Source organism: Mucilaginibacter sp. 3215 (assembly GCF_050433785.1).
Taxonomy (GTDB): Bacteria; Bacteroidota; Bacteroidia; order Sphingobacteriales; family Sphingobacteriaceae; genus Mucilaginibacter.
The window spans coordinates 57,672-115,342 of record NZ_JBNPWO010000013.1; the positions used below are offsets into that span (position 1 = coordinate 57,672).

General features: G+C 43.0%; 46 protein-coding genes and 1 tRNA gene (1 of these 47 only partly in view). 27 read left to right on the plus strand and 20 right to left on the minus strand.

Annotated features, from left to right (window positions below; all coding sequences use genetic code 11):
* Positions 1–129, minus strand: the 5' portion of a protein-coding gene (locus ABIC84_RS19425; RefSeq protein WP_429264602.1) for an AAA family ATPase. Its footprint begins 1,977 nt before the window's first position; only the first 129 of its 2,106 coding nucleotides appear in the window; its start codon is at positions 127–129; the stop codon falls past the left edge of the window.
* Positions 130–417: 288 nt separating this feature from the next.
* Here ABIC84_RS19425 and ABIC84_RS19430 point away from each other — a divergent pair.
* Positions 418–490 (plus strand) — tRNA-Gly (locus ABIC84_RS19430).
* Between the two features lie 334 nt (positions 491–824).
* On the opposite strand, the gene ABIC84_RS19435 is transcribed toward ABIC84_RS19430, so the two are convergent.
* From ABIC84_RS19435 to ABIC84_RS19445, 3 genes are all read right to left on the minus strand, one after another.
* Positions 825–1,070 (minus strand): hypothetical protein, encoded by a 246-nt coding sequence (locus ABIC84_RS19435; protein WP_426585770.1) that lies wholly within the window; start codon positions 1,068–1,070, stop codon positions 825–827.
* Between the two features lie 45 nt (positions 1,071–1,115).
* Positions 1,116–1,502: a VOC family protein gene (locus ABIC84_RS19440; RefSeq protein WP_429264603.1), complete on the minus strand. Its 387-nt coding sequence runs from the start codon at positions 1,500–1,502 to the stop codon at positions 1,116–1,118.
* A 202-nt stretch (positions 1,503–1,704) separates the two neighbouring features.
* A complete protein-coding gene (locus ABIC84_RS19445; RefSeq protein ID WP_429264604.1) occupies positions 1,705–2,076 on the minus strand; it encodes a hypothetical protein in 372 nt (123 codons plus the stop codon).
* A gap of 118 nt (positions 2,077–2,194) precedes the next feature.
* On the opposite strand from ABIC84_RS19445, the gene ABIC84_RS19450 reads away from it, so the two are divergent.
* The 3 genes from ABIC84_RS19450 to ABIC84_RS19460 all read left to right on the plus strand — a co-directional run bounded on the left by ABIC84_RS19450 (position 2,195) and on the right by ABIC84_RS19460 (position 7,910).
* Complete coding sequence (locus tag ABIC84_RS19450; RefSeq protein WP_429264605.1) at positions 2,195–2,842, plus strand: sigma-70 family RNA polymerase sigma factor; 648 nt, start codon at positions 2,195–2,197, stop codon at positions 2,840–2,842.
* 260 nt (positions 2,843–3,102) lie between these two features.
* The gene (locus tag ABIC84_RS19455; RefSeq protein WP_429264606.1) at positions 3,103–4,131 is read left to right on the plus strand and encodes a hypothetical protein; all 1,029 of its coding nucleotides are present in this window, start codon (positions 3,103–3,105) and stop codon (positions 4,129–4,131) included.
* 140 nt (positions 4,132–4,271) lie between these two features.
* Positions 4,272–7,910, plus strand: coding sequence for a family 78 glycoside hydrolase catalytic domain (locus tag ABIC84_RS19460; protein ID WP_429264607.1), 3,639 nt, complete (start codon positions 4,272–4,274; stop codon positions 7,908–7,910).
* A gap of 88 nt (positions 7,911–7,998) precedes the next feature.
* On the opposite strand, the gene ABIC84_RS19465 is transcribed toward ABIC84_RS19460, so the two are convergent.
* Positions 7,999–8,409 carry a cupin domain-containing protein gene (locus ABIC84_RS19465; RefSeq protein ID WP_176628627.1) on the minus strand — a complete coding sequence of 137 codons (411 nt, stop codon included), beginning with the start codon at positions 8,407–8,409 and terminating at the stop codon, positions 7,999–8,001.
* Positions 8,410–8,483: 74 nt separating this feature from the next.
* Complete coding sequence (locus tag ABIC84_RS19470; protein ID WP_429264608.1) at positions 8,484–9,782, minus strand: epoxide hydrolase family protein; 1,299 nt, start codon at positions 9,780–9,782, stop codon at positions 8,484–8,486.
* Between the two features lie 282 nt (positions 9,783–10,064).
* On the opposite strand from ABIC84_RS19470, the gene ABIC84_RS19475 reads away from it, so the two are divergent.
* Entirely contained in the window at positions 10,065–11,219 is a 1,155-nt protein-coding gene (locus ABIC84_RS19475; RefSeq protein ID WP_429264609.1) for an ankyrin repeat domain-containing protein, read from the plus strand.
* A 133-nt stretch (positions 11,220–11,352) separates the two neighbouring features.
* Here ABIC84_RS19475 and ABIC84_RS19480 read toward each other — a convergent pair whose 3' ends face one another.
* Complete coding sequence (locus ABIC84_RS19480; protein ID WP_429264610.1) at positions 11,353–11,838, minus strand: hypothetical protein; 486 nt, start codon at positions 11,836–11,838, stop codon at positions 11,353–11,355.
* A 371-nt stretch (positions 11,839–12,209) separates the two neighbouring features.
* Between ABIC84_RS19480 and ABIC84_RS19485 the strand changes: the two genes are divergently transcribed.
* Genes ABIC84_RS19485 through ABIC84_RS19495 form a run of 3 tightly spaced genes read left to right on the plus strand, consistent with a single transcriptional unit; the run spans position 12,210 to position 13,206 of the window.
* Positions 12,210–12,653: an Hsp20/alpha crystallin family protein gene (locus ABIC84_RS19485; protein WP_413319648.1), complete on the plus strand. Its 444-nt coding sequence runs from the start codon at positions 12,210–12,212 to the stop codon at positions 12,651–12,653.
* A gap of 57 nt (positions 12,654–12,710) precedes the next feature.
* Positions 12,711–13,025, plus strand: coding sequence for a hypothetical protein (locus ABIC84_RS19490; protein ID WP_429264611.1), 315 nt, complete (start codon positions 12,711–12,713; stop codon positions 13,023–13,025).
* Positions 13,003–13,206, plus strand: coding sequence for a hypothetical protein (locus tag ABIC84_RS19495; protein ID WP_139160044.1), 204 nt, complete (start codon positions 13,003–13,005; stop codon positions 13,204–13,206). Before ABIC84_RS19490 ends, ABIC84_RS19495 begins: the two co-directional genes overlap by 23 nt.
* Before the next feature lie 108 nt (positions 13,207–13,314).
* Here the strand turns inward: ABIC84_RS19495 and ABIC84_RS19500 are convergent, their stop codons facing one another.
* From ABIC84_RS19500 to queD, 3 genes are all read right to left on the minus strand, one after another.
* Positions 13,315–14,004: an OmpW/AlkL family protein gene (locus ABIC84_RS19500; protein WP_429264612.1), complete on the minus strand. Its 690-nt coding sequence runs from the start codon at positions 14,002–14,004 to the stop codon at positions 13,315–13,317.
* Positions 14,005–14,289: 285 nt separating this feature from the next.
* Complete coding sequence (gene adhP / locus ABIC84_RS19505; protein ID WP_429264613.1) at positions 14,290–15,324, minus strand: alcohol dehydrogenase AdhP; 1,035 nt, start codon at positions 15,322–15,324, stop codon at positions 14,290–14,292.
* A gap of 156 nt (positions 15,325–15,480) precedes the next feature.
* Positions 15,481–15,837: a 6-carboxytetrahydropterin synthase QueD gene (gene queD, locus ABIC84_RS19510; protein WP_426585799.1), complete on the minus strand. Its 357-nt coding sequence runs from the start codon at positions 15,835–15,837 to the stop codon at positions 15,481–15,483.
* Between the two features lie 282 nt (positions 15,838–16,119).
* Between queD and ABIC84_RS19515 the strand changes: the two genes are divergently transcribed.
* From ABIC84_RS19515 to ABIC84_RS19565, 11 genes are all read left to right on the plus strand, one after another.
* On the plus strand, positions 16,120–16,362 hold the full coding sequence (locus tag ABIC84_RS19515) for a hypothetical protein (RefSeq protein ID WP_429264614.1): 243 nt from the start codon (positions 16,120–16,122) through the stop codon (positions 16,360–16,362).
* 28 nt (positions 16,363–16,390) lie between these two features.
* Complete coding sequence (locus tag ABIC84_RS19520) at positions 16,391–17,269, plus strand: universal stress protein (RefSeq protein WP_429264615.1); 879 nt, start codon at positions 16,391–16,393, stop codon at positions 17,267–17,269.
* Positions 17,270–17,427: 158 nt separating this feature from the next.
* Positions 17,428–19,812 (plus strand): heavy metal translocating P-type ATPase, encoded by a 2,385-nt coding sequence (locus ABIC84_RS19525; RefSeq protein ID WP_429264616.1) that lies wholly within the window; start codon positions 17,428–17,430, stop codon positions 19,810–19,812.
* The gene (ccoS, locus tag ABIC84_RS19530) at positions 19,809–19,970 is read left to right on the plus strand and encodes a cbb3-type cytochrome oxidase assembly protein CcoS (protein WP_091170101.1); all 162 of its coding nucleotides are present in this window, start codon (positions 19,809–19,811) and stop codon (positions 19,968–19,970) included. Before ABIC84_RS19525 ends, ccoS begins: the two co-directional genes overlap by 4 nt.
* Before the next feature lie 86 nt (positions 19,971–20,056).
* Positions 20,057–22,183, plus strand: coding sequence for a cytochrome-c oxidase, cbb3-type subunit I (gene ccoN / locus ABIC84_RS19535; protein ID WP_429264617.1), 2,127 nt, complete (start codon positions 20,057–20,059; stop codon positions 22,181–22,183).
* An 8-nt stretch (positions 22,184–22,191) separates the two neighbouring features.
* Entirely contained in the window at positions 22,192–22,383 is a 192-nt protein-coding gene (locus ABIC84_RS19540; protein ID WP_429264618.1) for a hypothetical protein, read from the plus strand.
* On the plus strand, positions 22,380–23,288 hold the full coding sequence (locus tag ABIC84_RS19545; RefSeq protein WP_429264619.1) for a cbb3-type cytochrome c oxidase N-terminal domain-containing protein: 909 nt from the start codon (positions 22,380–22,382) through the stop codon (positions 23,286–23,288). The genes ABIC84_RS19540 and ABIC84_RS19545 overlap by 4 nt, the downstream gene beginning before the upstream one ends.
* Before the next feature lie 5 nt (positions 23,289–23,293).
* The gene (ccoG, locus tag ABIC84_RS19550) at positions 23,294–24,667 is read left to right on the plus strand and encodes a cytochrome c oxidase accessory protein CcoG (RefSeq protein WP_429264620.1); all 1,374 of its coding nucleotides are present in this window, start codon (positions 23,294–23,296) and stop codon (positions 24,665–24,667) included.
* Between the two features lie 4 nt (positions 24,668–24,671).
* Positions 24,672–25,091 carry a FixH family protein gene (locus ABIC84_RS19555; RefSeq protein WP_429264621.1) on the plus strand — a complete coding sequence of 140 codons (420 nt, stop codon included), beginning with the start codon at positions 24,672–24,674 and terminating at the stop codon, positions 25,089–25,091.
* Complete coding sequence (locus tag ABIC84_RS19560) at positions 25,088–25,774, plus strand: sulfite exporter TauE/SafE family protein (protein ID WP_429264622.1); 687 nt, start codon at positions 25,088–25,090, stop codon at positions 25,772–25,774. The genes ABIC84_RS19555 and ABIC84_RS19560 overlap by 4 nt, the downstream gene beginning before the upstream one ends.
* A gap of 62 nt (positions 25,775–25,836) precedes the next feature.
* Positions 25,837–27,612, plus strand: coding sequence for a hypothetical protein (locus ABIC84_RS19565; RefSeq protein ID WP_429264623.1), 1,776 nt, complete (start codon positions 25,837–25,839; stop codon positions 27,610–27,612).
* A gap of 64 nt (positions 27,613–27,676) precedes the next feature.
* Here the strand turns inward: ABIC84_RS19565 and hemN are convergent, their stop codons facing one another.
* From hemN to ABIC84_RS19585, 4 genes are all read right to left on the minus strand, one after another.
* A complete protein-coding gene (gene hemN / locus ABIC84_RS19570) occupies positions 27,677–29,041 on the minus strand; it encodes an oxygen-independent coproporphyrinogen III oxidase (protein WP_429264624.1) in 1,365 nt (454 codons plus the stop codon).
* A 5-nt stretch (positions 29,042–29,046) separates the two neighbouring features.
* Entirely contained in the window at positions 29,047–30,084 is a 1,038-nt protein-coding gene (locus ABIC84_RS19575) for a 2-hydroxyacid dehydrogenase (RefSeq protein ID WP_429264625.1), read from the minus strand.
* 82 nt (positions 30,085–30,166) lie between these two features.
* Positions 30,167–31,219: a response regulator gene (locus ABIC84_RS19580; protein WP_413319684.1), complete on the minus strand. Its 1,053-nt coding sequence runs from the start codon at positions 31,217–31,219 to the stop codon at positions 30,167–30,169.
* Positions 31,216–32,403, minus strand: coding sequence for a PAS domain-containing sensor histidine kinase (locus ABIC84_RS19585; RefSeq protein WP_429264671.1), 1,188 nt, complete (start codon positions 32,401–32,403; stop codon positions 31,216–31,218). Before ABIC84_RS19585 ends, ABIC84_RS19580 begins: the two co-directional genes overlap by 4 nt.
* Positions 32,404–32,597: 194 nt before the next feature.
* Here ABIC84_RS19585 and ABIC84_RS19590 point away from each other — a divergent pair, with 194 nt between their 5' ends.
* Positions 32,598–33,575, plus strand: coding sequence for a glycoside hydrolase family 43 protein (locus tag ABIC84_RS19590; RefSeq protein WP_429264626.1), 978 nt, complete (start codon positions 32,598–32,600; stop codon positions 33,573–33,575).
* Between the two features lie 243 nt (positions 33,576–33,818).
* Here the strand turns inward: ABIC84_RS19590 and ABIC84_RS19595 are convergent, their stop codons facing one another.
* The 6 genes from ABIC84_RS19595 to ABIC84_RS19620 form a co-directional block, all read right to left on the minus strand.
* Entirely contained in the window at positions 33,819–34,154 is a 336-nt protein-coding gene (locus tag ABIC84_RS19595; RefSeq protein ID WP_090533212.1) for an L-rhamnose mutarotase, read from the minus strand.
* Between the two features lie 15 nt (positions 34,155–34,169).
* Positions 34,170–35,186 carry an aldo/keto reductase gene (locus ABIC84_RS19600; protein WP_429264627.1) on the minus strand — a complete coding sequence of 339 codons (1,017 nt, stop codon included), beginning with the start codon at positions 35,184–35,186 and terminating at the stop codon, positions 34,170–34,172.
* An 18-nt stretch (positions 35,187–35,204) separates the two neighbouring features.
* Positions 35,205–36,473 (minus strand): L-fucose:H+ symporter permease, encoded by a 1,269-nt coding sequence (gene fucP / locus ABIC84_RS19605; RefSeq protein ID WP_426585826.1) that lies wholly within the window; start codon positions 36,471–36,473, stop codon positions 35,205–35,207.
* Positions 36,474–36,526: 53 nt separating this feature from the next.
* A complete protein-coding gene (locus ABIC84_RS19610) occupies positions 36,527–38,479 on the minus strand; it encodes a glycoside hydrolase family 97 protein (RefSeq protein WP_429264628.1) in 1,953 nt (650 codons plus the stop codon).
* Positions 38,480–38,484: 5 nt separating this feature from the next.
* The gene (locus tag ABIC84_RS19615) at positions 38,485–40,131 is read right to left on the minus strand and encodes an alpha-L-fucosidase (protein ID WP_429264629.1); all 1,647 of its coding nucleotides are present in this window, start codon (positions 40,129–40,131) and stop codon (positions 38,485–38,487) included.
* 492 nt (positions 40,132–40,623) lie between these two features.
* Entirely contained in the window at positions 40,624–41,511 is an 888-nt protein-coding gene (locus tag ABIC84_RS19620) for a helix-turn-helix domain-containing protein (RefSeq protein ID WP_429264630.1), read from the minus strand.
* Between the two features lie 270 nt (positions 41,512–41,781).
* Here ABIC84_RS19620 and ABIC84_RS19625 point away from each other — a divergent pair, with 270 nt between their 5' ends.
* The 7 genes from ABIC84_RS19625 (at position 41,782) to ABIC84_RS19655 (ending at position 57,622) form a co-directional block, all read left to right on the plus strand.
* Entirely contained in the window at positions 41,782–45,936 is a 4,155-nt protein-coding gene (locus tag ABIC84_RS19625) for a hybrid sensor histidine kinase/response regulator transcription factor (protein ID WP_429264631.1), read from the plus strand.
* Between the two features lie 344 nt (positions 45,937–46,280).
* The gene (locus ABIC84_RS19630; protein WP_429264632.1) at positions 46,281–47,486 is read left to right on the plus strand and encodes a glycoside hydrolase family 5 protein; all 1,206 of its coding nucleotides are present in this window, start codon (positions 46,281–46,283) and stop codon (positions 47,484–47,486) included.
* 70 nt (positions 47,487–47,556) lie between these two features.
* Positions 47,557–50,424, plus strand: coding sequence for a beta-galactosidase GalA (gene galA, locus ABIC84_RS19635; RefSeq protein WP_429264633.1), 2,868 nt, complete (start codon positions 47,557–47,559; stop codon positions 50,422–50,424).
* Between the two features lie 32 nt (positions 50,425–50,456).
* Positions 50,457–52,613 carry a glycoside hydrolase family 3 C-terminal domain-containing protein gene (locus ABIC84_RS19640; RefSeq protein ID WP_429264634.1) on the plus strand — a complete coding sequence of 719 codons (2,157 nt, stop codon included), beginning with the start codon at positions 50,457–50,459 and terminating at the stop codon, positions 52,611–52,613.
* Between the two features lie 13 nt (positions 52,614–52,626).
* Entirely contained in the window at positions 52,627–55,035 is a 2,409-nt protein-coding gene (locus tag ABIC84_RS19645) for a glycoside hydrolase family 2 TIM barrel-domain containing protein (protein WP_429264635.1), read from the plus strand.
* Positions 55,036–55,195: 160 nt separating this feature from the next.
* Entirely contained in the window at positions 55,196–56,707 is a 1,512-nt protein-coding gene (locus ABIC84_RS19650) for an alpha-L-fucosidase (RefSeq protein ID WP_429264636.1), read from the plus strand.
* 333 nt (positions 56,708–57,040) lie between these two features.
* Positions 57,041–57,622, plus strand: a complete 582-nt coding sequence (locus tag ABIC84_RS19655) for a Crp/Fnr family transcriptional regulator (protein WP_373613049.1) — start codon at positions 57,041–57,043, stop codon at positions 57,620–57,622.
* Positions 57,623–57,671 lie beyond the last annotated feature (49 nt).

Sequence of the window (57,671 nt, forward strand, 5' to 3'; positions counted from 1 at the left end):
GGTAACGTTTGCCCTAATCCAGCGGAGAAAAGTGGTTTTACCGGTACCTGCCTTACCTGTTAAAAATATCGGCCGGTTAGTATTTTCAATAAATTTAAGTACGAGTTCATGAAAAGGCTCCAACACCATACGCTTGCTGTTTTATTATCGCTCCCCAGATGAGAAAGCATTTTCAAATTTAACAATTAGGCATGAGAGTAGGGGATTTGTGTTATCAACAGTGTTAAATTGAAAGCACTTGCTCCCTTTGTTTGCTTTTTTGAATGAGCTTTTTTATCGAAATCAAAAATGTTTAATTAAATATTGAATTTTAATCCGTGTAAATAATTGATTAAAAGTGTATTAAATTTAATGTGCGAAATTTCAAAAAATATTTTGCCAGCACATGGTGGAAGTTATATATTTGCGGCCACCAACGCGAAAGTAGCTCAGTTGGTAGAGCACGACCTTGCCAAGGTCGGGGTCGCGAGTTCGAATCTCGTCTTTCGCTCTTAAGCCTTTCCCTATTCAGGGAGGGGCTTTTTTATACCTCATATATTATCTATTCAACCACCCGATTAAGGAATAATTGGAGATCAGGCAGAAATTCGAAATGCTTAAATTAACCCGAAGAAATAGCTGCGTTTTTACTGCTTCCAATTGGGTTGAGATTATTTTAGTAAAAGCCTATCTGTAACAATATCAATACAATGAAGGTAGATAGTGAGGGTTGGCCGAAGCAGCGTCATGATAGGGTTAATTCTTCCCCGGTTCGGGAAAGTTTGTATACGCCAATTGGGCTTATGGGCAAGTATAAAAGTTGGTTTATCTGTAAAACTCCCGTGTTATTTCAGGAAAGTTTTGCGGTAACTGTACCAGCGGATAACTTTTAATAGCTCATCTTCTGAAATAATATTATTGCCTGTGGGCTGGAAAACCAGTTCTTTATCCAGTATTGTGGCCCGCAACAGTTGGGACGAACCCGGACTGGTTTGCGTTTCCGGTTCGAAAACGCAGACGCTACTACCTGAACCGGGAATTAAGATAACATCGACCCCACCTACGGAGTTTAGTAAATAATTTTGATCCATGCTATACCTTTTGCAAAAAGTATACCCCTTTAGTAACTATCTCTATCAACGGGGATGACCGAAAAATAAAATATAACCATCAGCATCTGCCAATTCAAAGCCGCGCAAGCCATCAGGAGTATTTTGTAACGGTACAGTGAAACTAACACCGCGCGATATAAACTCTGCGGACAGCGTATCCGGGTCAGGTACATTAACATATGCGTCCCACCGGGCATCCGGGCCCTGCTTGTGGTTCGGAAGCGGGGCCTCGCCTACAGATTTCAGGAAGATCATTGCCCCATCCCGCTGTACAATAGCAAAAAACGGATCATGATCCGGCTCCTGGAAAACGGTATCAAAACCGAGTTTCTCCCGATAAAAGGATATTGCCGTTGTGACATTGCGTACAATGAAGAATGGAGCAATGCCGGCTATATGTGGCTGATTCATAAGTTGATTTTACAAGACTACAGATATAAATATATGAAGTAGGTACTGGATTGGCAATATGTGAAATATGTTTCTCCTTACTGAATAATGTGAATATATAAATAAGTCTGTCGGATATAAGTCTTATCCGACAGATTTGCATCGCAATGTCCTTTATGGCCCGTTATAAATAATTGTACAACACAGTAAAGTGCTTATGATGTTAATTTTTGACTGTAGTAGATAGTTTTGCTAATGAGAAGGCACCGATTGCCATTACAATGTCACGCACAGCCACATCTAAATAGGTTCCGCTTGTCAATAAACTCAATGCAATTAATACTAACCAGGCACTAACAAGATAAGCTCCTTTTTGCGGATTTAAAAAAACTAATATTCCGGCCACAATTTCAATTACACCAACAATCATCATAAATACATGTTCGCTGAAAGGCAGCATGGTTTTAATTGTTGGATTGAGATAATGTGACCAATCAGTCAATAGGTTGGTGAATTTGTCGGCTCCCGCTACAACAGGCACTAAACCATAAGTAAACTTTAAAAGAGTTTGAGTGTTTTTAGTTTGATCTTCCATGATTATTTTGAATTAATATCCATTAGAGATTGCCTTTGAACAAAGGGTTACAAAGTTTAATTAGAGGCAATCTGTAACCCTTCAGCTTTACAGTGCTCTATTATATAAATCAGATTTTATGAACCCACTTGCCGATCATATGACAGATACTTTCAGTGACGAGGAGATTGTAAAACGAGTAGTTAATGGCGAAAAGCATTTGTACGAAAAACTAATGCGCAAATTCAACGAAAGATTGTATAGGATCAGCATGTCCATCATTAACGACGATAAGGAGGCTGAAGACATTATGCAAACGGCCTACCTGAACGCCTATCGCCAGTTGTCTAATTTCAAACATCAATCGAGTTTTAGCACCTGGCTAATCCGGATCCTGATTAACGAGAGCCTGTTGCACAAAAAGAGGAAAGTTCAATTAGAAAAAACACTTACCGAACATATTCGCATTGATCACCAACCTGAAACACCTTTAGATAATCTTATGAACAAAGAATTAAAAGCTATTTTAGAAAAGGCGGTATTAACGCTCCCCGAAAAATACAGGTTGGTATTTGTAATGAGGGAGATACAGGGAATGACCACTAATGAAACAATGGAAGCGCTGGAAATAGGGGAGTCTAATGTTAAAATAAGATTGAACCGGGCCAAAGAAATGTTACGCACCGAGTTAAATAGTTATTGGCAGCCCGGAGAACTTCTGGAATTTAACCTTACTCGTTGTGATGTGATCGTTAATTATGTGATGCATAAAATCAATGCAGGTTGATAATAATGTTATTAGAAATTTGGGTTTTACTATAGTTAATCTATTAAAAACAAACCGCGATGGGTAACAATCTGGTCTTCGTCGATTTGTTTGCCACTGGCGGAGATAACAAAGCCTGGATCAGTATATTTGTTTTAAGGAGAGATCACTCTTAATGATCGGCTTCGTTACTTTTAAACGACTTATAAACCGCCCTTCAATTAGTAAACCGCATGAATAAAACAGCATTCGCCCCCAATTTTAAAGCGATGAGATTTGACATGGTCAAATTACTCGTTGTAAGCATACTATGGATCCCGATGGTTTTTATTTCAAACAATTGCTCGGCGCAGGCAACACCCTCGCGGGTTTTACTTGCACTTTCAAAAAGCGATCATAATTTGGCGATCATCAACCCACTGACTTTAAAGGTTATTGCACGTGTGCCCGTGGGTTCCGATCCCCATGAGGTTATTGCCTCAGCCGATGGAAAGACTGCTTATGTTTCCATCTATGGAGGCGGAAGCCTGCATGAACTGAGCGTAGTTGATCTTGTGGCGCAAAAAGCGCTGCCCGCCATTGATACCAAACCATTGATGGGGCCGCATGGACTCACATTTGCAGGAGGAAAAGTTTGGTTCTCGGCCGAAGGCGCTAAAGCTGTTGGCCGCTATAATCCTGCTACCGGTAAATTTGACTGGGCTATGGGAACAGGCCAGGAGAGAACGCACATGATCTATGTAACCGATGATGGGAAAAAAGTGTTCACCACAAATGTATCTTCAGCAACGGTAAGCATTTTGGAGGATAGTTTGCTGAAGCCAATGGGACCTCCGGGCGGTTTTGCACCTCCGGCACGCCATGACTGGGTACAAACTGTTATCCCGGTAGCCAAAGGCTCCGAGGGTTTTGATGTATCACCCAACGGGCGCGAATTGTGGACTGCAGGTGCTGAGGATGGCAATATTTCGATCATCGATATCGCGGCCAAAAAGGTAACTGCCACAATTGATGCAAAGGTGGCAGGTGCCAACCGGCTTAAATTTACGCCTGATGGCAAACGTGTATTGATTACCAGTCTTCGTACCGGCGACTTGTTCGTTTTTGATGCTACTTCGCATCAGGAAATAAAACGTATAAATGCAGGCCATGGGGCGGCAGGGATTCTGGTAGACGACGACGGATCACGTGCATTTATCGGCTGCACTGGTGATAATTATGTGGCAGTGATCGACCTTAATAAATTAGAAGTGACCGGGCATATTGATATTCGCGGGGCTGATGGTTTGGCCTGGGCGTTGATGCCGTGATAATTTATTAGCTTTAGGCTTCGCATTTTGCTTTTAGTCCTATAAAAAAGTATTTGCAATCAACGGGGTAAGTAAAGGACAGTTGACTACTTTTTAATTAGCATATTGCTTTACCAATTATTTTTACTGTAAACCCAATTATGACAAAAAATCCTGCCCCGATAGCTAAACCGGCTATCCTGATTTTATTACTGTTATTTTCATTTATACAAATTAACCTTTACGGTGCTGTAAAAGGGCCCCGGATAGTTAACCTACAGGTGGAATATACTGATCATCCTATTGGGATTGATGTTAAACTGCCCCGATTTAGCTGGCAAATGCTGGCCACTGAAGGATCGAGAGGCTATAACCAGGTTGCTTATCAGATCATCGTAAAAGATGCACAGGGAAAAGTGGTATGGAATAGCACCAGAACAAAAAGTGGAACAGCCTTAGCGGTGGTTTATGCAGGCCCGCCGCTTAAAGCCACAACACGCTACAACTGGACAGTGAACGTATGGGATCAAACCGGCGGTGTTTCTTCCGCAGGTTCCTGGTTCGAAACCGGGCTTATGGACACGGAGATGTCGGCCTGGGATGGCGCGCAATGGATAGGGGGAGGAGATAATGACCTGGTGCTTTATGCACATTACCTGCCGCTGTATAACCTGAAATATAAAGTAGCTATCGCTCCGGGCAGCTCTAGGGCAAGCCTGATTTTTGCCGCTAATGACCCAAGGCTGATGGATAGTAACAGGAACATTTTTCAGCTTGCCAATAAAAAGAACCAATCTTTTTTTAAAGTGGAGGTGGATATTTCAGGTCTGGATCAGGGAAGCAATGCACGGATCAACATATACAGAGCAGGGTATTCGGAAAAAGATACATTGGGTAAAGTATTTAAAAGCTTTCCAATAAAAACCGACCTGATTGGCAACGGTAATAAGAACAAACAGCACTCCATATTGATCAATAATGAGCTTGGTACACTTACATTCACTGTTGATGATAATAAAATATTTTTAGCCGATGAGAAAGATGCAACTGCTATAGCCCTGCCTGTGCCTGCAAACCGCGACGCCGTGATAACACTTAATCCGCTTGGCCGCCATGATGTAATTTCTTTTGGAATGCTTGGGGAGATAGGTTTTTCTGTAGATAAAGGTCAGAAAGCCGAATTTTCTGAGCTGACGGTTTCCAATTTCAGGTCGCCGCGCAACAATTTATTCAGCGAAAAGCCCGAAGAACATAATTACAAAGGGATTTTTAAAGAAGCTGTTATTACCCCTTCATCCGGTTTAGTTATAAAAGATGGGAAATATGAGGTAGATGGCGGAAGTGCAGGCGCATTTATCCTTGCCGATCCCAGTCATAACGCTATGCCCATGCTGCGGTCGGTGTTTAGTGCGAATAAAGCTATTTCGAAAGCAAGGCTTTATGTCACTGCAAGAGGCATCTATGAAATTTATCTTAATGGTAAACGGGTAGGTAACGATTATTACAACCCCGGCCTTACACAATACAACAAAACTCATCTTTATCAAACCTATGATGTTACCAATATGATAGCCAAAGGTAAAAACGCTATCGGAGCTATGCTTGGTGAAGGCTGGTGGAGTGGGTTGTTAAGCTACGGATCTGTTTGGAACCATTTTGGCGACAGGCAATCCTTATTAGCCAAACTGGTTATTACTTATACCGATGGTTCGGAGGAAGTGATCAAAACCAATAACAAAAACTGGAAATATTATAACGATGGCCCTGTTGTTTACAGCAGTCTGGATATGGGCGAGGTTGATGATGCCACCAAGGAAGTTGCAATTAAAGACTGGAACACGGTAGCTTATGATGATCACAACTGGCAAAAAGCGCAGGAAGTATCTCTAAAAGGAACAACATATACGGGGGATGACGTCGACTATTTCGGGAAAAAGATCCCGCTGGATTTTGATCATATTTCGATGATCGGGCAGATCGGAACATCGGCAGGAATTTATAAAACCCTTACTGCAAAAGGAGTGAGGGAAGTTAGAAAAGGTGTTTATGTATATAACATGGGACAAAATTTTGTAGGTGTGCCCAAGATCAGCATCAAAAATGGTATCGCCGGAAAAAAACTGACCTTGCGTTATGCCGAAATCCTGTATCCCAACCTGAAGGAGTCTGGTAAAAATGTAGGAATGATCATGACCGAAAATTACCGCGCAGCGCTGAGTCAGGATCTTTATATCATGAAGGATGGCGATCAGGTGATCCAACCGCATTTTACATCGCATGGTTATCAATATATCGAAATTACCGGCATTGACAAGCCTCTGCCGTTAGAGGATGTACAAGGCCTGGTTATAAGTTCCGTAAAAAAACTCACTGCCAATTATACTACCTCCAATCCAAAGGTAAACAAGCTATGGTCCAACCTAACGTGGTCAAACATCGATAACTTCCTCACTATACCAACCGATTGCCCGCAAAGGAATGAGCGGATGGGCTGGTCGGGCGATATCAGTATTTTTTCGCGTACTGCAACCTATGTATCCAATGCCGATCAGTTCCTGCGCAGACATATGCTGGCCATGCGTGATTTGCAAACTGAGCAAGGGCGATTTACCGATATAGCACCAGTTGGTGGTGGCTTTGGTGGTGTGATCTGGGGGAGTGCAGGCATTACTGTAGCCTGGGAAACTTACCAGCAATATAATGATGTATCATTACTTGCCGAACATTATGATGCCATGTGCAGGTATATGGATTACATCGACTCAACTATTGATCCTAAAACCGGCTTCAGTACGGATGGTGTGCTGGGCGATTGGCTTGGGCCACAGTATATGCAGCTTGGCACTGCTTTCCCGGTTACGGCTTATCATGTTTATGATTTGGGCATTATGGCAAAGGTGGCTGGCATTTTAGGAAAGAAAGATGATGCTGAGAAATTCAGGAAAAAATATGAAGAGCGAAAAGCTTTCTTCAACAAAACATTTGTTAACGCTGATAAAAAGGCAGTAGGTTTTGTTGGTGGTGGGATGTTCGGCGAGCCGGGCAAGAAAGAGTTTAAAGTTTCGGATACACAAACCGCCTATGCAACAGGTTTAGCCCTTGGTGTATTCAGCGACGAAAATGTCAGTTATATGGCAAAGAACCTTGAGGCTGCCGTTGAACGCGAGAACAAAGATGATCAGGAGATCGTCCGCCCGGCTTATTCCCTCATGACCGGCTTTGTAGGCACAGGGGGTATCAGTAAGGCGCTTTCAGATCATGGGCACTCGGAACTTGCTTATAAAATGTTGCAGAACGAGCATTACCCGTCATGGCTGTATGCTATTGACCAGGGCGCTACAACTATCTGGGAACGGCTGAACGGGTATACTGTAGAAAACGGCTTTGGCGGTAATAACAGCATGAATTCTTTTAACCACTATTCATTTGGTGCTGTTGGTCAATGGATGATTGCTTATTCCATCGGAATCCAGCGTGATGAACCTGGTTTTAAGAAATTTATTTTGCAGCCTGAACCTGACCCGACCGGGGAGATGACCTGGGCTAAAGGATCTTATGATTCGCTTTATGGGCGCATAAACAGTAGCTGGTCCGTAAGCGGTAAAACATTGACCTATGATGCAACTGTTCCGGCGAATACCACAGCTACATTGTTTCTTCCGGCAAGTACTGTTAAAGGGATAACAGAAGGTGGTAAGCCTGTGGCGAGGGCAAAGGGTATCAGCTTTATCAGGTTTGAAGGAAAGAAAGCAATTTATCGTTTGATGCCGGGAGCTTACCGGTTTAAATCAAGCTTATAAAGCTGTGCCCGAAGCAATTTTGGAAGTATTGATCGCAATGATTATTGATGAGATTGGGGATCGATACTTCCAAAATCTATAATGGACCTTACTTGATCAATGTAACAAGTGGTTTATCTTTTTCAACAATATAGGTGGCAAGCTCACTCGCCTTAGTAGTACCCACATTTTTTACCGAATGCACGGTTCCGTAAGGAATGAACAAAACATCGCCTGCTTTAAGTGTTACCGGTTGTTGGCCTGCTACCTGGTATTCCAGTAACCCTTCAAGTACATAAATAATTTCTTCGCCGGGGTGTTTATGCTCAGGATAAGCCTTCCCTTTTTCAATATCTACACGGATCTGCACCATTTCGCGGCCAGGAACACTAAGGTCATGTCGCTGTAACTCCGTGCGGCCAGTTACCGTTTGCTGAGCCAGGACAGATGATGGAAGTGTAAGTACTGCAAGAGCTGTGATAATAATGGCAGTAGCCAATTTGTTTTTATTAGTTTTCATGTTTTTTTTGATTTTAATTGTTTGTAATTTATTTAAAAGCAGGCAATGTGATTACTCCATTACCCTAAAGTAAATTAACGCAGTTGTTTGAATGCTGCACGCAACTCTTCAGTAAATAATTGTGGTTGTTCCCACGCTGCGAAGTGACCACCCTTGTCAACCTCATGAAAATAAATAAGGTTAGGATATGCACGCAGGGCCCAGGTTTCGGGAGCGCGATAAACATCTTCCGGAAATACGGTAATAGCTACCGGCAATTTGATCTCGGTGGTTTTTTGCGCAGTGGCGCTTATGGGGCCGCGTCCGGCATTTTCCCAATAAAGGCGCGCTGCAGAAGTACTGCTGTTTGTAAGCCAGTACAAAGTAAAGTCGTCGAGTACTTCATCTTTTGTTGGGTATTTGTCTGGGTCATCATCATAAGTCCATTGTGAAAAACCGGGATGAATTAGTAACCAGGCTGCAAGGCCGGCAGGTGAATCTGTTAAGCCATAGCCAATGGCCTGTGGCCTGGCAGTCATTATTACGTTGTATGCAGCGGCGCCTGTTTTTCTGTATTTGCTTAAGGCATTAAATACATCAAGTTCTTTACCTGAAAGTCCGGCAGGAGCGGGGCTGCCGGTGGTAAGCGCCGCATCTACTTCAACAGGTATTGTGGCCGGTAAATTGAGGTGAAGGCCTGCCAAACCTGCCGGCGCCTGCCTGCCCATTGCTTCGGTGATAACTGCGCCCCAATCGCCGCCTTGTGCCGCGTAATGGGTGTATCCAAGTCGTTTCATAAGCACATCCCATGCGCGGGCAATGCGCTCTGGGCCCCAGCCAGCTTCGGTTGGTTTGCCAGAGAAGCCATAACCCGGTAGGGATGGAATCACTACATCAAAAGCATCTTCTGCCCGGCCCCCAAATGCGGTCGGATTAGTAAGCGGGCCAATGATCTTAAGTAATTCAAACACAGAACCAGGCCAGCCATGTGAAATAATGAGCGGCAATGCATTTTTGTATGGTGAGCGTACATGAATAAAGTGGATGTTAACGCCATCAATTGTAGTTGTAAATTGTGGCAAAGCATTTAGTTTTTCTTCAGCTTTGCGCCAATCGTAGCCCTTGCCCCAATAATTAACAAGTTCCTGTAGCTTTTCAAGCTGAGCACCTTGTGAACGGTCGGCAACGGTTTCATGATCTGGCCAGCGCGTTGCTGCTATGCGGCGTTTAAGATCAGTGAGTTTTTTTTGAGGAATATAAACCTTGAAAGGGCGAATGACTTCATTGGATTGTACTTCGGCAGGAGTTCCCGTTTGCGCATAGCCGGTTGTGCCCTGCACCAGAAAGGTTCCTGCAATAATGGTACTTACAAGAAGGTTTTTTACAGTTTTCATTGTTTGAGTATCTAATTTTTGGTAAAACTACAGCAGTAGCTATCCGTTATAAAGCTCCTTTATGGTGAAGCGGACTAACTAATCCTTCAGACAGACATTAACGGATGCAAAAGTCAGGTTAAGGAGGAGGAAATGACCGCTTACCGGCCGAAAAAGAATAGCTAACAAGATTTGACTAATGTATATTTGATAAACAATTGCCAATATATAAATCACTTAAATCAGGCTTTAAGATTGCCAGTTTTATACTTCTAAAAAAATGAAGTTTTAACGAATAAAATCATGACTGACATATCTATAACCCAAAAGAGTATAGCAGACCAGGCAGCCCGCGATGGCAATGTTACTACCCTGGCTGATTTTATACTGAATTATGGCGATAGGTCACAGTTGTCGCAGTGGTTTGGGGATACGGGTTATCAACCGGAAAATAGCCCCGAGGAGAATGCCCGGTTAATTATATCTCATGCAAACTATTTTGATAGCTGGGCACATTATGAAAAATTTAAAACCGGGTTATCAGCAAATCCGTCCTTGCAGCAATTTGAGCAAGCGGCAGATGCTATAGCTGCCGGAGATGCAGGTACACTCAAAAGCCTGCTGGCACAAAGGCCTGGCCTGATAAATGAGCGTTCGCGGCGCAATCATCACAGCACATTGTTAAATTATGTTGGTGCAAATGGCTTTGAAGTATGGCGCCAGAAAACGCCACAAAATGCCGTGGAAATTGCGGCTATACTTTTAGATGCAGGCGCAGAAGCTGAGGCCTGGGGCGATATGTACCGGGGAACATCTACCCTCGGGCTTGTTGCCACAAGTGCGCACCCGGTTATAGCCGGGGTACAGGAGGACCTGATGGATATCCTGATCAGGCATGGTGCCGACCCCAATCATGCGGTAGCTGCGGATTATACCGATGGCAACCTGATCCTGGCCTGTCTGCATAATGGCCGTTATGAACCTGTCCGTTATCTTGCTTCCAAAGGCGCGGAAGTTGAATTGGAAGGTGCCGGTGGTATTGGCGACCTGGAAAAGGTTAAATCTTATTTTAATGATCAGGGAGAACTTATTAGTAAAAGCATGGCTGCGAAGCGCGATGGCTGCCTGATCTGGGCTTGTGTTTGCGGTCATCGCCCGGTAGTTGAATTTTTACTGAAGCATGGCTGCGGCGTACGCACCGTTTGGGACAATACCACGCCACTCCATTCGGCAGCCTACGGGGGGCAGGTGGAACTGGTAAAGATGCTGCTGAACCAAGGCGCAGACATGGAAGCATTGAATGGATACGGGGGCACTGTATTGGGCTCCACGCTTTGGGCGCTGTACAACAGCCGGAGACCGGGCCACCTGGAAATCATGGAAATACTGATAGCCTCGGGTGCAGTTATTAAGGATGACTGGCAAATTTATATCGATGAAAAAAGAGCTGAAACATAGCCTGAGCCTATGAAATGGACTCGTGCTGCATAACCGAAGTGACTATAACAATCAATGGAAATGAAACAGCAAAAGGAAAGTCTTCGCCCTCCGCCGGCGCCAGTTTGAGGAGGAGTTATTTTATTGCAATTTCCTACATGTCAATCGATCTTAATTTAGTCGACGGGTTAGCCATATTCATCGAAAAAAGATTTTCGGGTAGTATGATATCCGGGTATTTATCCATCATATAAGTCCTTTGAACGGGAACGTCAAATGCCCTGATCACGCGCTGGTTAAATGTTTTAACCTTGATAGTTTCGCTGTTTATGCGGAGGAGGATCATCGGTTGCGGCGCTCCGTTTACCTGTACGCTGTAATTATAATCTATCCCCTGAAAATAAATAGTTGTTTCATAACCGAATTCATAAACCTCTTTGGCCTTTTTGATCTTTTTTGATTTAACGGAAAGGATCAGGTAAAAAATGCCAGCCCAGGCCAACAACAATGGTACAAATATTATCCAGCCGCCTATGCTGCCAAAAAAGACTATTAAGGGTGCCCCAAAGCAAGGATTAAACATCAATCCAAAACTGGTATAAAATGGTTTGGAATAAAAATAAGTGATTCTTCTGCTCACATCATCTGTTATTAACCTGATAGGCACCATAATTTGTACTTTATGATTTAAACCAAAATAAAATAGTTATTGTTTTAGGCCCCAAAAGAACGGGGGGGGGGTAATTGGCCGCGATTCTACCAAGGCTTTTTTAGTTTGAACAAGGCGGCACACGTCGTAAAAATATCAACCATTATTGCTTTGCTTTAATACGAATGTTAAAAAGCAATGGCATATTGAATATTTGTCAGGTCGAACTGAAAAAAAAGCATTTTTTGTGAAATTTTTTCAGTGATCTCAAGTGTTTATTCTACTGGCATTGGCTTTGAATTGAATGAACTGGTTTAATTAATATAAGTTTCAATCATTAATTTATTTAAGGAGGAAGACCTATGACATTGGTTAAATTTAATGCCGACAAAAAGAATAACAGTTCGTTATTACCGTCATTTAATGATGTTTTTGAATCAATCTTAAACGATTCTTTTTTCAATGACCGGCTGGTAGCGCGCGTTCCCGCAGCTAACATCAGCGAAACCGAGGATCATTATCATGTTGAATTGGCTGCGCCCGGCCTAAAAAAGGAAGATTTCAAAATTAACCTTGACCGCAATGTGCTGAACATTTCGGTAGAACGTCAAAACGAAAGCAGCGACGTTCAAAAAAATTACAGTAAACGTGAATATAGCTACAGTTCATTTGTGCGTTCGTTTACGTTGCCCGACAGCGCCAATGCCGAAAATATTGAGGCGTCTTATACAGACGGCGTCCTGAAGATCGATATTGCAAAACGCGAAGAAGCTAAGGCTATACGCAGGCAAATTGAAATTAAATAAGTGGATTAGTTTTTTAAATGAGGCTCCTGTTAAAGCAGGAGCCTTTAATTTATAGCTATGGAACTCAGGTTTTATATTTTGCTGAGCATTAGAACACCGGTAGGATTTGATAGTTATGGACAGTGTTTTTTGGGTAATGACCGAAATTTCGCCGACCTGCTTTTTGACAGCTTTAAGGGCAGAGAACCTTCGGGCTCCGATTTACTTCATATCGACCTGATGGAAACGACGGGTGAAATCCCGGTAAAAATTAAGTCGATATCCTGTACTTTTGAGGAGCTAACCTGCAATATCAAATTGATTGTCCGGGGTATCTTCCGGCAGAAAAACCTCACAGAATTTAACGGATATGGACAGGCAACAATGGAGTGAAATGCTCATCGGTATGCTCACGATACTGGTGTTATTGACAGAATTGTTTTTATGGTTAACCAGCCCAGGTCACCGCTTGCCCGAAATGAATCAGAAATTATTGCTCACCGGCGCCTTGCTTTGGATATCGGGCATTCTTTTTCGTATAAACAAAACAGACAGCGATGACTGGGCGATATAATAATAAGACAGTTGTTCTGCCCTTAGCTTCGTGAAATCGTATTTCTTTCTTGATTGGGTGTGGTCTTCATACACCAGGCTTTCACAGGGTATCCCTTGCTATAAGGGATTAAAAACGGTAACCCATACCTACGCCGATGATCCATGGCCTGATTTTTACATCAGCCGGTATGTTTTTCAAAACCGGCGCAAGTTCGGGTTTGCCCGCAGGCGTTAAATTGGATGCATCAACCTTTACATCGGTAGAGAGAAATATTTTCTTCAGATCAATATTCAAGAATACTTTTTTACTGATATCGAAATCAGCACCCAACTGAGTTGCAAAAGCAAAACTGTTGTTGTAATCAATGCCGCCTACGGTTGGACCTTTATCGGCATTGTAAAAAATAGTGTAGTTAAGCCCCGCGCCGATATAGGGTTTAAAAAGGGTACCTGTGGGCAAATGATATTGCAAAGTAAGCGTAGGCGGAAGCAACCATACTTTACCGAGATCAACATCGGCCGAAGAGCCGGCACCAATAGCACTCAGGTTGGAGCCTTTTGTTTTTACCTGGTGTTTTGTTGTCGCCAGGATTAATTCTGCAGAAAAATTTTTGGCAAAAAAGTAGGTGAAATCGAGCTCGGGAACAACAGTATTGGAAATGTTTATATCTCCGCCGATGACGCCTATCGTCGCGCTTTCCTGGGGGATAACCCCAATTGCCCTGATGCGGATGTCCCATTCATTTTTTTGCTGAGCGAAAGCGGTTATCCCGTTTAATAAAAATAAGATTACGGTAGTAAAGAAAATCTTTTTCATAATGATTTGTATTAAATTATGGGTCAAATGTATCCCGCAGGTGATAGACTTTGCCTGACAGGAAACAGTTGTTCTCATGATACTTATCATTTCACGTTTACCCGGTTTATTACCGGAGACAACCCGGAATCGAGCATAATACCGACGCTGCCCGCAATAAAAAAGATCCGCCCAGGGAGCGGATCTTTTTAAAGTAATTTAGTTTGAGGAGGCGCTTAGGTACGGTATATTGCGTCAATGAGCAGTTTGATCCGGCCTGCGGTAAAAGTTTTTGTTATTTGCAGATTAGGGTTTAGCTATTTCAAGTACAATCCGGCCGTCTACCTTACCATTTTTCAGGTCGGCCAAAACTGTATTGATGTCTTCTAACTTCGCGGTATGTATGGTGGCTTTAACTTTTTCTTCCACGGCGAACCCGATAGCTTCCTGCAGGTCTTTACGGGTACCTACAATTGATCCCCTGATGGTATAGCGGTTCAGCACGGTTTCAAATATGGGGAGGTCGAAACTACCGGGCGGTAATCCATTCAGCGCGATAGTCCCTTTTCTTCTTAACGCGGATATACCTTGTTTAAATGCGATGGGTGATACAGCGGTAACCAACACGCCATGCATACCCCCTGTTTCTTTTTGTAAAAACGCGCCGGGGTCGGTAGTTTTGGCATTAACGATCAGCTCGGCGCCAAGGTTTTTAGCTAATTCCAGTTTTGTATCGTCTACATCAATAGCCGCAACATGCATGCCCATGGCTTTGGCATATTGTACAGCTAAGTGCCCAAGGCCACCTATGCCGGAAATAGCTACCCATTCGCCGGGTTTGGTTTCCGTTTCTTTAAGGCCTTTGTAAACGGTAACACCCGCGCAAATGATCGGTGCCATCGCGGTACAATCCGAGCCTGCCGGGAAATGCCCAACATAACGGGAATCGGCCACTACATATTCTGCATAACCGCCGTCAACGCTATAGCCGCCATTTCGCTGGTCGTTACATAAGGTTTCCCAACCGGTAATACAAAACTCGCAGCATCCGCAGGCGCTGTATAGCCAGGGTACACCTACAATATCACCTTCCTTCAGGCCTTTAACATCAGGACCAAGCGCTACTACATAACCAATAGCCTCATGACCGGGAATCAGCGGCATTTTGGGTTTAACCGGCCAGTCGCCGTCTGCCGCGTGCAGGTCGGTATGGCAAACACCACTGGCTATTACTTTAACCAGTATCTCGTGCCGGCCCGGTTCGCGTACCGGCATTTCTTCTATTTGCAAAGGCTGGCCAAATTCGTGCACTACGGCGGCTTTCATTTTTTTAGGTATCATATTTTCAATGGCTTATGACTAATGATTTTTTTATTAATACAAAGCTTGCGGAATTTAGCCGCTTAAATAGTGATCAAAATCACCTCCTGTTATGATATGGCACATTCAATCTGGGGGGAGACTGCATGAAAATACAAGATGGGAAAGATAGCCGCGCTATTTTCCCTCGTAAATAACTCCCGATGTCGGCGTTTCTTTCAATTCAATTTTGGTAAGGCCATCCAATTTTCCTGTTATGCTGTTCCAGATCCATACGGCCAGGTTTTCGGCCGTGGGGTTTTCCAAACCATGGACCTCGTTCAGAATGGTATGGTCCAACTGATCAACTATTGGTTTAACCGCGTTTTTGATCAGGGCGAAGTCAAGTACCCATCCTTCGGGTGTTGTTACCTCGCCTTCAAAATAAACTGTTAAATGGTAGGTATGACCATGTATGTTCCTGCATTTGTGGTGCGGCGGAACGTTGGGTAAAAAATGTGCAGAATCGAAAGTGAAGCTTTTGTAAATGATCATATAATACGCTTTTTGCGGTTTTTAGTTTGCGGGCAAAAGAAACGCGGAGAGTACTCTGATAAAATGATCTGTATTTCTTTATTCGTTGATTGAAATCACTCGCGCATTGGTTAAAATATCTCCGGGTTATATTTACTATACCGGCAGCAATGATTTTCGAAGTATTTACCCGTATCCTTAAGTTCACAATGCGGTACAAGTTTTTTACGCGGCAAATAGTTTTTTATTATTGGTTTTTGGGGTTAGATGTTGTTTTATAGATGTTGACAATCAGATTGATAAATGACAATCGTCACTATTTTAACACCCGCTGCGCTGCAACTTTACATCGTCAGGAACGATGTTATGAAAACACTTGAAAGCGATAAAATACCTGTTGTTTTTAGAATACACCTGCAAAAAAATGATGGTTATACAGCGGCTATTATTGACGGGCGGCTGGTTAAATATCGCGACATATATAATATTGATAACCAAGTTGATAGCCAGTTATGCAATATCGAGCCAAATCATAAAAAACGTTAATCATATCCATTAATCAATCCTTTAAGCCATGAAAACTATTTTAGTACCCACCGATTTTTCGGAGCCTGCAAAAAACGCGGCGAGCTATGCTATAAACCTTGCGCAAAATATCAAAGCGGGCTTGATATTATGTCATGCCATTAAAATACCTTCAGAAACGCCCATGGCAGCGCAGGTAGCTTGGCCTTTAGAAGATTATACTTCGCTCAAAGCAGATGCGGATAAGGAATTGGAACAACTTTCAGTAACCTTGCAAAAGGAAAACCCTTACGCCAAAGCGGGGGCAGGCCGTAGTCTTATTACTAAGTACTGCGACGTAGGCGAGGTAATAGATGTGGTAACAGGCAAAATAGATGAAGACAAGAGCGTAATGGTTGTTATGGGTATGTCGGGAGCGGGCGCTATGAGCAGATTTTTTTTAGGCAGCAACACACAGGATATGATCAGTGATGCTGCCTTTCCGGTTTTACTTATCCCATCGCAAGCAAAATATCACCCTGTAACCAAAATAGCTTTTGCTACCGATTTGAACAACAGCGATATAGAAATGATCCATTCGGTAGCAAGCCTGGCACGCTATTTTAATGCAGAGCTATTGATAGCCCACGTAACCGACGAAAAATATGAAACAGGTGATGAAAAACAGGAGGTAGAAGCTTTTTTAAATGAAGTGACCTGTAAAGCCAACTATCCTAAAATTTATTACAGGCACATTAAAGGTACTGGTATAATGCGCGGGCTCGATTGGCTCAGTGAACACGGAGTGATCGATATGCTGGTGATGGTACACCGTAAAGTTAATCCCCTTGAGCGCCTGTTTGGTATCAGTTATACTGAAAAACTTTCGCATCATATTGAAATACCTCTGCTGGTGTTGCCTGAAGGGCTTCCGCCCTTGCATTTCTAAAACAGGAGATGGGAGGGAGCGCATAAGATCACATAGCAACGCGTGTTACTCTTTGTTTTTTAGCTGTGAAAAATGATACTCATCACTTTTCCATCCAACAGCCATCATTTTTCAGGTGCCGGATTACAGCCATTTTTGATCTTATAAATAGATCATCAATGGCTGTAAATATACTTACCCAAACTACCTGTTACCACTGTGGTAATGATTGTGATAAAGATCATTATGTATTAGATGGCAAAGATTTTTGCTGTGCTGGCTGTAAAGGTGTTTATAAAGTGCTATCCAATAGTGGGTTATGTAATTACTACAGTTATAATGAACACCCCGGCGCAACCCGGACCCTTGTGGAAAAGCGATTTGAATACCTTGATGATCCTTCGATCATGGCCGACCTGGTTGATTTTACAGACGAAAATATTACAATATTAACGCTTTATATCCCTTACATCCATTGCAGCTCCTGTATTTGGCTGCTTGAGCAGTTAAATAGGTTTAACCCTGCCATTTATTACAGCCGGATTGATTTTTTAAAGAAACAGGTAAGTCTGCGCTTTAATAACAGGGAGATAAGCTTAAGACAGGTTGTGGAACTATTGGTTGATATCGGCTATGAGCCACTTATTAACCTCCAGGACGTTGTTAAAAAACAACAAACCGGCACTGGCGATAATCTTGTAAAAAAGATAGCGGTAGCCGGCTTTTGTTTCGGTAATGTGATGCTGCTAAGTTTTCCTGAGTATTTGGGATTATCAGAATATGAGCAAACTTTCAGGCATTTTTTTGGCTGGTTGAATGTGCTGTTTTCGCTGCCGGTTGTATTTTACTGTGGAAGGGAATATTTCCAATCGGCCTATACAAACCTCCGTAATAAAATATTGAATATCGATTTTCCGCTGGCGCTTGGCATAGCCGTGCTTTTTTTGCGCACGCTGATTGAGGTGCTAACCCATGCGGGGGCCGGTTTTGCCGATACGCTTTGCGGGCTGGTGTTTTTTTTACTGGTAGGTAAATTTGTTCAGCGAAAAACCTATTACCATATCTCTTTTGAGCGCGACTACCGCTCGTTTTTCCCTGTTGCCGTACAGGCTGTCGATAATGGTATTGAAAAGCCGCTGCCCTTATCAGCCTTGAAAGTAGGTCAGCGGATCCGCATTCGCAGTAATGAGATCATACCCGCCGATGCCATATTGCTGAATGGCGATGCACGGATTGATTTTAGTTTTGTTACCGGCGAATCGGTGCCCGTGACAAAGGTTTGGGGTGAAGTGGTTTATGCCGGCGGCCGGCAAATAGGCGAAGCCATTGAGCTGGAGGTGATTAAACCTGTATCACAAAGCTACCTTACCCAATTGTGGAACAATGAAGCTTTCAGCCGTAGCCAGGACAACCGGATGCAAACCTTTAACCAAAAGGTAAGTAAGTATTTCAGCATTGTTTTACTGGTGATTGCATTGGGTTCATTAGTTTTCTGGCTGCCGGTCGATGTTTACCGTGCCTTTTCGGCATTTACAGCTGTGTTGATTGTAGCCTGCCCCTGTGCACTGGCCTTAAGTACTCCGTTCACTATGTCGGCGGCACTCAGTATCTTTGATCGTAATTTTTTCTACCTCAAAAACACCGCCGTTGTTGAACAACTGGCCCGTATCAATACCATCGTTTTAGATAAAACCGGCACCATTACTATTGGCGGCGAAAACGGTGTAAGCAACAATGCGCAGCTAAGCAGTTACGAGGAACAACTCATATACAGCATTTGCAGTAATTCGGCCCATCCCTTAAGCGTTCAGATTTGCGATTACCTCCAGGGGGCAGAAAAACTTCGGGTAAGTAATTACCGGGAAATAGCCGGAAAAGGTATTACTGCCTGGGTTGATGGGCATAATGTTCAAATCGGCAGCCAGTCGTTTTTAACGGGAGGAGTAGATATAGCAAAATCAACCGAAGTGCACCTGATGATTAACGGGCGATACGCCGGTTATTTCAGCTTTGCTAACAAGTATCGTGAAGGGCTTGAAGATATTGCGCGGCTGGCTGCGGATTATAAAATTTACCTGTTATCGGGCGACCAGGACCGGGAGCGGAAAAATTTACTGCCTTATTTTAAGGGGGAAGGATATATGCTGTTTAACCAATCGCCCCAGCAAAAGCTTGATTTTATAAAGGCTTTACAGCTGGCCGGTAAAAAGGTAATGATGATAGGTGATGGCTTGAATGATTCGGGTGCTTTAAAACAAAGTGATTTGGGGATAGCTATTACGGATAACGTTAACAATTTTTCGCCCGGCAGCGATGCTATTTTGGATGGGCGTTCGCTCAGGTTGCTGCCTGCATTTCTTAAATTCTCAAGGGATAGTATTACCATTATCCACATCTCGTTTTTTATATCGCTTTGCTATAACCTAATAGGATTAAGCTATGCAGTAAGCGGCAGGCTTTCACCGCTTATTGCGGCCATATTGATGCCTTTAAGTACTGCAACCATCATTTCGTTCACCAGCATAGCAACACACCTGGCCGCTAAAAAAAGAAAATTATCATGAACATTATTTATTTCCTGATCGGCTGCAGCGTACTGCTTGCACTCGTGTTTTTAGGCGCTTTTTTTTGGGCGCAACGTAACGGCCAGCATGATGATCTCTATACCCCATCGGTGAGGATCCTGCTGGATGATGAACCAACTGATAAAGATAAAAAATGACCAATATCATTATTCGGGCAAACCGTAATCATTCTGTCGGCGGCAGCCCCTCAATACTTTTACACCATCAAATTATTTAATATCATATGCAGCCCGAAAATTTTTACTATGACAACAAGATCGTCCGTAATTTTGGTATCGCCACGGTGATCTGGGGTATAATTGGGATGACCGTAGGCCTCATCGTAGCTATACAATTGTATAGCCCGGGGATGAACATGGGCAACCAGTACACTACATTTGGCCGCATCAGGCCCTTACACACCAACGCGGTGATCTTCGCTTTTGTGGGTAACGCTATTTTTATGGGTGTTTACTATTCATTACAACGGCTGTTAAAAGCGCGGATGTTTAGCGATGCCCTTAGTCAAATTCACTTTTGGGGCTGGCAGCTTATTATTGTTTCGGCTGTTATTACGTTGCCCTTAGGTTTAACCACCTCGCATGAATATGCCGAACTTGAATGGCCGATAGATATTGCCATTACCCTTATCTGGGTTGTGTTCGGCATTAATATGTTTGGAACCATATTTAAACGCCGCGAGCGACATTTATATGTGGCCATATGGTTTTACATAGCCACGTTTGTCACCATAGCCGTATTGCATATTGTAAATTCATTTGAACTGCCGGTATCAGCCTTTAAAAGCTACATGGTATATGCAGGCGTACAGGATGCACTGGTACAATGGTGGTATGGCCACAATGCGGTGGCATTTTTCCTGACCACACCATACCTGGGCATGATGTATTACTTTTTGCCCAAAATGGCCAACAGACCTATCTATTCATATAAGTTAAGTATTCTGCACTTTTGGGCGCTCATTTTTATCTATATCTGGGCCGGCCCGCACCATTTATTGTATACCACGCTGCCCGGTTGGGCGCAGTCATTAGGTGTTGCCTTTTCTATTATGCTGTTAGCACCAAGCTGGGGCGGCATGATCAATGGCTTGCTCACCCTGCGAGGTGCCTGGGATAAAGTTCGTGACGACGTGATCCTGAAGTTTATGGTAGTTGGCTTAACTGCTTATGGTATGGCCACTTTTGAAGGCCCTATGCTTTCATTGAAACAGGTGAACGCCATAGGCCACTTTACCGATTGGATAATTGCTCACGTACACGTTGGCGCTTTGGGCTGGAACGGCTTTTTAACCTTTGCCATCCTTTACTGGCTTATTCCGCGTATTTATAAAACGCAGTTATATTCAAAAAAGATGGCCTCGTTCCATTTTTGGATAGGCACGCTCGGGATCCTGTTTTACGCCGTACCAATGTATTGGGCCGGTTTTACCCAGGGTTTAATGCTTAAAGAGTTTACACCCGAAGGAATTCTGAAATATCCGGCATTTTTGGAAACCACCATGCGCATATTGCCTATGCACGTTATGCGTTCTGTAGGCGGTGGATTATACCTGCTGGGTGTTATTGTAATGGCTTATAACCTTTGCCGCACCGCGCTGCAGGGCAAACTCGTTGCAAATGAGCCTGCCCAGGCTATGCCGCTGCCGACTTTAAGCAAAACCGGGCATGAAGAAACATGGCACCGGGTATTGGAACGCCGCCCAATACAAATGATGATAGCCGCATTGCTGGTTATACTGGTAGGTACTTTTATTGAGTTGATGCCAACGCTGACTATATCATCAAATATCCCAACTATAGCAGCGGTAAAACCTTATACTCCACTTGAGTTGCAGGGACGTGACCTTTATATCAGAGAGGGCTGCTCAAACTGCCACTCACAAACTGTAAGGCCTTTCCGCTCAGAAACCGAGCGCTATGGCGAATACAGCAAGGCTGGCGAATTTGTTTATGATCACCCGTTTTTATGGGGATCAAAACGTACCGGGCCCGACCTGGCGCGCGAGGGCGGCAAATACGGCAATGCCTGGCACTATAACCACCTGATGGACCCACGCCTCATGTCGCCTGGGAGTATTATGCCAAATTATGATTGGCTGTTAACCCAAAATCTTGATACGGCTACCACAGCCGCCAAAATAAAGGCCATGCGCGCACTGGGCGTCCCATATCCCGAAGGATATGAAAAAATAGCCAACAACGATCTTAGTAAACAGGAAAAAGAAATTGCCGATAACCTGTATAACGATCATATAAAGGTTAAAAACAATAAAGAAATAGTAGCCTTGATAGCTTACCTGCAACGTTTGGGTACCGATATCAAAGCACGCAAAACCGCCGCTAAATAACAAAAGCAATGTTTAAGCAATTTACAGAACACATTTCGGGTGCCCAGGGTTACCTGTTATTTTCTCTGGGGATCTTCCTCGTATTTTTTATTGTAGTAGCTATCCTGCTTTTCAGGCTCAGGAAACAGCATGTAGATCATATGCGTAATCTGCCTTTGAAGGATAGTCATGGTGAATCCTTTAATTCTTACAACTTATGAAATACCGCCGCCTGTTAATTTTACTTGTATTGATGATACCGTTACATCCGGCAATGGCCGCCGATGACAGCCTGATACCGGGCGATTTGATGAACGAGATAGGGTATGGAGCAATTATAGCCATGCTGGCATTGTTTATTGTAGCCATGCTGGTGTTGCTCAGGGCGCTTAGGGTATTGACAAAAATAACGCTCCGGGCGCAGGGGTATACAGAAGAGCAGATCATAGCGGAGATGAAACCCGCCAAAAAAGTTAAAAAGCCTAAAACGGAGGTTTGGAACAAATTACTGTCGCTAAGACCGATGTCTGAAGAAAAGGAGCTGATCATAGCACATGATTATGACGGTATTCAGGAGCTTAATAATCCTATTCCAGGCTGGTTCAGCTACCTGTTTTATATCACCATTATTTTTGCAATTGGTTACATACTCATTTATCATGTATTTGGTGTTGGGCAGTTGCAATATGATGAATATAAAACGGAGATGGCCCAGGCAGACATTGCCAAAAAAGAATACCTGAGCAAGGCCGCTAACCGGGTTGACGAAACCACAGTTAAACTCGTTACCGATCAGGCTGTACTGGCTTCAGGGCAGGCGGTTTTTAAACAAAGCTGCGTTCCTTGTCATGGCGATCACGCGCAAGGGGTAGTTGGCCCCAACCTTACCGATGATTACTGGCTGCACGGCGGTAAGATCAATGATGTATTTAAAACCATAAAATACGGCGTACAGGCCAAAGGGATGCCCAATTGGGAGAAACAGTTATCGCCCAAGCAAATCTCGGATGTGGCAAACTATATAAAATCATTGCATGGCAGCAATCCGGCTAATCCTAAAGAACCGCAGGGCGAAAAAGATGCAGATGACGTTGCGGCAAAAGGCAAAACGATAGCAAAATTATAACGATTATGGACGGTTTACTGGCGGCAAAAGAAAACGGGAAAAGGCAGTGGATGTATCCGCTGGTACGTAAAGGCAGGTTTTATAAATGGAGAAGCTGGTTAAGCTATTTTTATCTCATTTTCTTTTTTGCCGGGCCGTTTTTACGAATCAATGGCCAGCCGTTGTTGCTGCTCAATGTGATAGACCGGCAATTTGTACTGCTGGGGCAGGTGTTTTGGCCGCAGGATATTTTTCTGTTCATGCTTGCTTCGCTTGTTTTTTTGGTTTGCGTGGTAATATTTACTATTGCTTTCGGCCGTATTTTCTGCGGTTGGATCTGCCCGCAAACCATATTTATGGAAATGGTTTTCAGAAAGATAGAGATTTGGATAGAAGGGGATGCCAATAAGCGAAAAAAGCTTGACGCGGGCGCCTGGACACGGAAAAAAATCATCAAAAAAACGGCCAAGCATGCTTTGTTTGTATTGGTATCCTTTCTGATCGCCAATACTTTCCTGGCTTATATCATCGGCAGCGAAAGCCTTGTTAAAATTATTGTTGAGCCTGTTACAGCCCACTGGGTTGGTTTTATCAGTATTTGGATATTCACCATTGTATTTTATTTGATTTACAGCCAGGTACGTGAACTGGTTTGCACATTGATATGCCCTTACGGGCGTTTACAAAGTGTATTGATTGATGAGCACACTTTAGTAGTAGCTTATGACGATGTGCGTGGTGAACCACGGGGCAAGTTAAGCCGTAACGCGGACCCCTTTAACCTGAAAGGCGATTGTGTTGATTGCAGCCTGTGCGTTGCTGTTTGTCCTACAGGTATTGATATTCGTAAAGGAACTCAAATTGAATGTATCAACTGTACCGCCTGCATAGACGCCTGTGACCAGGTAATGGACAAGATAGGAAAACCCCGTAACCTGATTGGCTACTTCTCCGAAAATATGATCAGGCTGAAAGAAAAACCCGCGTTTACCGGGCGCATGATGGGATATACCGCGGTAATAACCGTGCTGGTAGCTGTACTTGGTTATTTTATTTTCAGCCGGAGCGATATGGATATCACCGTTATGCGCAGTGCGGGAATGCTTTATCAGCAACAGCCGGGCGGCTACATCAGTAATATTTATAATGCCGAAATCATTAATAAAACCAATCAGGATAAAGTGATCGGGATAGCGGCGGATGATCCGGCTGTTAAGATCAGTTATATCCAGGCGCCCGGACCGGTTGCCAAGGGAGGATCGGCTAAAACGGTGTTTTTTGTCATGCTCCCTGCATCAAAAGTACATGCCGCCAAAACTACCATTAAACTGAACCTGTTGCTTGGCGGTAAGGTGGTTCAATCTGTAAAAACCAATTTTATAGCACCAACAAATGATTAAGCATATGAACTGGGGAAAAGGAATAGTAATAGGCATGCTGGCTTTTATGAGTTACATTGTAGCCATGGGCGTTGCCATGTTCAGGCAGCCCGACGATGTCGATCCGCATTATTACGAAAAAGGGCTTGCCTTTAATGCCGATTATGATAAAGAGAAGCAAGTACTTAACGATAAAGCACAGCCATCAATTAGCATCAGCAACAATATCCTTTTAGTAAAGTTTGGGGGTACTGTAAAGGGAACAGCAGATTTGAAGCGCCCGGACAACGGCAAAATGGACAGGCATGTTAATCTGGAGAGCAGCCTGACGGGTAATGTTAATATTCCTCTAACTGATGTAAAGTCAGGTAGGTGGCAGCTTGTTTTTAATTGGGAAAACAATGGCAAAAAATACCTGTACACCAAAGAAATATTTATACCATGAGCACCGGTCAAATCGCTTTTTTTATAGGCTTGTTTGGCAGTGTTCACTGTATAGGAATGTGCGGCCCGCTCGCCTTCGCTATCCCAGTTAACCACAGTAGCTTTTGGCTGCTGTTGTGGGATAAGTTGGTATATAACCTTGGGCGTACTATAAGTTACGCAACCCTCGGGTTAATAACCGGGCTCATCGGTAAGCAATTATGGCTTTCAGGTTTGCAGCAGGGGGTAAGCATCATTAGCGGGATACTGATCCTGCTGGCGGCCGGTTCAAGATTGTGGAAGTTGAAAATTAGTAACAAAAGTACTGGTAACTGGCTGCTGAAGCCTTTTAATGCGTTGCTTACTTATGCGTTACAGCATCGGGCCGGCCATTTAGCCATAGGCTTGCTGAATGGCTTTTTACCCTGCGGTTTTGTTTACCTGGCGCTTATCGGTGCGGTAAACACTTCATCAGTGGGTGCTTCCGTGCAATATATGGTTTGGTTTGGTTTGGGTACCCTGCCTTTAATGCTGGCGGTCACTGTTGGCAGTGGATTTGTTAACCAGGGCGTCCGAAGAAAGATGAACAGGGTGGTTCCCTATTTTATGCTATGCCTTGGCGCTTGGTTTTTATTACGTGGGCTCGCGCTTGATATTCCTTATCTGAGTCCGCCATCGGCCAGCGGAACTGTTATTTGTAAGTAACACCGGAGGTACATTGATGAGCCTCCTGGTTTATTCTAAATACATAATATTAAATTAATTATATGCACAGCTTTCATATACCTGTTTTAGGTTTGGGATACTCTGTTGATACACCGCTAAAGGTGGCCCGGTACGGTATCTCGTCCGTTGTTTCAATTGTTGATGATGAACTCGTTGAGCGTATGCGGCAGTATCACTCAACTCAAAATGGTTTGCCATTTACGCCTATTTTAAAAAGCGGACCTGACAGCCGTTCAAAACGGGTTACGGCCTATCTTAATTTATTAAACGAGCTGGTAAACAAGCAGTTTGAAGAACTTAAACAAATGCCATTTCACCAGGGAATGGACATCGACCGTTACTTTAACCTGCTACCGGAGGCTTCGCCTTTAAAGCAGGGTTACGAACTGATGAACGAGTATCCTGAGGGGGAACGTAAACAGATCTTTCAAGATCTTTTGCGAGCCAGAATGAACAAAGGCGCTATTGATGTAAATATCATGGCCAAAGTTGATAAAATGAACTTTGACGCAGACGGCAATTATACTGGCGATACCCATACCGACGCGCTTGCTGCTTTGAAAGGCTTTGCTGAGAGCGACCTGGAGTCATCAGTGGTGCTTTCGGCGGGGATGAACCCGAGGCTGTACAGCTACCTGGAAACTTTTAAGTGTTTTTACCCTGATGGCAATAACGAGCCCCGTAAACGGATTGTTTTAAAGGTAAGCGATTTTCGTTCGGCGCTGATCCAGGCAAAGTTTTTAGCAAAAAAGGGGCTGTGGGTATCAGAATTCAGAATTGAATCGGGCCTGAATTGTGGCGGGCATGCTTTTGCTACTGATGGCCTGCTGCTTGGGCCGATCCTGGACGAGTTTAAACTGAAACGGGAACACATGATGCACGAACTGCTTGCCCTTTATCAACCGGCACTTGCCGAAAGGGGTTTTACAGAGACCAACCCGGCGCAAAAGATCAGCGTACAAGGTGGGATAGGCACTATGCAGGAAGATGTTTTTTTGCGGGAGCATTATCAAATGGATGCTACCGGTTGGGGCAGCCCGTTCCTGCTGGTACCCGAAGCCACCAATGTTGATGAACATACGCTGCAACAATTGGCAGGCGCCGGCCATGATGATTTTTATGTAAGCTCGTCGTCGCCGCTGGGTATCCTGTTCAATAACTTCAGCAAAAGCTCGGGCGAAGAGCAAAGACTTAGCAGAATAGCAAATGGCAGGCCGGGCAGTCCCTGCAATAAAAAATATTTGGTATCAAATACCGAGTTTACCGAACATCCCATTTGCACAGCATCACGTGAGTACCAACATTTGAAAATAAAGCAGCTAAAACACAGTGAGCTTCCGGCAGCTGAAATTCAAAAGCAAATAGATGCTGTTACCGAAAAGGTTTGCTTATGCGAAGGGCTCTGTGCATCTGCATATATCAAAAACGATATCCTGAAAGCCCGGGAAAACAAGGCAGTAACCATTTGTCCCGGGCCAAATATCGCCTTCTTTTCAGGGGTTTATACGCTTGATGATATGGTTGGCCATATCTATGGGCATATCAACTTGCTTGAGGCAACAACCCGCCCTAATATGTTTATCAATGAGTTAAACCTTTATATCGATTACCTTAAAAAGGACATTTCGGGCTATGTAGCAAACCTCAACGAAAAGAAAGGAAAATACCTGCTCAAATTTAAAGACCAATTACAGCAGGGTATCACATACTATAAAGAATTAATACCGCAAATAAGCAACCAAACCCAGGATTACCTGGAGCGGATGCTGAAAGACCTGCTCTTATCAGAAGAGAAACTGCAATTACTAAATATCTAAAACAAAGAAACCGGGAATCGATCCCGGTTTCTTTGTTTAACTGATAGTTGGTGTTGTCAAAGCCCTATCCAGTCATACTGAATAACTGCGTAGTAGGCTTATCGGCCCATAGGCGGGCATCAAGCGCCATACATATATTGCGTAAAAAGCGTTTACCCATGGGGGTAACTGTAATGCACCATGAATTTAGCTCAACGAGCCCGTCCTGCTCAAATTGGCGCATACGTTCCAGCCCCTTTAAAAAAGCTTCACTTGTTTCATTATGGTTCCAACAAGTTTTGCCGTTACACATGATATTTAAAATATGCCTGCGAATGCTCAGATCATCGGTTGTAAGCATATGTCCTTTAAATACCGGCAGCTGGCCGGCATTAACTAATTGCAGGTATTCCTCTACTTTTTTTACATTTTGGGCAAAGGCATACCAGCTATCGCTTATGGAGGATACACCCAAACCAATCATTAATTGGGTATATTGATGGGTGTAACCCATGAAATTACGGTGCAGCGTACCATTTTGTTCGGCTAAGTAAAGACTATCCGTGGGCAAGGCGAAATGGTCCATACCAATTTCATGATAGCCCAACGCTGTAAATAATTCGCGTCCGCATTCATACAAAGCCCTTTTATCATTAGCATCTGGCAGGTCGTTTTCGGTAAAACGGCGCTGACCGGGTTTTATCCACGGTACATGGGCATAACTGTAAAAAGCGATCCTATCGGGCATTAATTTCGCCACTTGGGCAATGGTATCTTTTAGCCCGTTGATGGTTTGAAGCGGGAGGCCGTATATCAGATCGAAGTTAACGGATGTGTACCCGATCCGTCGTGCCTGCTGGGTAACCAGTTTTACCAGTTCAAAACTCTGGATCCGGTTAATGATAAACTGAACCCTGGGATCAAAATCCTGAATGCCGAGGCTTATCCTCCTGAAACCAAGATTGTATAAAACCTGTAAATGATCAACAGTTGTGTTAGCGGGGTGCGCCTCAAAACTAAACTCGGCCCGGGGATGGATAGTTGATGAATTTAATATACCATTGATCAGTATGGCCAGGTGTTCGGGTTTAAAAAATGTAGGTGTGCCGCCGCCAAGGTGTATTTCCCTGATAACGGGTCTGCTTTCAAAGGTATTGATGTACATGGCCCACTCCATTAAAACAGCTTTAATGTATGGCTCTTCTACCCGGTGGTTTTTGGTGATGCGGGTGTTACAACCGCAATAGGTACACAGACTTTCGCAAAATGGCAGGTGAATATACAGGCTAATCCCGTCACGATCGTTACTCTCCTTAAAAGAAAGCGATACTGATTTTCGCCATTCCTCTTTGTCGAAGTTATCAGTGTTCCAATATGGTACGGTAGGGTAACTGGTATAGCGGGGAGCAGCAATGTTGTATTTATCAATAAGATGCTGAGGGATTTTCATAAATATTAAGTTTTGGTAGTATTGACCGTTGATAGCTCACCGGTCGCTTTGCAGTTTTTTGAACACACACACGCATTTCCGACGCACTTTTTAGCCTGCCATTGATCAAGGTTTTTTATGGTTTGATTAGCTATCTGCTCTAATGCCTCACTGGTTAAAAAAGCCTGATGGGGGGTGATGAGTACATTTTTAAAGGTCATCAGTTTTTCCAGCAAAGGGTCTTTATCGGTATCATGTTGATGCTGCTCAAAAAAAAGGCCTTTTTCTTTTTCATAAACATCCAGTCCTAAATAACCTATTTTACCGGCTTCAAGGGCTTGTAATGCCGCTTCAGTATCAATTAATCCTCCTCGAGAAGTATTCAGGAGCATGACTCCATCTTTCATCAAAGTAAGGGTGTCATTATTGATCATATGATAGTTTTCGGGGCTGAGGGGGGCATGTAATGAAATGATATCGGCGGTAGTAAGCAGATCATTCATAGGCACTTGTTCAACTCCTGGCAAGTTTGATTTGACAATCGGATCGTAGCCAATAACACGACAGCCAAAGCCATTAAAGATAGCAGCAACCGCCTGCCCGGTATGTCCCAGGCCAATAATGCCAACTGTTTTGCCTGATAAATTAAACCCCATGAGGCCATTCAGCCTGAAATCGAACAGGTGGCTATGGGCGTTTGATTCGGTTAAATGCCTGTTCAGGGCAAGTGCCATGGCAACGGTATGTTCGGCAATAGCCTGCGGCGAGTATTCAGGTACATTGGCCAGTTTTATGTTGCGCAAAGCTGCTGTTTCCTTATCTATATGATCTGTACCAACCGACCGGGTAGCGATATATTTAACGCCGAGATCGGCCAGTTGGTTGATAACATAGGCAGATACATCGTCATTAGTAAAAACAACTACCGCTTCCTTACCCTCGGCATAAACCGCCGTTTCAGAATTTAATGGGTTAGAGATAAGGGTAATATCATGTTTTTTTTGGTTCGCTCTGGCCAAAAATTCCTTTTCGAACGCCTTGATACTGTAAGCTACAACTTTCATCTGTGCACATTTATATTAAACAAAACTACCCGGATGGCACCGGCAAAACCATGAGTGCGGTCAGTGAAAAAAATGACCTTTGTCAGTTTCTCATTTTTACCAGCTTGTTAAGGTCTGTTATATTGATGGTTGCACCTTTCTTTTCTATCAGGCCTTCCTCTTTAAAATCAGAAAGCGTACGGCTTACCGTTTCGGTAGCCATACCGGCCATTGATGCCATTTCTTCCCTTGATATTTTAAATTCCTGTTTTTCGCCGTTTTGCTTGTTCAGTCTTACTAATACCTGTGCCAGCCGTTTCCTTACCGAATGGTAAGCCAGTTCGATAAGCTGTTCTTCCTTTTCTTTGATATTGTTTGACAGTATTTTCAAAAATTGCCGGCCAACGTCAGGATATCGGTCAAGCATGGTTAAAACGGTATCTTTCGGCAGCAGGCATATGGCCGCGTCTTCGGTTGCTTCGGCAGTTTCGCCATAAGCATCATCAAGCAGCAGGGCATGTACGCCAAGGTAGTCGTCGGCTTTGTATAAGCCGGTCATCAGTTCCCTGCCGTCTTCGGCCAGTTTAAATGTTTTTATGCTGCCTTCCATCACCAGGTAAATTCCCTGCGGGCTATCCCCGTCATAAAATAATACTTGTTTTTTTCTTATCTGCCTTATTTTTCTACTGGCTATCAGTGCGTTTAATTCGGCTGCTCCGTTGCGCGAGTTGATGGCCAGGTGCTCTATTTTTTGCAGCGACCTGCTAAAAAATGCCTGTTGTTTTTCTTTTTTGCTCAACCTGCTATCAATGGCATTAAGCAATTCTATATCGTCAAAAGGTTTGGTAAGATAATCGTCGGCACCCATTTCCATGCCTTTTCTAAAGTCAACCCGTTCGGCTTTCGCGGTTAAAAATATAAAGGGTATGTTATCCGTTTCGGGCGATTTGCTGAGCATGAATAATACGCCATACCCGTCAAGCTCGGGCATCATGATATCGCACAAAATAAGGTCGGGTTTATGCTTTATAGCTAAGTCCACACCAATTTTGCCGTTACCGGCCTGTAATACCAGGTAGCCGGAAAGCTCCAGTATTTCGGCGGTGCTTTCTCTTATATCGGTATTGTCTTCAATAATGAGGATACTTTTTTTCATGATTGCGAAAATGTGAGCGTGAATGATGTTCCGTAATTAACTTTGCTTTCAAATTGCACCGTGCCGTTGATCAGGCCAACGTAGCGCGCCACTATATTAAGGCCGAGACCGGTACCTGATATATTGCCGGTATTATGTGCCCTGAAAAACGCTTCAAACAAGTGTTTCTGGTCATTTTCAGGGATGCCTATACCATTGTCCTTAACCACAACAACCAACTGATCGCTGGCTACCTCCGTGTTAAATTCAATAAAGGTATTTTCGCCCGAGTATTTGATGGCGTTGCTGATCAGGTTAATGATGCAGTTTTTTAATAGTGCGGGATCCAATCTAAAAACACTGGTAGTACCTGTATGCTGATAAATGATATTTTGGTTTTGTTTGGCTACCAATTGCATTTCTTCTGTTATTTCCTCGCCAAATTTTACCAGGTTAAATTCGGTAAATACGGGCTCAACCTTACCGGCTTCGAGTTTTTCGAGCGAGAGAAAATCATTCAGGATACCCGTAAGGTTACCTACCGACGTTTTTATTTTGGCGATGTGTTTGCTGATGTTAGGATTGCTAAACTCCTGCGCATATTTTTCAACAAGGATGGCCGACAATTGGATACTGCTCAGCGGGGTCCTGAACTCGTGCGAGGCCATTGATACAAAACGGCTTTTCATCTGGCCAAGTTCTTTTTCTTTCTCTAATGACAGGCTGACCTCTTCTTTAGCCTGCAGCAATTCGCTTACCGAATGCTTTAAAGAAATTGTACGCTCTTCCACCAGCTCTTCTAAATGGAGGGCGTACTCCTTTAATCTTTCTTCTGCCTCCTTTTCACGTGTGAGGTCATGGATAAAACCGGTATAGATTTTTCGGCCTGAAAACTGCACTTCACTTACCCCCAGACGGAAAGGGAATACGGAGCCATCTTTTTTTAACCCCTTAACTTCGCGGCCAAAACCTATAATGTGCGGCTTGCCTGTATTTTGATAACGGTTTATATAACCATCGTGCAGCTCCTTATCGGGCGGGGGCATTAAAACAGATACATTTTTACCAATTACTTCGCCGGGACTGTATTGAAACAGATTACATGCTGCCGGATTGATAGATTCGATAATTCCGTGGCTGTTTATGGTAATAATGCCGTCTATGGCATTTTCAATAATTGCTTTTAGCAGCGCGGCATTCTCCATCAGCGTTTCCTTGTTTAATGACAAAGATCACGAATGGATTTAGTCTTCAATATGATGTGCCTCACCATAAAAAGTGATCACAATCACTTTTTATGGTGAGGCACAAAGTGAAAGGATGGTTGAGTGTAGAGCAACCATCCTTTTTTTACCTATTTTTAAACTCTATCCGATCTGTTAAATAGAAAACAAAATATATGAAGTATACGGTACTGATCCTGATCTTATTCATATTTTTCAATAACCAGGCACAGTCGCAAAACATGATTTCGGGCGGAGACTTTAAAGACACTGATGGAAATCAGATTAATGCTCATGGGGCAGGGGTACTTTATTATAATGAGGTATATTACCTGTTTGGCGAAATTAAAAAAGGCAAAACCTGGCTGGTCCCCGGGCAAAGCTGGGAAGATTACCGGGTTCCTGCAGGCGGGGTATCATGTTATTCGTCGACAGATCTGAAACATTGGAAAAATCTGGGAACTGCATTAAGATCTGTGACAGGTGACCAGTCCAACGATTTAGATACCGGTAGGGTAATTGAACGGCCTAAGGTGCTTTATAACGAGAAAACCAAAAAATTTGTGATGTGGTTCCATAATGACAGAAATGATTACCAGGATTCAAAGGCCGGTATTGCCATAAGCGATTCGCCCGAGGGGCCATACACATACCTGGGCAGTATCAAACCAAACAATCAAATGCTTAGGGATATGACACTTTTTAAGGATACTGATGGCAAAGCCTACGTTGTTTATTCATCCGAAGATAACAACACTATGCATGTTTGCCTGCTGACAGATGATTATTTGAAGCCAACGGAACATTATACCCGGATTCTGATCGACAGAAACCGCGAAAGCCCGGCACTTTTCAAAAATAACGGCAAATATTTCCTGATCACTTCGGGGTGCTCTGGTTGGAGCCCCAACGCAGCATCTTATGCAACTGCGGATAGTATCATGGGGCCATGGAAGGAGGTAGGCAACCCCTGCAGCGGTGCTAATGCAGAACAAACATTCTTTGCCCAGGGAAATTATGTTTTGCCGGTAAGCGGAAAACCTTCAAATTTTATCTTCATGGGAGATCTGTGGAACAAACTTGACCTGGAAAAATCTGGTTATCTGTGGATTCCTTTTGAGGTAATAGACGGCGAAGTGAAGATAAATTACTGATGTGTTGCCGTTGATAAATTGGTGTTTAGTCCTGAGCCGAAAGTCATAAACACTAAGTAACCCAATAGCTGAAAACGGGAAAGACCGCTATGATTTGCGTCTTTCCCGTTGTATGCCCGGAATCTGGAGTGGCGTTATGCTTTTAATTTATTCCAAATCAGTATCTTATGTTTGTGATTGAGCGTTGCGCAATGAATCGTTCAGCCCTGTTTCTTCGCAATATTATCTGTATATCACCCGTTCTTAAAGTTTAAAAATCTGTTTCATGATCACCCATTTTTCTCCTTCTTTTGCCCAGGGGAGGGGTTGTTGAAATAGCCACATGAGTTGCTCCCATTCCTGTACTTTAGGATTTAGCGCGTCCATTTCTTCTTTTTTCTTTGACTCAAAATGGTCACTCGTTTCCATGATCATAAACAGCCGGTTTCCAGTGCGATAGATCTGCATATCAAGAATTTCCGCGTCTAGTATGCTTTTGCGTATTTCCGGCCAGCTATTTTCAGCCTTATGCCAATGTTCGTATTCCGCTATCAATTGCGGATCATCCTTTAAATCGAGGGCCAAACAGTATCGTTTCATAGTGATATTTAATTTTTACAGATAAGCGGAAGCGTATGATTCGTCAACTAAGCCATATTCTTTCATTTCTTTCCAAAATTGTATTGGGATCTTTAATGAAGCCAGCGAAACATTTTGTGAAACCCTGTCGGGATTTGTGGTATTCAGGGCGATACTTTTAACGCCCGGACCGTTTAACCCAAAAGCCACGCAGGCATCCGCCGGTTTTATTTTATAATCTGCACATAAGCGATAAAACAACTCTCGCCAACAATGTAAATGTTTGTCTTTTACCGGATCAGTTAACCGATAGTTATAATAATCAGACCCGGTTAAAAAGCCGCCATTAAAAACGGCGGAATTAATGATCAAAGTTCCTTGCTTTTCAAGCTCCTGCATAAATTCAATTAATTCTGGCGGATGGCTATGAATTGTCATGCTATTGGCGATCATTACCCAATCCAATTTTACATCCTGCGTTATCTTTTTGATGATCCGCCAGTCTTTCGAACCTACACCAATACCTTTTACTTTGCCATTCAGTTTCAATTCATTCAGCGCACGGTAGGCTTCCAATATGTCCCGGTAACGTTGTGCTTGTTCCTGTTTATCTTTTGCTGCATTAAGGTATTCATCGGGGTCATGTACCGATACCAGTTGTGCACGATAATTGCCCAGCAACTCATTTCCCTGTTCATAACATTCCAGGATGCCTTCATAACTTATTCGCTGAACGGCGTCATATTTCAGGTCGCGCCAAACACCCGGTTCAAAAGTAGGTTCGGGGCTTTTTAACTCCGTACGCAGCCAGCCCAATTTATTACTGATCAGTACCTCCGATGGGTAGACATTTAGTATTGCCAAAGCCTTTCCCAATGATTCGAGCGCGAGCCCCGCGCCGTATTTCCCGGCTGAGTCAAATACAGCCGGTTTAGGAGAATGCCTGATACATTCGGCAACAATAGCACATTTAACATCATCTGGAAGTGCTACATATAAATTTCCTAATCCACTGGTTCCAAAAATTATTTTAGGCAGATTGATTTCTTGCATATTGAAAATGGAGAATTGTTAAAGGATAGTTGAAACCGGTACATTTTCCGGCCCCACTTTTACACGATGTCCTTTTAATCCAAAAAGGGCCACCACCGCAAAGCATACCAACGGTACCACATAACCATTTTGAATATTGCCAGTTACATCGCTGATATAACCGAATGCCCTTGGCAACACAGCACCACCAACGATAGACATAATGATCAGGCTGCTGCCAAATTCCGTATCTGCCTTCAGATCTTTTATACCCAACGCGAAAATGGTTGGAAACATAATGGACATGAAGAAACAGATCCCAATTACTGTGTAAACCGTGATCATGCCGTGGCCAAAAATGGCGATTGCGGATAGCAAAATATTGATACCCGCATAAACTGCAAGTAAAACAGCCGAGCTGTAATACCTCATCAGGAAAGTACCAATAAACCTGCCTATCAGGAATGCAGCGCCGCACAAACCAAGATAGTAGGTCGTTTGCACCTCCGTAAGTCCGGCAGATTTCGTGGCATAAAGAATAAACAAACTAAATACACAAACTTGCGCGCCAACATAGAAGAATTGGGCAGCCACACCCCAGGCCAAATGACGGTGCTTCAAGGCATGGAAAATGTTTTTGCTGGCTGTATGTCCTTCATGCTGTTGGATCCTTGGCAGCCGTGTAAACGCAAAAAGTATGGCAATAAACACCAATACACTGCCTAATATAAAATAGGGTGTTTTTACTGATGAAGCTTCGGCGGCCAGCGCCAGTTTACGGCCCTGTTCTGTCATTGCGCTTAATTGTGCCGGAGTATAACCTTTTGTCAGTATAATATGTCCGCCAATTATAGGCGCGAGGGTGGCAGCCAGCCCGTTAAATGATTGCGCAAAGTTAAGCCTTTGTGTAGAAGTTGCGGGATCTCCTAATGAAGAAGCATATGGATTGGCGGCAGTTTCTAAAATGGTTAACCCGCAGGCAATGATAAACAAAGCTACAAGGAAAAATGTGTACTGCTGTGTATTGGCTGCCGGTATAAATAAATAGGAACCAAACGCGAAAATTAGCAGCCCTGTGATAATACCTGTTTTGTAGCCGTATTTTTTCATGATGAAACCTGCCGGTAAAGCCATCACGAAGTAGGCTATAAATACGGCGGAATCTACCAATGTAGCCTGAACTGTTGTGAGCGTAAATGACTTTTTTAAGTGAGGTATCAATATCGGGTCGAGGTTATGCGCGAAGCCCCATAAAAAGAATAAGCTGGTTATTAATATAAATGGGAAAAGAGTTTTATTCTTTGTCATGATCTGATCATTGTATTAAACTTTTGTATGCCGGATTAAAGGTTCTCAATTAATTATTTGGCAGTTATTTTAGCTGCCCATCCGCCTGCTGTATCCATATGGATGTTGATCACGGAATTAGCCGATATCTTTTTTTCAGATCGGGTTAGGTCTTGAGGAGATGATAACACATCGCCCCATGATGATAACGTGTAGTTACCCGCCGGTAAAAAGTCCATTTTCAATTGTACAGTTCTTTCAGAATCGTTTGTCATCGCGCCGATATACCAGTCTTTCCCGCTTCTTTTGGCAATAACGACATATTGGCCCGGGTAACCGCCGAGTACCTTTGTATCATCCCAAACGGTTGGTATATCGTTTAAAAAATCGGCTCCGGGCTTGCCCAAAATGTTTTCAGGCGCATCGCAATAAACCATAAACGGACTTTCGTAGATCACGAATTTTGCCAGCTCGGCACATCGGCTGTTCATTACCTGGGTAGGGCTTCCCTTTCTGAAATCGCTTTTCTTTACATTCAGGAATCCGCCGGGAGTATAATCCATTGGCCCGGCCAGCATACGTGTGAATGGGAGTGTGGTATTATGCTCCGCTGTTATCCTGGTCGAAAATTTTGAATATTCTTCTCCCAAAACTCCTTCCCTGGTTACCATGTTGGGATAGGTCCGCTCGATGCCGTCGGGTTTAAAAGCACCATGGAAATCAACCATCAAATGATATTTTGCAGCCGTTTGGATGATACGACGGTACCAGTTCACCATTTGCTGATCATCGCGGTCCATAAAATCAATTTTTATTCCCGCAATACCCCATTTTTCGTAAATCGGAAATGCTTTTTCAAAATTGTCATTCCGGTTAACATCCGAGCTGTATAGCCAAAGCCAGCATTTAACCTTTTTGGCTTTGGCATAGGCTAAAATTTCAGGCATATTTAATTGCGGCGCCACTTTGGTAATATCTGCTTCTGGTTTGTTAAATGGCCCATACCATTGCCAGTCAATAAGCATGTATGGCCAACGCTCTTTCGATGCCAGGTCTATATACTTTTTGATGGTCGGCATGTCTACTTTTACGTCTCCGCTCCACCAGTTATCCCAGGCGCTCATGCCTGGTTTGATCCAGCTGGGATCTTTCAATACGTTAGGTGGGTTCAGGTTTTGTATCAGTTCCGATTCAATCAGTTTACCAGGCGAACCTGCCAGCATCACTACACGCCAGGGCGTAAGCAGGTTATTAGTGAAACGTGCTTTAACACCATTTTCATTTTCACCGGGCAGGGGCGATAGCTTGGTGATCAGGCTGATTTTGTCGGTAGCACTGGTGTCAGTTTTTGAGGATCCTATATAAAATCCCGGATAGTTATCAATATTGGCTTCAGTAAAAGCCGCATAATGATGCTGATCTAATTCTACCAGCAAAGGTAAGCCCGCAATTGTTTTTTCTGTGATATGGTTTAGGTTTTTCGGTTGAAATTCGGTTTCCTGTGATGAGGTATAACTACCATAGTCTGCCACCCAGGTTTTTGCTTTTGCCGGTAAGTTAAAAGTGGTTAGCTCCTTTACTATCTGTCGGTCGCCGATTTTATCAGCCCCGAACAACTGGTAGCGAAATGCAACACCATCATTATAAGCCCTGAACCATATGTTCATGCGGCGCATTGGTGCCGATTTTTCTACCAGTGATAACTCCAGTTCATTGTAATGGTCGGTTACAATGCTGTGTTTAGCTTTTACTATTGGCGCCCAGGTTTGATTAACAGAATGCTCCACATGGCTGGTTACGGCCATGCCGGTTCCGAGAGCCGGTTCATCTTTAAACTCGAAGCCGAGTGATGAAGAATGGACGACTGTTAAACCGTTGCTGGAAACTGTATATTGCAGGTTGCTGGTGTTGTTTATTTCCACAACATTTTTTTTATCCGGCGATACCAGCTTAAAAGTTTGCGCCAAAGAAGGAACTGCCAGTGAAACGGCAGTGATCAGGGTGTAACAAGTTTTCAGGTTCATCATATAAATTAAACAGCTCCTTCTATTTTTAAAACAAACGCATCTTTACCGGGTGCCTGCTCAGGCAATTTTACTTTAAGACCGGCCTCAGTCTGCTCAAAACTCAACTTGCCGTTTCCGAGCAAGCTTACACTGTTTACATTGCCTGTTTCATTATTTTTTGCTAACTTTTTAACAATGGCTTCATTCCCGGTTGGCCAACCCAGCATGGTAGCATAAAGGGTTTTGCCTTTTACAGTAAACCGGATATCTTCGGCTCCGAATGGTTTGCCTTTGCCTTCATTAAAGCCCTGCGCGCTAATTGGGGCCGCTGAATCTGTTGCGGGGCCCTCTCCAAACACTTTCCACGGGCGGGTGCCATAAATTGCTTCGCTGTTAACCTGCATCCAGGCGCCTATTCCCTCAACAACTGCACGTTCTTCACTATCGATACTTCCGTCTCCCCGTAATGGAACGTTTAAAAGCAGGTTACCGTTTTTACTTACAATATCAACCAGGGTATGTACCACTGTTTTGGCACTTTTGTAGCTCTTATTATTAAATATGCGCCGGTCATAATGCCAGCCGCCAATACAGGTATCGGTTTGCCATGGTAAAGGTTCTATCTGGTTACTTTGGCCACGTTCTATATCCCATATCATGCATTTACGCTGCTGCTCATTCAATACTTTAGCAAATAGTGCGGCCTGTAGCTTTCCGTGCTTTTTAATGCTGGTATTGTACATATGCGCTGCTATTTTTAAACCGGCATCACTTACCGGCCATAGGGGCAAGGCTGTATCATCAAAATAAATCAGTTCTGGGCCGTATTTATCTATCAGCTCAATGGTGCGGTTCAAAAACTTATCACAGTAAGCTTTGCTGGGCGCGCTTGCGCCGTTGCCCCAGTCCCAATGGCTGCCCATACTGTTGTCATCAAGGCTGTCCTTACTTAAAGGATGGTTTTGTGCATATAGTTCCTGTGGGTCATAGCCACTCCACCATTTACCTGCGCCATCAGCTTTGGTAAGCTTGCCGTCATAAGGTACACCTGCCAACGGGCCGGTTTTATCCGCACGTTGGGCAGCCTCATACCAGGTCCAGGGGTGGGAAGCGTGTACGGTTACCCCAAAAGGCAAACCATGCTCTTTAGCTGCTTTGGCCCAGCCGCCTATCAGGTCTTTTTTAGGGCCAAGTTTAGTAGAGTTCCAGCTTTGGTATTTGCTGTCATAAAGGTCAAAATTATCATGGTGATTGGCCAGTGCCATAAAATATTTGGCGCCGGCTTTTTTATATAGGCCAACCAATTCATCTGGGTTCCAATTTTCGGCTTTCCATTCGTTAATAACGTCTTTAAAACCAAATTTGGAAGGATGCCCATATTTTTGAACATGATATTTATACTGGTCGCTGCCTTCCTGGTACATACCGCGTGCATACCAGTCACCACGTTCTGGCTGGCACTGCGGGCCCCAATGCGCCCACATCCCGAACTTGGCATCGCGAAACCAGTCCGGCACCTGATACTGAGTCAATGAATCCCAACTGGGTTTAAAAGGCCCCGAAGCAATTGCGGCGTTTGAATTAGTTTGCAGCAAACTGCTACCAAATACTCTTGACAGATACAGAGATGAGAGCCCCGTGGCCATGCCTTTTATTAATGTTCTTCTTTTCATAATTGAGTTTGGAAGTTTTGAAAAAGTACCTATTTGGAGCAGCTATGCAAACGAGTAGCCAGGCTTTTAAGTAAATTTCTATATGTCATTATCTATAATTGGGTGATGAGCAATTCACGTTACGCTTGTCAGCAATTGATCATCAATCAAATTTCTTTGAAATAATATTTAAATAGTTGAACTAATGGGACTTTTTTTTATACAAAACCGACTTTTTGGGCGGTTAATATTACGATTGAAGTTAAGATTTATAAAAAGATTGGGTGCTACTTAAATCAAATTATCTTTCAGGTTTGATTGTAAATAGCTTATTTATTGAGAGTTGTCATGCAATGGAAATAAAGCGCTTGTTTACGCCATGTCAGAATGCGTAGTGAAGGAAGACTTGGGAATGGGATTGTAAAAAATGAAATCATTGGCTGTTTCAGACCATGCTATCCTCAAGTTGCAGCATTATTGGTGAAAAAAGCGACAATGATAAGCATATGAATACTAATGATTGAAGCCAACCTGGTACATCTGTTTTTTATATTCGCTGGGCGACATACCAGTTAGCTTTTTGAAAGTTTTGGAAAAATAAGAAAGGTTATCAAACCCGGTTTGTGTGCAGATCTCTGAGTAAGCCATTCTGCTTGTTGCCATCAGATATTGTGCGCGTTCAATTCGTTTTTCATTTATATAATTCAACGGCCTGGTTCCTGTGTGCTGCTTAAACTGCCTTGAAAAATAATCGACATTTTGATTTGCCCGGGAAGCCAGCAGGTTCACAGTTAGATCCATGTGTAAATTAACAAGGATATAATTTAAGGTTTCTGCAATTTTAACGGGTATAGATTTATGTTCCGGATGTTTAAATAATTGTGGGTTAAGGAATTTTGCGGTTAACATCATCAGGATACCTTGGGTTTCCAGGTACACGGAAGTGTTTTGTTGATTATTAAGTTCCTGATATTCCTTATAGTAGATATCTTTTTCATATACCTTGGGATTGTCTGACCGGTTAATTCCTCTACCCGGGTTAATTTCAAGAAGTCTGTTAAAAAGGTTGATATCCATTTCGGTGGCCCTTGTTTTCAATATAACCCTATGGTTAGCGAAAAGCGAACTTCCATCTATTGAATCCTCAAAAAACTGAACGAAATACTGGCCCAGATAATCACTGCACCCTAAGTTACATAGCGTGAAACTTGGAACTATGTATAGATAACCCGGTTCAAGTTTTAGCAAGCTGGCTGCATCTGATATTTCACCTTCTCCATCATCTATATAATAAATGCGATAGTAAGGACTGATCACATTCCTGTAATTCCATTTACAGTTAAGCTTCACATAGTCAACGTTGAGGAGTGAGAAAGTATGTTTTAAATTTCTTTTGATCATCTGAATCACAAATATGCAAATTGCATTGATATCCCTAAATGCATATGAATATCTTAAATATAGTAAAGTCGGATTTTTACAACAAAAAGTCCATTTTAATTAAGTTTTTAGATGGCGGCTTACTGTAGGTTTGAATCAACCAATATAAAGAAGGAATATCTCAAAACTTTGCATTAATACCAGGCATTAACAGGCTTGCTTTGCATATTAAAATTTGATATTTACCAAACACTGTCTTTTATTGATTATTTTTATGAATACTCCTAAGCTATGAGATATAAATTATCACTAAGCGTGCTTATATTGTTGTTGACGTTTCGTGTTGCTTTTGCGCAAAATGGCAAATACCAGTTTTCGCAGCTCAACAGAAGCAATGGCTTGTCTCACAACCAGGTTAACTGCATTTTTAAAGATTCTGAAGGTTTTATGTGGTTTGGTACTGCATCGGGCCTTAACCGTTATGATGGGTATAGTTTTAAAATATTCAAACATGACGCTAATAATAAAAAGTCGCTTAATGATGATTTTGTAAGCGGTATTTTTGAAGGACCTGGCAAAAAATTATGGGTGTCAACCCGCGGAGGATACTGTTTTTATGATCCGGAAACGGAACAGTTTGACAGTGATATGTCGGTAATGACGAGCTCGTTAAAGGTTCCTGGATATCCTAACGTATCTAAAATAATTCACGGTGGTAAGGGCGAGTTTTGGCTTTTGTGCCCGGATTCCGGTCTTTACAAGTATAATGGAGTCAACAAAACAACCCGTCGGTATTATCACGACCGTTCAAGCGTATCATTATATTCGAATCTCATTTCAGACATAACTCAGGATGCTGCCGGCAACCTTTGGTTGGTATACCGTAACGGAATGGTTGAAAAGTTTGATATCAGTCAAAATAAAATTTCCTACCGCACAGATATTTTTAATAAAGCTGTTAATAGTAAAGATGCATATTACGCCATTACTGTTGATAAGGATAACGATTTATGGTTTTACACCCCCGGTTTTTACGCCAACGCGTATTATTACAGTCCATCAAGCAGGGCGTTCAGGCCTATCGCTAACGAACCTTCGGGGCTCAAATTAAAATCTAATATCATCAGCAACATTATCCAGGCCGATGACGGCCTGATATGGATAGCAACCGACCATGGCGGTATAAATTTGTTAGATAAAAAAACTTTCACATTTACCTATTTATTGAACAGGGAAGATGATGCCAAATCATTAAGTCAAAACAGCGTTATCAACCTTTATAAAGACGATTCGGGTATTATGTGGGCAGGCACCTTTAAAGAAGGTGTAAGTTATTATCACAAAAATATTATCCGGTTCCCATTATACAGGCACTTCGCTTCAGACCCTAAAAGTTTGGGTTTCGAAGATGCTAACAAGTTTGTTGAAGATAAAAATGGGAACATTTGGATTGGTACAAACGGGGGAGGCTTAATTTATTTTAACCGTGAAACCGGCAGTTTTAAGCAATATAAGTATGAACCAGAAAATGCAAACAGTCTCAGCAATGATATTATTGTCAGTTTATGTATCGATCATGATCAAAAATTGTGGATAGGGACATATTTTGGCGGCCTGGACTGCTTTGACGGAAAAACGTTTACCCACTATAAACATGACGATAAGATAGCCGGGAGCCTTGCCGATAACCGGGTGATGAGTATTTTCGAAGATTCATCGCATAAGTTATGGATAGGGACATTTGCAGCCGGGCTCCAGATATTTGACAGAGAAAAAAAGAAATTTTCCCCTCCCTTTAAACAAACAGATATCAGGTGTCTTTACGTTTCTGCTCTGTTTGAAGACCGCAAAGGCAATATTTGGGTTGGAGGATACTTTGGTATCGATGTGATTTTAAAAAATACAGGCAGGTTTATTCATTACAGTATAAATAAAGATGATCCTAACAGCTTAATCAGTAATACAATCAACTGCATTAACCAGGACAGGCATGGCTTGATCTGGATAGCTACGCGCTACGGATTAAGCATACTTAACCCCGAAACCAACAAGTTCACATCGTTAACAAAGCGAAACGGATTACCAGATAATGCCATATTGCAAATACTGGAAGATAGCAAAGGAAGAATGTGGTTTAGTACTGCTAATGGTTTAAGCAGGGTAACGCTTATTGCCCAAAAGGCTCCTTACGCTTTCAGGTTTGAGAATTTTGATGAAACGGATGGTTTGCAAGGCCGGGAATTTAATGACCAGGCAGGGCTCAAAACCCGCAAGGGCGAACTCATATTTGGCGGCGGGCATGGTTTCAATATTTTCGACCCGTTAGCCATACATGCCAATATCAACAAGCCCAAACTAACTTTTACTGATTTCTTTCTGTATAATAAAAGTATCAAAGCCAATGAGGAAGTTAACGGACATGTTGTATTGTCAAAAGCTATTTCGGCAACCCGCCAACTGACACTAACACATAGTGAGAACGTATTTACCATTGAGTTTGCCGCACTTAATTTCTTTAATCCCAACAAAGTAAAACATCAGTATATGTTGGAAGGCTTTGATAAGGATTGGATTGATGCCGATAATGCTACGAGAAAAGCCACCTACACCAACCTTGATGGCGGTAATTATACTTTTAAAGTACGGGCGGTTAGCCAGGAAGGGCGGTGGGACCCTGATTATATCACATTAAAAATTAAGGTATTGCCCCCGTTCTGGAAATCGACAATAGCTTATTTTATTTATATATTACTTTTATTGGGGATCCTATTTTTCATGCGCCGACGCGGAATTCAAAAAATAAGAAGGCAGTTTGAAATCGAAAAGGAGAAACGCGAGGCTAAATTGTTAATTGAAAATGAGCGGCAGGAGGCCAGGCGTATGCATGAACTTGATATGATGAAAATTAAGTTCTTCACCAATGTAAGCCATGAATTCCGGACCCCTTTATCATTGATCATGGCACCTGTTGATAAGATTTTAAAGCAAACCGAGGCCGAAGAGCAGAGAAATCAGTTGCAATTAATTAACCGCAATGCTAAACGGTTACTAAATATGGTAAATCAGTTGCTTGATTTCAGGAAAATGGAGGTGCAGGAACTTAGGCTGCATGCACGGAGCGGAGATATTATCAATTTTATTAAGGAAATGGCTTACTCGTTTTCGGATGTTGCTGAGAAAAAACATATCAGGCTGGTATTCGATTCGGAAATTCAAAACCTGATTATCAACTTTGATCACGATAAAATCGAACGCATCATTTTCAACCTGCTTTCCAATGCTTTTAAGTTTACACCCGATGGCGGGCATATAAGTGTTTTATTGGCGATGGTTGAAAAAGCGCCTGAAGAGCGACAGCTTGAGATAAAGGTTATTGATACGGGTATTGGAATTCCGTTAGATAAGCAGGATAGAATTTTTGAACGCTTTTTTCAAAACGAGGTGCCAGGATCCATGGTTAACCAGGGTAGTGGTATAGGGCTGTCAATAACCAAAGAATTTGTAAAGCTGCACAACGGTGAAATATCAGTGCAAAGTGAACCCGGACAAGGCAGCTATTTTACTATACTTTTACCTGTTGATTTAGTGACAGAGGAAGAAGTATCGATAAATGAACCTGATTTCCCCCGGACAGCAGTATCCGAAAACCCCGATTGGGTGCAGGCGGGAGGCAGCAATTCAATAAAAAAGCTTTCTGTTTTACTGGTTGAAGATAATGAGGATTTCCGTTTTTATTTGAAAGACAATTTAAATGAGACTTTCAACATTATCGAGGCTGCTAATGGAAAGGAAGGATGGCAAAAAACCCTGGCCCTTCACCCTAACCTGGTAGTCAGTGATATCAGCATGCCGGAGATGAATGGCATTGATTTATGTCGGAAAATACGAAACGATAAACGTACATCACATATACCAGTTGTGTTGCTTACGGCTGTTACAGATGAAGAACAGCAATTGCAGGGACTTGAAACGGGTGCCAATGATTACCTGACCAAGCCTTTTAATTTCGAGATCCTGACTTCTAAATTAAAGAACATATTGGCCATGCAGCAAGATATGCGTAAAACTTATCAAAAGCAGCTTGACGTTACCCCGACTGAAGTAGAAACTGAATCACTTGATGAAGCGTTTATAAAAAAAGCGGTACAAATAATCGAAAAAAATATTGACAACGCCGAATTCTCGGTGGAGGAATTGAGCAGCGAATTATTCGTGAGCCGCGTAACCCTGTACAAAAGAGCGTTGGCTTTAACAGGAAAATCTCCCGTAGATCTGATCCGCACCATCCGCCTCAAACGTGCCGCACAGTTGCTTGAGAATTCACAGTTAACTATATCACAGATCTCCTACAAGGTAGGCTTTAAAAGCCAAAAGTACTTCGTACGATGCTTTAAGGCCGAATTTAATTGCCTTCCATCTGCGTATGTCAGCAACAAGAACAAATAGCGTTTTATAAACGTTCAGTCGGTTTTACCGCAAGGAAATTGCATTTATTATTTTTTAAAACGATTTACCTGATTTTGCTATTGGTTTAACTTGATGCTTTTTGGGTCTTTTTGTTAAATTTAGTACAACATCTGTTTCAGTTATGACCGATTATCGGGTGTGGGTCTACTTTAACTTGCTGTAAATAAGCGGAGTATATGGTTTTAACATTTGTGTCCCCATTTGTGAACAATCGATTGCACCCCGGCATTTAGATTAGCAGCGTAATTCAATGTTTCTTTATTGTAAAACGCAATTAAAGTTTGGCATTGCTTAAGCCAATTTTCAAACCTGCTTAATTTACTATGATGTTAAAACGTATACTTTGGTGTACTGCTGCTATTTTTTCGATTGCTTCTCCGCTCAAGGCCGCTTATTGCAATAGTCCTCAAAAGGCAATGAAGGATACAGCCGTTGTCAGCACAATTTATCCGTCATACAATATATCACCCAAAGCTCCCGATAAAACGGGAATGGATAACACTGCTGTGCAACAGGCAGCAAACATCAAATTGGGCTGGAACATCGGCAACACAATGGAAGCGCCCGGCGGCGAAACCGGCTGGGGCAATCCTTTAATTACAGAGGATTATATTAAATTGGTTAAGCGCAGCGGGTTTAATGCCATTCGTATCCCTTGTGCCTGGGATCAATATTCAGATAAAAAAACTGCCAAAATACAGGATGCCTGGTTAAAACGCGTAAAACAGGTAGTACAATATTGTGTGAAAAACGATATGTATGTGTTGCTCAATATTCACTGGGATGGTGGTTGGCTTGAGAATAATTGCACTCCGGCTAAACAGGATTCTGTTAACGCTAAACAAAAAGCGTTTTGGGAACAAATTGCAACAGCAATGCGCGATTTTGACGAACATGTGATGTTTGCCAGCGCTAATGAGCCGGCTGCAGATGATGCCGCGGCAGCAGCAATACTTGCTACCTATCATCAAACTTTTATTAACGCGGTTAGGTCAACCGGTGGTAAAAACGCCTACCGTGTATTGGTACTGCAGGGCCCATCTACTAACATGGAAAAAACAAGTCATTTTATGACATCCCTGCCAACCGATCAGGTGGCAGGCCGGCTAATGGTTGAGGTACATTATTATTCCCCCTTTAATTTTTGCCTTATGGAAAAAGATGAACCATGGGGCCGCATGTTTTATTATTGGGGGAACGGGCACCACTCATTATCGGATTCTGCGAGAAACCCAACTTATGGAGAAGAGGCTGAGGTTAAGAGCACATTCCAACTCATGAAAACAAAATTCGTTGATAAAGGAATCCCTGTTGTGATGGGAGAATATGGCGCTTACAGACGAACTGCCCCTAAAGATTTGGCGGTACACAATGATGCTGTAGATTATTGGATAAAGTTTACAACACAACAAGCTATAGCCAACAGCCTTAAGCCATTTTTTTGGGATATAGGTATTGCCCTGGACAGACGAAATAATAAAGTACTTGATCAACGCACAATTAATGCCCTTATAGCAGGGGCCAAGTAACAATTTTTGCAATGATAATAAATCCGCTGATTGCCATGCAAGCGTCTTATACCAAACCTTGTTTAAAAAAATGAAACCAACCTACTTTTTGTATTTTTTGATTCTAGTGTTCGCTACAGGGAAAACTATAGCCCAATCCCCTGAAATAGCTTCAAAACGCGAACATTTATCTATTGATAATGACTGGCGCTTTGCTTTGGGGCATGCATACGATGTTTCTAAAGATTTTTATAACGGGACCGGCGGGTTCTCCTATTTGGCCAAAACTGGTTATGGCGATGGCGCCGCATCGGCAGAATTTGACGACAGGGGCTGGCGTAAGATCGACCTTCCGCATGATTGGGCAGTTGAACAGCCATTTAGCCCGAAAGGCAGTTTCAGTCACGGATCGAAAGCTATTGGCCGTAACTTCCCCGAGGCAAGCGTGGGCTGGTACCGCAAAACCTTTGCTATACCGGCTTCCGACCTTGGTAAGCGTATATCCATAGCGTTTGATGGCGTTTTCCGAAATAGTATAGTTTGGGTAAACGGACATTACTTAGGCACCGAACCCAGCGGCTATAATCGCTTTGAATATAATATTTCAGAATATTTAAACTATGGCGGCAACAACGTTATAGCCGTACGTGCGGATGTAACTATGGAAGAAGGTTGGTTTTATGAAGGCGCGGGCATCTATCGCCATGTGTGGCTTAACAAAACAAACCAGGTTCACATCGTGCCCGATGGAACGTTCGTTACTACAGCGGTAAAAAGCAATGTGGCCGATGTTACGGCAACGGCTACCATCAACAATGACGACAAAAAAACAAGAAGTTTTAATATAACTCAAACAATTATTGATGAGAATGGGAAAGCCCTCGCGACGAATACAACTACCGGGCTTACGTTGAAGCCTTTTGCATCGCAGGATATTAAAAATATTTTGACTGTTAACAATCCAAAGCTCTGGTCGTTAGAAACGCCATATTTACATAAGCTGATTACTTCAGTTGAAGAGAATGGAAGTATCATAGACAGTTACGTAACAACTTTCGGGATCCGAACCATAAGGTTCGACGCTAATGAGGGCTTTTTTCTAAATGGCAAACACATAAAAATACAGGGCACGAATAATCACCAGGACCATGCCGGCGTTGGTGCAGCAATGCCCGATGCTTTACAGGATTTCAGGATCAGGACTTTAAAAGGAATGGGCTGTAATGCCTATCGCTGTTCGCATAACCCGCCAACGCCCGAATTACTTGACGCCTGCGATAGGTTAGGGATGCTGGTTATCGATGAAAACCGCTTAATGGGTGTGGCATCCACTCAACTAAATGACCTGAAAAGGATGATCCTGCGCGACCGTAACCATCCCAGCATCATCAGTTGGTCGATAGGAAATGAAGAATGGGGTATTGAAGGCAATATCACCGGGGCGCGGATAGCAGCCACTATGCAGGCTTTTGCCAAATCGGTTGATTCAACGCGTTATATTACGGCGGCTATAAGCGGCGGTATCGGCTCAGGGATATCAACAGTGATAGATGTGCTTGGCTATAACTACGTTGCCACCAAAAACACTGATGAGCAGCATAAGAAATACCCTAATCAGTTTAGCTGGGGTACCGAAGAGGGCTCGACAGTTGCCTCGAGGGGGATTTACGAGGATGATATGGACAAGCATCAGCTTGTGGCATACGACAGAAAACAAAACGATTTTTTTTATAGCCTGGAACAAGGCTGGAAACATTATGCCTCGCGTCCGTACCTGGCCGGCATGTTCATCTGGACCGGTTTTGATTACCGGGGAGAACCAACGCCGTTTGGATGGCCATCAGTGGGGGCATATTTTGGGATGGTTGATGTCTGTGGTTTTCCAAAGGACGATTACTATTATTTAAAATCATGGTGGACGAACGAGACAGTGGTGCACCTGTTGCCGCACTGGAACTGGCATGGCAAAGAAGGCCAGGAAATAAGAGTATGCGCATATAGCAATTGCGACGAGGTGGAGCTATTCCTAAACAGAAAAAGTCTCGGCAAAAAAACTATGGAGCCGAACGGACACCTCGAATGGCAGGTAAAATATGAGCCCGGGACGCTGGAAGCTGTAGGGTACAAAAAAGGCATTAAAGCTGGTAATGATATTGTTAAAACTACGCTTACGCCAAATCAGGTTAAGTTAACAGCCAACCGCAAAGTGATTAAGGCTGATAAAAAAGATATTGCCATAATTACCGTACAGGCCGATGATAAAAACAACCTGCGGGTGCCAACCGCCCAAAATGAGCTGAGCTTTTCAATTACAGGCCCCGGTAAAATTATGGGGGTCGGCAACGGCGACCCAACTTCGTTGGAGGCGGATCAATATTCAGAACGGATAGAACTTGTTCAGATAGGTGCTTTCAAAGAGAAATTTGTCGGCGATTTAAATGCAAAGGCCGAGATTGCAGCGGATTATGACGATAGCAGTTGGCAAAACGCTTTTAAAGACACACGCGACGATGAATTTGGCCGGAAAGTGAAAGCTGTAGTTTACAGGGCTGGTTTCACTATGCCTGCTGATGTGGCTACCGCAACGGTTACCTTATTTAGTAAAAGTATCGGCAAAGTTCAAAACATCTACATTAATGGTAAGGAAGTAGGGCATGAAATCAAAGCGGGCGATGGGAACACCGAATTTAAACTGGAAGCCTCATTACTGCACCCCGGCAACAATACCATCGCAATTGTAGCTACCCCCCTGCTTAAAGCAAACATCTGGGCGAGCGTTAATACCGATCCCGGCCTTATCCAATTGGTTTACTCTGCAGAGCAATATAAGCGAAAACTTTTTAGTGGTTATGCCCAGGTTATTGTCCAGTCAACCGGGCAGCTGGGCACTATAGTTTTAAAGGCAATCTCGCCGGGGTTAAAGCAGTCGGCTATTGAAATTACAGCTGCTGATAAATAATGTTAAACCAAGAATTTGAAGAAATAATGTTTATGAAATATATAATTACCTGTATTATCGCGCTTTTTTTATTTAGTGGCGTATCCGCACAAAACAAAAATGAGGCAGCCCTGAAATTAAAGATCAATAGCATCATCAAAAAGATGACACTTGAAGAGAAAATAGAAATGTTGCATGGCAACGCTTTGTTTTCTTCGGCAGGTGTGCCCCGTTTAGGTATCCCTGAATTGACATGTGATGACGGGCCATTAGGCGTGCGCGAAGAAATAAAACGTTTTGACTGGGCTTCGGCTAACTGGACAACCGATTCGGCTACGTTTTTACCCAATGGTTCGGCAATAGCTGCTACCTGGAACCCTATAATGGCCAATAAATACGGTGTGGTGATAGGAGAGGAAGCGAATGCCCGTAAAAAAAATGTGATGCTTGCGCCTGCGTTTAACATCTGCAGGATGCCCCTTTGCGGCCGTACTTATGAATATTACTCAGAAGACCCCTATTTAAATAGCCAATTGGCCATTCAATCGGTAAAAGGGATTCAAAGTCAGCATGTGGCGGCCTGTATTAAACATTTTGCCGCCAATAATCAGGAGCTTAACCGTGATAGTGTAAACACAATAGTTGATGAAAGGGCCTTACAGGAAATCTATTTCCCTGCTTTTAAAGCTGCCGTTCAGCAGGGCAATGCTTATACCGTTATGTCGGCTTATAATAAGTTAAATGGTTATTGGTGTTCTGAAAATGGGTATTTATTAAACAAAGTTTTAAAAGGAGACTGGGGCTTTAAAGGCGTGGTTATGTCTGATTGGGCCGGCACGCATCATACTGTGGCGGCAGCAAACAATGGCCTTGATATTGAAATGGGTTCGAGCGGACCTTATGATCAATGGTATCTGGCCAAACCATTGCTTGCCGCTGTTAAAGCCGGTCAAGTTTCAGTAAAAACTATTGACGATAAAGTGGGCAGGATTTTATGGCTCATGTACCATACATCTATGAGTACCAACCATCCAAAAGGCGCTATCGCAACACCGGAGCACACTAAAGCCACATATGATATCGCCTCAGAATCCATAGTTCTGTTGAAAAACGATAAACAATTATTGCCGTTAAAAACAAGTGGGATCAAACGCATCGCTGTTATAGGGGATAATGCCGTACGTACTTTCGCTTTGGGGGGATATGGTGCGGGTGTAAAAGCAAAATATGAGGTCACCGCATTAGAAGGGATAAAGTCAAGGTTCGGCAAAACCGCCGATATCAGGTTTGCACAGGGTTACAGGGCAAAGTACCAGGCGAGTAAAACTGCTGAGCAAAATGGTGACTATAATAAACCTGATCAGGACCTGATTAATGAGGCCGTAGCGCTCGCTAAAAGCAGTGATATTGCCATTTTGTGTATCGGTTCAAACCGTGAATACGAAAGTGAAGCCCATGATCGTAAAAGCCTGGAATTGCCTTTTGGTGAGCAAGCTTTGGTTAACGCTGTCAGTGCCGTTAATCCCAATACCGTTATTGTAGTAATGGCTGGTGCGCCATTTGACCTGAACGAAGTCAAGAAGTTAAATCATACTATTGTTTGGTCATGGTTTAACGGCTCAGAAGCCGGCAATGCGCTGGCCGATGTGTTGAAGGGAACTATAAACCCATCGGGTAAGCTGCCGTTTACCTTTCCTGCTTCGTTAAATGATTCACCGGCATTTAATTTAAACACCTATCCAGGCGATAATCTCACAGCCGAATATAAAGAAGGAATATTGGTTGGTTATCGCTGGTACGATACTAAAAATATAGTGCCGCTGTTCCCATTTGGTTATGGCCTTTCCTATACTGATTTTTCAATCAGCAAGCTTTCTACAGATAAATCAAGTTATAAAATAGACGAAACAATCCATGTGAAGTTTACGATCAAAAATACAGGTGAAAGAAGTGGTGCCGAAGTTGTGCAATTGTATGTGAATGATCCGGCTTGTTCGGTACAGCGCCCTGAAAAAGAGCTCAAAGCCTTTAAAAAGGTATTTTTAAAGGCCGGCGAAAAAAAGACGATAGAAATGCAGGTGAAAGTTGCAGATCTGGCATTTTATGATGAAGCAAAAAAAGGTTGGAACACTGAAGCCGGCGAATACGTTCTTGAATTAGGTAATTCATCTCGTAATATTATCCTTAAAACAAAAATTGCAGTTAAATAAGCATATTACTTTTATGAAAAAAATAACAATAGTCATCTTGCTTTTGGCTTATAGTGTTCTAAGTTTTGCCCAATCTTCGGTTGGCTCCGGGCGAAAACAATTGTTTGATTACAATTGGAAATTTAGCCTGGGCGATGATTCGTTGGCACGGTTACGGGATTTTAATGATAATGCCTGGCGTAACCTTGACTTGCCGCATGATTGGAGCATTGAAGGGAGCGTAAGCCTCAAAAATCCAACAGGAGGTGCAGGTGGTTATTTCCCGGCAGGTATTGGCTGGTACAGAAAAACGTTCAAGGTGGCCCCTGAGTGGAAAGGAAAAAACGTTTCGGTTTATTTTGAGGGCGTTTACATGAACTCGGAGGTTTTTATCAATGGTAAATCCCTTGGTATCCGACCTTATGGTTATTCATCATTTAGGTATGATCTTTCGCCTTACCTGGATTTTAACAAAGACAATGTGATAGCCGTACGTGTGGATAATTCACAGCAAATAAATAGCAGGTGGTATAGTGGTTCCGGGATATACCGCCATGTGTGGATGGATGTTACCAATCCCTTGCACATAGCCGATTGGGGAGTAGCTATCACAACACCCGAAGTTTCTTCAAAACAAGCTTCTGTACAGGTTAAGGCTACTGTAAAAAATGAAACCGACTTTCCGCAGCACATCGCAGTTGCCACCCGGTTGCTGTCCGTAAGCTTTAAAGATGCGGGAAATAATACAACAAAGGTAGAGTTACCGGCGCACAGTGAAAAAGAAGTTACTCAAATTATAAAAGTATCGAAGCCATTGTTATGGACACCAGAAACCCCTTATTTATATCAGGCTCAAATCCAGGTATTAAAAGGCAATGAAAAAATTGATGAGACAAAGATCACTTTTGGCATCCGCTCAATAAAATTCACGCCGGAAAATGGTTTCCAGCTTAATGGTAAAACCGTAAAGATTAGCGGCGGATGTGTTCATCATGACAACGGCTGCCTTGGTGCCGCTGCTTTTGACCGGGCCGAGGAACGTAAAGTTGAGTTAATGAAAGCTGCCGGTTTTAACGCCGTGCGCACATCTCATAATCCACCGTCCGAAGCTTTTTTAGAAGCTTGCGATAGGTTAGGTTTATTAGTTATTGATGAGGCTTTCGATGGCTGGAGGGTTGGTAAAAACAAACACGACTATTCGGTATATTTTGATAAATGGTCGAAACGCGACCTGGAAACAATGGTGCTTCGCGACAGGAACCATCCGTCAATTTTTATGTGGAGTATTGGTAATGAGGTTGTTGAAAGGAACAAACCGGAGGCTGTTACGACCGCTAAAATGCTTGCGGGCACTGTGAAAGGTATAGACAAAACACGACCGGTAACATCCGCGATTGTAAAATGGGGTAACGACTGGGAATCTTTAGATCCGCTTATGGCAGCTCATGATGTTTGCGGTTATAATTATCAACTGCAGGGTGCTCCCGCAGATCATAAAAGAGTGCCCTCCCGTGTTATTTTTCAGACTGAATCATACCCGCGGGATGCTTTTGCCAATTGGAAGCTGGTACAAAACAACAATTATATCATTGGTGATTTTGTATGGACAGCGATAGATTACTTAGGCGAATCGGGAATTGGCCGCTGGTATTATTCGGGCGATGTGCCAGGAGAGCATTGGGAAAACGATTTTTTTCCGTGGCATGGCGCGTATTGCGGAGATATAGATTTAACCGGATGGAGAAAGCCGATATCGCACTACCGCAGCATGCTGTACAACGATAAGGAAAAGTTGTATATGGCTGTCCGCGAACCAAAGCCCGAACCACTGGAAATCAAAGAAACCTGGTGGTCGGTATGGCCTACCTGGGAAAGCTGGACATGGCCAGGCTTTGAGGGGCGAACTTTAGATATAGAAGTATATTCCAAATATCCCAAAGTAAGACTTTACTTCAATGACAAACTTCTCGGCGAAAAGTCTACAACAGTAAATCAGGAGTTTAAAGCTACTTTCTCGGTACCCTATACGCCAGGGACCCTCAAAGCAGTGGGCGTTGAAAATGATAAAGAAATTGAATCAACTACGCTGCAAACCTCAGGTTCCGCTGCTAAGATCAGGCTCGTTGCCGACCGTAAGCAGCTATTGCCGAACGGGCAGGACCTATCCTATGTTTCAATTGAAATCACTGATAAGAATGGCGTAGTACAACCAAACGCATCAAATCGCCTTCAATTTAAAATTGAAGGGCCTGGTGTAATAGCCGGAGTGGATAATGCGAATGTCAAGGACACCGACCCATATACAGGCAATTCGCGCAAAGCCTGGCATGGCCGGGCCATGGTGGTAATCAGGAGCACTCATAATGCCGGCGATATTAAGCTTACCGTTAGTTCCGAGAGATTCTCCTACACGTCTATCATCATAAAAACGGTCGGACACTAAAGTAATTTAAAATAGATGACACTGGATACCGATAAATCGAGATTACTTGCAGGAATGTATCGCAATGTGCGGCCTGCATTCCAATTTATGACATGAAAAAACAAGTTGCATTAAAATCAACTGCGATAGATTTTTCCAACTACCTATAAATACCTGACTAATGATAACTACCCTTAAAAAGATTTTCGCACTTAGCTTCGTCCTGCCCGGGATGTCGCTGATGCTGTACGGACAAGAGCTGTCCGTTAACAACGGCCCGTTCAAGCCTTCGGATACTTCTTTTAAACAATACCAATATCCTGCGTGGTTCAGAGATGCCAAGTTTGGTATTTGGGCGCATTGGGGACCGCAAGCCGTGCCTCGGCAGGGTGATTGGTATGCCCGTAACATGTATATTCAGGGCAGCGAACAAAATAAATATCACGTTGCGCATTACGGGCACCCGTCAAAGTTTGGTTATAAAGACATCATACCATTATGGAAGGCTGAAAAATGGGATCCGGCGAAATTGATGGCGCTATATAAAAAAGCCGGGGCAAAATACTTTGTAAGCATGGGGACTCATCATGATAATTTCTTTTTATGGAATTCTTCACTGCACCGGTGGAATGCTGTACAAATGGGGCCTCATAAAGATGTAGTGGGTATTTGGCAAACGGAGGCCAAAAAGAATGGCCTTAAATTTGGTGTTTCGGAGCATTTGGGAGCAAGCTATACCTGGTACCAACCCGCACATAGTGCCGACACCTCAGGCGCTTATAAGGGTGTTCCATATGATGCGAATGATCCAGCTTATGCCGATTTATATCATCCCAAAGCGAAAGCAGATGACCGCGGCTGGTTAACTAAGGACGCGGAATGGCAACGCACGTGGTATAAGTCCGTCAAGGAACTGGTGGACACTTATCATCCTGATCTGCTTTACTCAGATAGCGGATTTCCGTTTGGGGATATTGGCAGGAACATGTTAGCTAATTTTTACAACGGAAATATGGCCTACAACAATGGCCAACTTACTGCCGTGTATAACTGCAAACAGCCTTCGCAGGGTATGTGGGTGCAGGACCTTGAACGGGGCGTTCAGGATTCCATCAGCCCGTATCCATGGCAAACGGATACTTCTATAGGCGATTGGTTCTATCGTACCGGCCAAACCTACAAAAGCGGTACCGATATTATACGTATGCTGGTAGACATAGTAAGTAAAAATGGCAACCTGCTAATAAATATTGTGCAAACACCGGAGGGAGATTTAGAGCCCGATATGTTGAATACACTCGATGAGATAGGTAAGTGGACTGCCGCCAACGGTGAAGGGATCTACGGATCACGACCGTGGAAAATATTTGGAGAACGCCCGGGAAACGCAGTAAAAGTTAAAACCGACAACTTTAATGAAGACCGGATGAAATACACGGCAGAAGATATCCGTTTCACCTGCAATGGCAACAAGTTATATGCTTTTTTACTTGATACGCCCACTTCAGATATTCGAATCAAATCGCTGGGTAAATCGTCGGCAATAAACATCAAAAAAATACGCTCCGTGAAACTTTTGGGCAGTAAAGAAAAAATACAATGGCAGCAGGAAGCGGATGCACTTGTTATCAAAAAGCCTGTGAACCTACCTGACTGGAAGGTATCAGGTTTTAGGATTGAGCTTGCTGATTAAGGGAAATCGGCTTAAGATAATAAATTAAAAGACAGGCCCTTCCGCTTCAACAGGAGGGGCTGTCTTTTTCTGGAGACTACAAGGAAGCTGCGTGCAACTCATGCAATGATAAACTTTGGTCTGCGATTTTCGCTACATTAAAGCAGTCGATAAGCAGCTCTTTACGATATTTATTTTTATAAAAATCAAACCGGATCATCTGTAAATTAATAGAAAATTTGTTAATTTAAGAAACGTATTTGAAGATGGAAAAGTAAATATCAGGTGTATAAAGGTTGTCATATGATATGCTTGACTTAGCTTTCTCCTGTGCTGTGTTATTAATTATATTCTATGAACCAACTACTGCGTAATAACATCGCCAGGCACGTTTCGCTCAGCGAAGATCAACTGCAACAGTTTCATGATCTTTTTGAACCCCGGTTGTTTAAGAAAAAAAGCCATTTTCTATCAGAAGGACAAATTTGTGCCCATGAAGGTTTTGTGCTGAAAGGACTTTTCCGTGTTTACCATGTGGACGCAAACGGTGTTGAGCAAGTTCTTTATTTTGCGCCCGAAGATTGGTGGATTGCTGATATAGACAGTTTTTCTAACCAAAAACCGTCAAATTTATTTATTGAAGCTTTGGAAGATAGTGAAGTCCTGGTCATTTCCCGGAAAAACAAGGACCTCGCTTATGAGCATTTCCCGGCCATTGAAAAGCTGTTCCGTATCATGACGCAGAAAACGCATGTAGCCTTGCAGCGCAGGATGATCGATAATTTGAGTAAAACGGCCGATAAACGATATCAGGATTTTTTAGCAAAGTATCCGGATTTATACAACCGGTTATCCAACAGGCAAATAGCGGCATACCTGGGGATTAGTCATGAGTTTTTGAGCAAAATCCGTAATAAACTGGCAAAGGAGAAGTAACTATCTTTTTGCGTTTGTTGAACTTGTTCAATGTTTTTCGTTTGAGCCA

What these genes read in the sequence shown, in the direction of transcription:
- adhP (WP_429264613.1), bottom strand. Translation starts at nt 15,324, where the DNA reads ATGATACCTAAAAAAATGAAAGCCGCCGTAGTGCACGAATTTGGCCAG.
- ABIC84_RS19435 (WP_426585770.1), bottom strand. Translation starts at nt 1,070, where the DNA reads ATGGATCAAAATTATTTACTAAACTCCGTAGGTGGGGTCGATGTTATC.
- ABIC84_RS19450 (WP_429264605.1), top strand. Translation starts at nt 2,195, where the DNA reads ATGAACCCACTTGCCGATCATATGACAGATACTTTCAGTGACGAGGAG.
- ABIC84_RS19490 (WP_429264611.1), top strand. Translation starts at nt 12,711, where the DNA reads ATGGAACTCAGGTTTTATATTTTGCTGAGCATTAGAACACCGGTAGGA.
- ABIC84_RS19580 (WP_413319684.1), bottom strand. Translation starts at nt 31,219, where the DNA reads ATGAAAAAAAGTATCCTCATTATTGAAGACAATACCGATATAAGAGAA.
- ccoN (WP_429264617.1), top strand. Translation starts at nt 20,057, where the DNA reads ATGCAGCCCGAAAATTTTTACTATGACAACAAGATCGTCCGTAATTTT.
- ABIC84_RS19575 (WP_429264625.1), bottom strand. Translation starts at nt 30,084, where the DNA reads ATGAAAGTTGTAGCTTACAGTATCAAGGCGTTCGAAAAGGAATTTTTG.
- galA (WP_429264633.1), top strand. Translation starts at nt 47,557, where the DNA reads ATGAAACCAACCTACTTTTTGTATTTTTTGATTCTAGTGTTCGCTACA.
- ABIC84_RS19500 (WP_429264612.1), bottom strand. Translation starts at nt 14,004, where the DNA reads ATGAAAAAGATTTTCTTTACTACCGTAATCTTATTTTTATTAAACGGG.
- ABIC84_RS19485 (WP_413319648.1), top strand. Translation starts at nt 12,210, where the DNA reads ATGACATTGGTTAAATTTAATGCCGACAAAAAGAATAACAGTTCGTTA.
- queD (WP_426585799.1), bottom strand. Translation starts at nt 15,837, where the DNA reads ATGATCATTTACAAAAGCTTCACTTTCGATTCTGCACATTTTTTACCC.
- ABIC84_RS19650 (WP_429264636.1), top strand. Translation starts at nt 55,196, where the DNA reads ATGATAACTACCCTTAAAAAGATTTTCGCACTTAGCTTCGTCCTGCCC.
- ABIC84_RS19475 (WP_429264609.1), top strand. Translation starts at nt 10,065, where the DNA reads ATGACTGACATATCTATAACCCAAAAGAGTATAGCAGACCAGGCAGCC.
- ABIC84_RS19515 (WP_429264614.1), top strand. Translation starts at nt 16,120, where the DNA reads ATGACAATCGTCACTATTTTAACACCCGCTGCGCTGCAACTTTACATC.
- ABIC84_RS19625 (WP_429264631.1), top strand. Translation starts at nt 41,782, where the DNA reads ATGAGATATAAATTATCACTAAGCGTGCTTATATTGTTGTTGACGTTT.
- ABIC84_RS19640 (WP_429264634.1), top strand. Translation starts at nt 50,457, where the DNA reads ATGAAATATATAATTACCTGTATTATCGCGCTTTTTTTATTTAGTGGC.
- ccoG (WP_429264620.1), top strand. Translation starts at nt 23,294, where the DNA reads ATGGACGGTTTACTGGCGGCAAAAGAAAACGGGAAAAGGCAGTGGATG.
- ABIC84_RS19540 (WP_429264618.1), top strand. Translation starts at nt 22,192, where the DNA reads ATGTTTAAGCAATTTACAGAACACATTTCGGGTGCCCAGGGTTACCTG.
- ABIC84_RS19440 (WP_429264603.1), bottom strand. Translation starts at nt 1,502, where the DNA reads ATGAATCAGCCACATATAGCCGGCATTGCTCCATTCTTCATTGTACGC.
- ABIC84_RS19465 (WP_176628627.1), bottom strand. Translation starts at nt 8,409, where the DNA reads ATGAAAACTAATAAAAACAAATTGGCTACTGCCATTATTATCACAGCT.
- ABIC84_RS19620 (WP_429264630.1), bottom strand. Translation starts at nt 41,511, where the DNA reads ATGATCAAAAGAAATTTAAAACATACTTTCTCACTCCTCAACGTTGAC.
- ABIC84_RS19600 (WP_429264627.1), bottom strand. Translation starts at nt 35,186, where the DNA reads ATGCAAGAAATCAATCTGCCTAAAATAATTTTTGGAACCAGTGGATTA.
- ABIC84_RS19470 (WP_429264608.1), bottom strand. Translation starts at nt 9,782, where the DNA reads ATGAAAACTGTAAAAAACCTTCTTGTAAGTACCATTATTGCAGGAACC.
- ABIC84_RS19610 (WP_429264628.1), bottom strand. Translation starts at nt 38,479, where the DNA reads ATGATGAACCTGAAAACTTGTTACACCCTGATCACTGCCGTTTCACTG.
- ABIC84_RS19525 (WP_429264616.1), top strand. Translation starts at nt 17,428, where the DNA reads ATGGCTGTAAATATACTTACCCAAACTACCTGTTACCACTGTGGTAAT.
- ABIC84_RS19555 (WP_429264621.1), top strand. Translation starts at nt 24,672, where the DNA reads ATGAACTGGGGAAAAGGAATAGTAATAGGCATGCTGGCTTTTATGAGT.
- ABIC84_RS19645 (WP_429264635.1), top strand. Translation starts at nt 52,627, where the DNA reads ATGAAAAAAATAACAATAGTCATCTTGCTTTTGGCTTATAGTGTTCTA.
- ABIC84_RS19565 (WP_429264623.1), top strand. Translation starts at nt 25,837, where the DNA reads ATGCACAGCTTTCATATACCTGTTTTAGGTTTGGGATACTCTGTTGAT.
- fucP (WP_426585826.1), bottom strand. Translation starts at nt 36,473, where the DNA reads ATGACAAAGAATAAAACTCTTTTCCCATTTATATTAATAACCAGCTTA.
- ABIC84_RS19460 (WP_429264607.1), top strand. Translation starts at nt 4,272, where the DNA reads ATGACAAAAAATCCTGCCCCGATAGCTAAACCGGCTATCCTGATTTTA.
- ABIC84_RS19520 (WP_429264615.1), top strand. Translation starts at nt 16,391, where the DNA reads ATGAAAACTATTTTAGTACCCACCGATTTTTCGGAGCCTGCAAAAAAC.
- ABIC84_RS19455 (WP_429264606.1), top strand. Translation starts at nt 3,103, where the DNA reads ATGGTCAAATTACTCGTTGTAAGCATACTATGGATCCCGATGGTTTTT.
- ABIC84_RS19655 (WP_373613049.1), top strand. Translation starts at nt 57,041, where the DNA reads ATGAACCAACTACTGCGTAATAACATCGCCAGGCACGTTTCGCTCAGC.
- ABIC84_RS19560 (WP_429264622.1), top strand. Translation starts at nt 25,088, where the DNA reads ATGAGCACCGGTCAAATCGCTTTTTTTATAGGCTTGTTTGGCAGTGTT.
- ABIC84_RS19630 (WP_429264632.1), top strand. Translation starts at nt 46,281, where the DNA reads ATGATGTTAAAACGTATACTTTGGTGTACTGCTGCTATTTTTTCGATT.
- ccoS (WP_091170101.1), top strand. Translation starts at nt 19,809, where the DNA reads ATGAACATTATTTATTTCCTGATCGGCTGCAGCGTACTGCTTGCACTC.
- ABIC84_RS19545 (WP_429264619.1), top strand. Translation starts at nt 22,380, where the DNA reads ATGAAATACCGCCGCCTGTTAATTTTACTTGTATTGATGATACCGTTA.
- ABIC84_RS19445 (WP_429264604.1), bottom strand. Translation starts at nt 2,076, where the DNA reads ATGGAAGATCAAACTAAAAACACTCAAACTCTTTTAAAGTTTACTTAT.
- hemN (WP_429264624.1), bottom strand. Translation starts at nt 29,041, where the DNA reads ATGAAAATCCCTCAGCATCTTATTGATAAATACAACATTGCTGCTCCC.
- ABIC84_RS19595 (WP_090533212.1), bottom strand. Translation starts at nt 34,154, where the DNA reads ATGAAACGATACTGTTTGGCCCTCGATTTAAAGGATGATCCGCAATTG.
- ABIC84_RS19590 (WP_429264626.1), top strand. Translation starts at nt 32,598, where the DNA reads ATGAAGTATACGGTACTGATCCTGATCTTATTCATATTTTTCAATAAC.
- ABIC84_RS19585 (WP_429264671.1), bottom strand. Translation starts at nt 32,403, where the DNA reads ATGGAGAATGCCGCGCTGCTAAAAGCAATTATTGAAAATGCCATAGAC.
- ABIC84_RS19495 (WP_139160044.1), top strand. Translation starts at nt 13,003, where the DNA reads ATGGACAGGCAACAATGGAGTGAAATGCTCATCGGTATGCTCACGATA.
- ABIC84_RS19615 (WP_429264629.1), bottom strand. Translation starts at nt 40,131, where the DNA reads ATGAAAAGAAGAACATTAATAAAAGGCATGGCCACGGGGCTCTCATCT.